Raw genomic sequence first — 56,218 nt, forward strand, 5'->3', positions numbered from 1 at the left:
CCAACATGCCCACCGTGATCACCTCTGTATCCCCTGCTCAAAGATTGAGCAGGACATTCAATCACGTGGGTCAAATTTCGATGCAAATCACCCCGCCAAGTGGGTCAATTCTGCTCGCGCGTTAACACATATAGGTTTGACTGGATCGACTATCACGCCATAAAGAGCCAAGGGCGCCTTCCGGCGTCCTTTTTTTGTCCCCACTTACTACACGAACCGGAGCGCCTATTGCCGAAGACCTTCACTGAGCAACAGATCAACATCGAAAGCCTTGCCGCACACATCAGCGACAGCGGCTTGACACCCCATGAAGTGCAACCTGACGGCATCTGGATACGGTCGCCGAAGGGGTTGGGGTTTCGTATCTCCCTCATCACTGACCGGAAGTTCATCCGGTTCGCCACGTACCTTCCCCTGAATCAGCACGCCACCATCGGCCAGAAGCACGAACTCGCACGGCGACTGAACGAGAACGTGTTTTTGCCGGTCTTCACCATCGACCCAGACGAAGACCTGACCGTGATGTATGTATTGCCGTTCAGCGGGGGATTGGTTCCCGCAAACTTCATGGCGGTGGTCAACCAATTCGGCTTGATGCTGGAATATGTTGTCCAGACCTTCAACGAGGACCGGCTGATTCATTTTGGTGCGCCGGACGGGAAGCCTGCCGATATGGATTTGGTGCCAGCCAGCGGCGAACTGCTGCACTGACTGTTCAAGATCGACCCCGAACCGTCACGATGGCCGTCATGATGCGGGGCGAAAAACCCGTTGAACTACGCACCGCCGTTCTTCACGATACCGTCGCAAACAGTACCGTACTCACAGCAGTGCGTTCTAGACGGGTGGGTGAAGGTTCCGAAGGCATTGCGCCAATCCGGTGAAGCTACCGGCGTTTCCGGCTGGCGGTGCCATCAAAACCGGCGTCAAATGGTCAGGCCCCTATACAAGACCCACACTGCATACAGGCATACGCCCGATTGGCAGGCGGACAAGACCGCCTGCAGTTGCAAGATGCGATTGGCTATACGGCCTGTACAGGTGAAGTCCCTTACGCGCATACGTCGAACGACCCAACGCACTGCCCATGCGTTCAGTCCCCACGCGGTCTTGTCATATTCGGCCATGAGAGAGTCAACATTCACAGGGTTGCCGCCCATGGATTTGACTGCGCTTTCGCCCGCCTCCGTGCTGGCACCAAGAACCGACACAACCATGGCAGCGTACTTGGCCAGAACGCCAGCCACCAGTGCAATTAGGAACAGGCGCACTAGTCCGGGCAATGTTGCCTTCGCAAGATAAGGGGAAAGGTCCGAAATCTTGCCAAGCAAAAAGGCAAGCATGGCGCCAAACGCTGTCAACATCCAGCCCGAAAATGCATCAAGCTTTTCCGCACCTTTGGCGCTGCCCTGTACGAGGGTCTTGTTCACAAGGACTTTGACTACGTCCAACTCGTTGGTCATCGGGGAATCCTGAAGGTAAAGATGGCCCAATATAGCCCGACGCCTTGGCGCGGCAAAGGCAGAAACCTGCCATGGGTTGGAGCGGTTCCATGAATGGCAGATCACGCCACTGTGCGGGAACGATGAATATGAAGGAGATGCCCGACACCGCCGCTACGTGCGAAAGATGGATAGTGCTGGCGGATGCAACGCGTACTGCATCAGTGTTGCTGGTCGGGCGACACACCGTTACTCCGCGAACTTGTGCAAGTAGTACGGCGCGGCCCGATCTTCAAGAATCGCATCCATCGCGTCTAGGTTCTTCGAATCGGGATTTAGCCAAGCATCAATGTTCTCGGCTTTGATCGGCACGATGCATCGGTCGTGTCCAGCTTCCACAATTTCCGGTGGCGGGTCGTCCGTGATGGCTGCAAACGAGAGCAAGTCCTTCTGTCCGGGTTCGGTCCAGTGCGACCACAGGCATGCAACCAGCAGTGTTTGTGGCGGATCGGGCCGGAACTCCATCACCACGTTCGACCCGTCTTCGCGGGTGACGTTCTCATAGAAGGCATCAACCAGAATCAGGCCGTGGGTGTGGCCGTACTGTTCTTTCCAGAATCCACGCAGGTTGTCCCGCCGTGCGTTGTACGTGCCGGGATACTTGGTGTCATAGAAGGCTGGCTTACCTGCTGGCCTGCATCCGTACCGCATTGGTTTGACCGTACGCCGACCGTTCTCCATCACCATTACCGGTGCGTACCAGCCCGGATAGATGCGCGAATCACGCGGCTTCAGTTCGGTGCTGTTGAGGTCTTCCAGCTTGCCTTTGGCTGCTTCGATCTTGTTGGTTGCGATGCGCACATCTTCGGCAGCCTTCTTGGTCGCCTTTATTGCCAGCGCCTGTTTGGCCTTCTCCAATCGCTCCGTCTGCTTGGCGAGTTCTTGCAGAAGTTCGATTTCGTCGGCGGCCATCCGTGCACGCAGCACCTCGGCAATCTTTCGCTCCTCGTCCGTCTCCGGTGACACGAGGAACGGTGCCGTCATCGCCTTCGGGACACGCATCTTGGGATTGCGGAAGTACTCCATGATCATCCGCGTGAAGTCATCCAGCGACATGATGGCGCCGTACTCCTTCACGAAGCGCCGGTAGTCGGCTTCAATACGGGCGGAGTAACACATGGTGGTCCCCGAAGTGGTGCGGCCATGATAGATCAGCGCCGTCTTCGGGCGGTGCGCTTCATGATCACCAGTTCTGCACTAGTCCATTCCAGCGGCGCCGGGGATGGGTGGCTGGCGAGTGCCATGCGAAGCCCTGTGAAGCGCCTGTCAAACGGCGGTTCGATGTCGGCGCATTCGCACCATTCAGCAACGTATCTGGCGTATTCAACAGTGCTTCGGAGATACCAAATCTCCCACATCAGACGCCGCACATCTTCACACTTGTTCCGTTCCCATATCGCACGAATTTCATCGACCGTGAGCCTGCTTGGTGGAGGCGGCGTGCTCTTCGGCGGGTTGCACTGAATCCCCGGCCCATGCATCGGATAGCCAGTGCCACGATCTTCGCGCGTGCACTCCACCGGTTCCCATCGCTCGACCTTCAGATAAGGGTTCCAGTCACCGGCGAAGAACTTTGCGGCCTGATCGGCGCTCATGTGGTGCCGGGTCATTCTCCACTGACCGGTCTTGGCATCCAGATACCGGTACTTGTGGACGATGTGGGGTGGCGGGGGGGTTTCCATGATGCGCAGATACTGTATGGATGTACAGTATCAGGCGACCCTCATGAGCGGTCAATCCGCGACAATGGAGACATGCCTTTGACACCACACCATGTCCCCAATTCCGTGCCGGATCAAGCTTGCACGGGTGGCGGGACAAGCGGCAGACAGTCGGCGAAATCCACGTACAACTTGCGGATTGGATGCATGTTCTCTGGATCACCGGACAGTATCGATACCAACTGTGCCGTGATGGAAACCAGTGCGTTGGAGTTCCGCAGGGCGTCAGTTGCAAGCGGTGCTGGGTAGCCGGTAAGTGTTCTGGATAGCGGATGGATGCCACCGTGCGTGTAACTGCACAGCGCCTTCCATGCCACTTCATGGAATTGCTTCAGTTGATCAACCAACTGTGGCTGCACCTTGCTGCTATCCAACTTCTTCAGCATTTCGGACAGAGAAGGCCCTTCGTTCGCCTGTCGGGCACTGTTCACGGTCAGCGGTTCACTAAGCTTGTCCACCCACTCTTCTGTGGCGCCATAAAGCAACCAGATGCCACGGACGAGTGTTTCGAACTGAGGTCGCACCAAGGCAATGCCCGAAGCGAACAACCCGTTATCGATGAGAACCAGCGCACCCATCGCGTGTTCCAGCGACAGTATCCCGGCTTGAAACGAAACAACGAATCGCTTTTCAGGGCAAGGAATGATGCGGTCCACGTGCGCTGCTACGGCTTCATGCAACTGCGCGGTGCGATCCAGTGTCGCGGATAGTTTTTCTTCTTCGGTCATCTCGGGATAAGGGTGCGGCCAGACCAACGGGTCAATGAGGAGGGCACCAGCGTACCCAATGTCCTTTTGTTGCACATGTCGGACCGCTTAGCCGATCTTCTTCGCCAGTTCAACGGCAGACGGGTGGTAGTACCGCTTCAGCATTGCCAAGTTGCGATGCCCTGATACCGCAGCAAGTTCAATGAGGTTGGGAAGCTTCGCCGCCAGTCGCGTGATCGCCGTATGACGCAGATCGTGCCAGTGCAAGTCCACCAGTCCGGCACGCTTGCATGCCCGCTTGAACGCCGCATGGTGCGCTGGTGCGTTGACAGGAAACACTCGACCATCAATGCACCGTGGCAGTTCTCGCAGCAGGTCCACGGCCTTCCGAGATAGCGGCACAGTTCGGGCAGTTCCGTTCTTGGTCATCGGAAGAAATGCGGTCTGATTTTCGAGATTGATGTTCGACCAGCGAAGTTGCAGCAATTCACCGCGTCGCATTGCCGTCTCAAGACTCAGAATCATCATCGGTCGAAGCCACGGACTACGACGACCGGTAGGTGCCAATGCCGCAAGCAGCCGATCTTCTTCATCGGCCAGCAGTAACCTGTCTCGGCCCTGTGGTGTCGGTGGTTTGCGAATCAGTGCGACGGGGTTGGTGATGTTGATGTCCCATTCGCGACGGGCATGGTTGATGATTGCCGATAGGTATGCCAAATCCCGGATCACCGTCGCAGGTTTTACCTGCTTCAGCCGTTCATCCCGGAAAGCCGCCAAGACCTTCGGCGTCAGTGCCGCCATGCTGAGTTTCGCCAGCGTGTTGCGGCAAGTGGCGCGAAGCCGAATTACTGCGTCAGTGCCGCCGCGCTGTGTGGGGCACACGTCAGTGATGTAACGGTCGATGATGTCTTCGAGCGTGTTGGCTTCGGCTTGGCTGCGGCTGACGAAGCTTCCGCGATCCATGTCCGCTTCCGCAGATCGCGCCCACTGTTCGGCTTCTTTGCGGGTGTTGAAGGTCTTTACTTCTGGTGGGAAGCCTTTACGCGTAATCCGGGCCTGCCACTTGTTTCCTCGATGTCTTATGGATGCCATCTTCTGTCTCCACTTGGACAGAATTTGGACAAGATCGACTTTTCGTCACTTCGCAGCAGCCGTTGCGATCAGATCAGCGGTGCGGTCAGTGGTCGTGCGGACAAGTGGCGGTGTCGAGAAAAAGACTGAAAAAACAATTACTTAACGTTGCCAGCCACCCACTCACCAGACTTCCCCCCCCGCTTCTCCATCAACCGCACATCCCCGATCACCATCCCCCGATCCACGGCCTTGCACATATCGTAGATGGTGAGCAGCCCCACCTGCACCGCAGTCAGCGCTTCCATCTCCACCCCCGTCTGCCCATGCGTCTCCGCACGAACGGTACAGCGGATGGTGTGTGCAGCCTCATCCAGCGCAAATTCCACCGCCACCTTGGTCAACGCCAGCGGGTGACACAGCGGGATCAGATCCGACGTTCGCTTGGAACCCTGGATCGCCGCAATGCGTGCGATGCCGAGCACGTCGCCCTTCTTGGCGGTGCCGTCGCGCACCAGCGCAAACGTCTCGGGCAGCATGCGGATCGTGCCGGTGGCCACCGCCACGCGGTGCGTGACGGCCTTGTCGCCGACGTCGACCATGTGGGCTTGTCCGGCGGAATCGAAATGGGTGAGTTGCGACATGGGTGACAGCGCGTTTTGCGGGGCAGAGTACGAAGCGTTTTATGATAGCAAGCCACCGGCGCCCGACGAGGTGGCCGCGCTGATCCCGCTTACTGTGTTCTCCGTATGACGCCTCTCCTGTCTCTGCCGCGTGTGCACAAGCTGACGGCTGCTGTGCTGTTGTTGACGTGGCTTGCGCCGCTGTCCCTGCCCGCACTGGCGCAGGGGGCGGCATCTGCGCCTGGGGCGACGGCCAATCCGGGGCTCGGCTCCGCCGCGGCGGCCGATCAGGTGCAGAGCAACCTGAATCGCAGCGTGCAGATTGGCCGGCAGTCGCCGTATCTCACGAAAGATCCCACCGTCGTTGATGCGCCGACCTACGAATTGCCCGATATGGGCGATCCGTCCACCGCGTCGTTGTCGCCCGAGATGGAGCGCCGCCTGGGCGACCGCGTGATGCGCCAGATCCGCCGCGATCCGGACTACGTGCCCGACCCGCTGCTCACCGACTACCTGAACGGCATCGGCTACAAGCTGATTGAAGCCGCGCGCCGGCAGCGGGTGGGCGGGAGCTCCTCGGCGTCGAGCTTTGAGCTGTTCGCCGTGCGCGATCCGGGCATCAATGCGTTTGCGCTGCCTGGCGGCTACATCGGTGTGAACACGGGCACGCTGGTGGCGACCGAGAGCGAATCGGAACTGGCCTCGGTGCTCGGCCACGAAATCGGCCACGTGCTGCAGCGGCATATCGCCCGCGGGATCGACAAGTCCGGCGAGTCGATGTGGATTGCGCTGGCGTCGATCCTGCTGGCGGGTCTTGCAGCCACCAAGAGCGGTGATGCGGCGCAGGCGCTGGCCATGGGCGGGCAGGCGGCGGCGGTGTCCAACCAGTTGGCGTTCTCGCGTGGTGCCGAGCGCGAGGCGGATCGCGTCGGCTTCACGCTGCTGACGGGCGCGGGTTACAACCCCGATGGCATGCCCGATTTCTTCCGTCGCCTGCAGCGGGTGACGAATATTGCCGACACCGGCGTGATCCCCGGCTATGCGCGCACCCATCCGCTCACCGGCGAGCGTATCGCCGACATGGAAGACCGCGCGCGTGGCCTGCCGCATCCGCGCCAGCCGCATCGCCCGGAATTCGGCTTTGCCAAAGTGCGTGCCCGTGTCTTGCAAGAGACGTCGACCAGCGGCTACATCGACGTGCGCAATGCGATGCGCTCGCAGTTGTCTTCCGCGCCGGCTGCGCCGATCGAGAAGCGCGCCGCGCTCTGGTACGGCGTAGCGGTGACCAACCAGATGGCCGGCCGGCTCGACGAAGCCGAGCAGGCGCTGCAGGAAGCGCGGCGCCTGTACGGCAACATTCCCGGCATCACCTCGGGCAGCGTTGAGCTGGATGTGACCGCCATCGAACTGGCGCGTGCCCGTGATCGTGCGCCCGAGGCGTTGGCCTTGGCGCGCGCGGCGTTGACTGCGTATCCGCTCTCACGCGCGGTGGGCATCACCTATGCGCAGACGCTGCTGGCGGCGCGCCGGCCGGATGACGCCATTCCGTATCTGAAGGACAAGACTCGCGAAGACACCGCCCAACCGGTCTGGTGGGACTTGCTGGCACGCGCGTATGCCGACAAGGGCAAGCGTGTCGAGCAGCATCGTGCGTTGGCCGAGAAGTACGCGCGGGATGGAGCGTGGGGCGCGGCGGTTGAGCAGTTGAAGCTCGCACGCGGCGCGGGGGATGCGGATTTCTACACGCTCTCCGAGGTCGATGCGCGCTTGCACCAGATGGAGCGGCAGTACAAGGAAGAGAAGGCAGAAGACAAGCTGCTGCCGAAATAGGGCGGCGCTATTCGGCCGGCTGCGCCACGAAGCCGTAGCGCTTCGCTACTTCTGCGTGGCGGATCGGCTCGATGTCGAACGTCCGGCCGCCCAGAGGCAACGTGCCGAGGGCTGCGCTACACGCTTGCCCATGCCATTGCGCTAGTGAAGAGAACGGCTCCAGGTCGTGATCGTGCAGCAGGGCCACGGTTTCCTGCGTTTCCAGTCCGGCCACATGGCCGGAGAGCAGCACGCTCCCGTGCTCGTCGACAAAGCAGCCGCTCGGTGAGAACGCGGCGCCCGTGGTGGTGGTCAACGCGGGCAGCCCGCTCTCGGGCGACAGCCGCACCACCCACGGCGTGTAGTCGAGCTCCACAAACACCCGCTGCGGCCCGTTCTGGAAGAACCAGCGCCCCGTATCGTCATGCGTGTAGTTGCGCACGATGAAGTCGATGAGCGCTGCGTGGCGGATCGGGTCTCCCGCCAGCTTGTGCTGCTGCGCGTATTCATTGCGCATGCGCCACTGGCCGCGCCGGTCCAGCGCCAGCCAGCCGAAGCAGTTCGGCACGTTCGGCCACTTGGCCATGGCCTGGCGGACGATCTCATCCACGGGCTTCACCTGCATCCGGTTGACGGCCGAGCACGTCATCGAAAAAGCGCAGGATGCGCGCGGGCATCCAATCGACGCGGCCCGTATTGCCATGGCGCAGCAGGAAGCCGACATGGCCGCCATGCAGCGGCTGGTCCAGCTCGATGTCGGGCGAGACGTCGGACGGGCCGGGCAGGAAGCGGCCGGGCAGGAACGGATCGTTGCGCGCGTTCAGCACCAGAGAAGGCACGCGTACCTCGCGCAGCACGGGCTTGGACGAGGCGCGTGTCCAGTAGTCGAGCACATCGCGAAAGCCGTGCAGCGGCGCCGTGACGAGGTTGTCGAACTGGCCCAGCGTGCGCGTGGCCATCATGGCGGCGCGGTCGTACAGGCCGGGATGCTGGTCGAGCTTGGCGTTGGCCTTGTCCTTGAGCGTGCGCAGGAACATGCGCGTGTAGACCATGTTGAAGCCCGTGGATAGCGCAGCGCCGCCGGCCCGCATGTCCAGCGGCGCGGAGACCGTTGCCGCCGCGCTCACGTAGCGGGCATCGGCGCCATGTTCGCCGAGATAGCGCAGCAGCGCATTGCCGCCCAGCGAGATGCCGACGACCAGCAGCTTGCGGCCTTGCGGCACGCAGACCGTCCGATAGAGACGCTCGAGAATCCACGCGATCTCGGCGCCGTCGCCGCAGTGGTACATGCGCGGCGCGAGGTTCATCTCCCCCGAGCAGCCACGGAAGTGCGGGATCACGCCCGGCCAGCGGCGCGCGCGCAGTGCATCCATCAGCAGGCTCGCGTAGTGGCTGCGCGAATCGCCCTCCAGGCCATGGAACATGACGACGAGCGGCGCGTGTGCTTCAGTTGCGTGCGTGGTCCAGTCGAGATCGACGAAGTCGTGATCGGGCGTATCCCAGCGCTCGCGCCGATACGTGATGCGCGGAAAGCGCCACAGGCGTGCGGGCACGATGGTCTGCGCATTGCCGCCGATCAGCCACCACGGCGAGCGGAACGCGTGCGGCTCGAACGGCCCGGCGAGCAGAGCGCCCAGATTCAGTTCAAGGGGAGTGGCGTGGCGAGACGGGTGAGTCATCAGGAACAGTCGGCGGCCACGCCTGGCGTGGCGCGCTTAGTGCAGGGAATGCGTGACGCTGGCGATGGACGCAGCCACGCGCTCTTCGGCGGCCTGGCTGGAATGCACATGGGCGATGCGCCAGCCTTCGTGGTTCTGCATCATCACGTAGGTCGTGTGCACGTACAGGTCGGCCTCGGTGGCCGTGGCGGAGAAGCGCAGCGCCTCGGTCGCTTCGAAGATCGACACGCCCAGCGACGAATGCACCTGCTGCGAGAGGCATTCGATCCAGACTGGGTTCTTCTCGACGAGCGCATCGAGGCAGCCGCGCAGCTGCTCGTGGCCGTGCAGGCGCTGGCCGTCAGGCAGGATGAAGCTCACCGAATCCTCATCCAGCCACAGCTTGAGCGCGCCATCGGCATCGCGGCGCTTGAGCGCTTCGCGATAGGCTTCGAGGATGTCCTCGGCGGCTTCGAACAGGCGGGCAAATCGTGGCATGGCGGTGATGTGGAAGGAGAGCGTTACTGCGGCTGCAGCAGCCGGCGCAATTCGTGAAACACCATCTCGGGGCCGATGTCGCGCAGGCAGCGCAGGTGACCCAGCGGGCATTCGCGCGCGAAGCACGGACTGCATTCCAGATGGAGCCACATGATACTCGCAGCGGGCGACAGGGGCGGCGTGTGGCGCGGGTCGCTCGAGCCGAAGACGGCCACCTGCGGGCGCCCCAGGGCGGCGGTCACGTGCATCAGGCCCGAGTCGTTGCAGACGGCGGCTTCGGCACGGGCGAGCAGTTCGATGGCCTCGTCCAGCGAGGTCTCGCCGCACAGGTTGCGCACGAACGGCGCGCGCTCGACGATGGCGTCGGCCATCTCGCGGTCCTTGCCTGAACCGAGCGCGACGATCTGCGCATACGGGAACGAGCGACGCACCATCTGCGCAAGTTCTGCGAAGTGCTCGGCGGGCCAGCGTTTGGCGGGGCCGAATTCCGCGCCGGGGCAGAAGGCGATCAGCCGTGCATTGCCCGGAAGACCGAATTTGGCCGACGTGGCCATCACACGTTGCACGTCGACGTTCAGCTTCGGGTCGGGCAGCGTGTCGGGCAGCTTGGCGTGGGGCTTGAAGGCCAGCGCCGCATAGTGCTGCACCATCGGCGGCCGCGAGTTCTTGGGCGGATTCGGATAACGCACGTTCAGCACGCCCAGCCGCGATTCGCCCTTGTAGCCGATGCGCAGCGGAATGCCGGCCAGCCAGGGGATCAGCGCGCTCTTGAACGAGTTCGGCAGCACGTAGGCCGCATCGAAGGTTTCGTTCTTGAGCTGCTGCGCGAACATCGTGCGGCTGCCAAGCTGCAGCTTGCCGTGTGCGAGGTCGGTGGGCAGCACGCGGGAGATTTCCGGCATGCGCGCGAGCACGGGCGCCACCCATTTCGGGGCGATTGCGTGGATCTGCGCGCGCGGATGCCGCGCCTTGAGCTGCGCAAACAGCGGCTGCGCCATTAGCGCATCACCGATCCAGTTGGGGGCAACGACGAGGATCTTGCGCATCATCGACTCGCCGGCAGAAGGTTGCAGGCGGTCAGCGGGTGAACACAGCTCAATGGTGGCCCTTCAGTTCAACGCCGGGAGCCAGCTTGTAGACCGTGCCGCAGTACGGGCACTTGGCAACGCCCGTGTCGGCGATGTCGAGGAACACGCGCGGGTGGTAGTTCCAGGCCGGCGTCTTGGCAGTCGGGCAGTGCAGCGGCAGGTCGTCTGCGCCGATTTCGATCGTGGGTGCGGTTTGCGTGGTCATGGTGAGTGAGGAATGCCGGCGTGGTCTGCACAGGGTCAGCCACGCTTGATGTGCCGACAAAGGCGAAATTGTAAGGGGTGGGCGCGGGCGCGCCAACGCCGATTGTTGCACTGCGTGGCGCCCAGCACGAATCGCGGCACGGAACACGAGACACGCGCATCGGAACGCATGGGCATTAAGCAACTGCTTAACATCAAAAGTATAATCGCGTGTTTCCTACGAGCTCCACATGTCGCCCTCGACAGCTAAACGTTTGCGCCCGGCTGGCAGGTTCCACCCGGTCCGCAGAAAAGAAATGACCCCGCCGCTTGCGAGGACGTCATGGCGCTAGTCCGCTGGGCGGCCGCGCTGCAGCGCCGTTGGGAAGCGATCGACCCCGGCGAGCGCGCCGGCTTCATCGCCGGCCTGCGCGCGTATGCCCCGTCCACGCTGCCCGTGTTCACGTGGGGCGCGGTGACCGGCGTGGCGATGAGCAAGTCAGTGTTGACCATTCCGCAGGCGATCGGCATGTCGATCTTCGTCTACGCGGGGTCGTCGCAACTGGCGGTGCTGCCCTTGCTGGCGGCCGGGCTGCCGATCTGGACGGTGCTGCTGACGGCGTTTATCGTCAACGTGCGCTTTGTCATTTTCGGCGCGGGGCTGATGCAGCATTTTGCGCATCTGCCATTCCTGCGTCGGGTGATATTGGGTTCGTTCAACGGCGATTTGCCGTTTGTGCTGTTCACCCAGCAGTACCCGTCGGCCGCGCCGCAGGCCGGCAAGGAGGGCTACTACTGGGGCATGGTCCTGCTGAATTTCGTGGTCTGGCAGGTGTCGTCCATCCTGGGCATCGTCGCGGCGAGCCTGTTTCCGGATGCGTGGGGCCTGGCACTGGCCGGGACGCTTGCGCTGATTCCTGTCATGGTGTCGACCATTCGAGGCCGTGCCACCCTCATGGCGGTGGCGGTGGCGGCCGTGCTGGCGCTGGTGGCGTTCAAGCTGCCCTATCGACTGAGCCTGGTGATTGCGGTAACCGGCGCGATGGCCGCCGGCCTGGCCGCCGACGAGGCCGCCGCGCGTCTGCAATGGCAGCGCCGTCGCGCTGCGCAGATGCCTTCCAACGAGGACGACGCATGAGCGCACTGGACATCTGGTTGGTCATTGCCGGCATGACGGTGGTCACCATCGTCACGCGCTCGCTGTTTCTGGCGGTGGGCGACCGCATGACGCTGCCGGCGCGCCTGCAGCATGCGCTGCGCTTCGCGCCGGCTGCCGCGCTCATGGCGATCGTGCTGCCCGATCTGCTCTGGAATCAGGGCCACCTCGAAGCGAGCTGGACCAACCCCCGCCTGATGGCCGGCATTGCCGCAACCGCCTTCTATGTGGCAACGCGGCGCATGCTTGGCATGGTGATCGTCGGCATGGGCGTATTTACCGTACTGCGCCTCTGGGGCTGATGGGGATGAATGTGTCGGGGTCCACTCGCAACGGCGTGATCTTCGCCTTCCTGGCCTACACGATGTGGGGCCTGTTTCCGCTGTACTTCAAGCTGCTCAAGGCCGTGTCGCCGGTGGAGATCCTCTCGCACCGGGTGATCTGGTCATTGGCGGTGATGGTGGTGATCCTGCTCGTGAAGCAGCACTGGGCCTGGCTCTGGGCGTTGCGCACGCAGCCGCGCGTGGTGGGGCGCTACGCAGCCAGTACCAGCCTGCTGGCCGCCAATTGGCTGACCTACATCTGGGCGGTCAACCACGACCACGTGCTCGAAGCCAGCCTGGGCTACTTCATCAACCCGCTGGTGGTGGTGATGCTGGCCGCGCTGGTGCTGGGCGAGCGGCTGCGGCCAGTGCAGTGGGTATCGGTGGCGCTGGCCGCCGCCGGCGTGGCGTGGTTGACGTGGCAGGCCGGCAGCCTCCCGTGGATCGCGCTGGCGCTGGCGTTTTCGTTCGGGTTCTATGGCTTGCTACGGAAGACCTCGCCCCTGGGCGCGCTCGAAGGGCTGACGCTGGAGACGCTGCTGCTGTTTCCGCTGGCGCTCGGCTATCTGGGGTGGCTGGCTTCGGCGCACCAGAACGCGTTCCTGGCCGCATCGCCCGGTACGCAGCTGTTGCTGGTGCTGGCCGGCCCGCTGACGGCACTGCCGCTGCTGATGTTCGGCGCCGGCGCGCGGCGCATTCCGCTGTCGCTGCTGGGTTTGCTGCAGTACGTGAGCCCGACGCTGCAGCTGCTGCTGGGCGTCTGGCTCTATAACGAGCCGTTCGCAGGCCCCAAGGTGGCGGGCTATGTGCTGATCTGGGCCGGGCTGGCCGTCTATTCGGCCGAGGGCTGGATGCGGCTGCGCCGCCGCACGCCGCTGCCGGCCTGAGGTTGGCCGATTCCCCCGGGGGCGCCCATCGGCTGGCCTCGGCAAGACGGCGGAGCCCGGAAGTGGGAGCCGACGGGTGAGCGCCAAGAACGCACGTTTTGACCGGTCGCATCAGGTAAAATCGTCGTTTTCCGTGATTCCTCCGTAGCTGCCATGCCTCACGTCCTGCGTCTGTCCGATCTCATCTCCGAAGGCAAGCTTGCCGGCAAGCGTGTCTTTATCCGCGCTGATCTGAATGTGCCGCAAGACGATGCCGGCAACATCACCGAAGACACGCGCATCCGCGCCTCCGTGCCAGCCATTCAGGCCGCGCTGGACGCCGGCGCCGCCGTGATGGTCACTTCACACCTGGGTCGTCCGACCGAGGGCGAATTCAAGCCCGAAGACTCGCTGGCACCAGTGGCCAAGCGCCTGGCCGAGTTGCTAGGCTGCGACGTCAAGCTGGTGCAGAACTGGGTCGACGGCGTGGATGTGGCGCCCGGCCAGGTCGTGCTGCTGGAAAACTGCCGCGTGAACAAGGGCGAGAAGAAGAACAGCGACGAGCTGGCCCAGAAGATGGCCAAGCTGTGCGACGTCTACGTCAACGACGCGTTCGGCACCGCCCACCGCGCGGAAGCCACCACCCACGGCATCGCCAAGTTCGCCCCCATCGCCTGTGCCGGCCCGCTGCTGGCGGCCGAGCTGGATGCGCTGGGCAAGGCACTGGGCCAGCCGGCCCGTCCGCTGGTGGCCATCGTGGCCGGTTCGAAGGTGTCGACCAAGCTGACCATCCTGAAATCGCTGGCCGACAAGGTCGACAACCTGATCGTCGGCGGCGGCATCGCCAACACGTTCATGCTGGCGGCGGGCCTGAAGATCGGCAAGTCGCTGGCCGAGCCGGACCTGGTGGGCGATGCCAAGGCCATCATCGACATGCTGGCCGCACGCGGCGCGTCGGTGCCCATCCCCGTGGATGTGGTGTGCGCCAAGGAGTTCAGCGCCACCGCTGCTGCCACCGTCAAGGATGTGGCGGACGTGGCCGACGACGACATGATCCTCGACATTGGCCCGAAGACGGCCGCGCAACTGGCTGAACAGCTGAAGTCCGCCGGCACCATCGTGTGGAACGGCCCGGTCGGCGTGTTCGAGTTCGACCAGTTCGGCAACGGCACCAAGGTGTTGGCTGAGGCGATTGCTGCCTCGTCGGGCTTCTCGATCGCGGGCGGCGGCGACACGCTGGCGGCCATCGCCAAGTACAACATTGCCGACAAGGTGGGCTATATCTCCACCGGCGGCGGTGCGTTCCTCGAATTCCTGGAAGGCAAGACGCTGCCCGCCGTGGAAGTCCTGGAGCAACGTGCCCAGAGCCAGGCAGCCGTGGCCTGACCGAGGCGCCGGACACATACCCCCAACAACAACGAGACACCGCCGCCATGACCCGCGCCACCAAGATCGTCGCCACCCTCGGCCCGTCGTCCAACACGCTGGAGATCCTCACGCGGATGATCGCGGGCGGTGTGGACGTGGTTCGGCTGAACTTCTCGCACGGCACCGCGCAGGATCACGTGGCGCGCGCCGAACTGGTGCGCGAGGCGGCGCGCTCGGTGGGCCGCGAAGTGGCCATCATGGCCGATCTGCAGGGCCCCAAGATCCGCGTCGGCAAGTTTGAGAGCGGCAAGATCACGCTCGAACCCGGCGACCGCTTCACGCTCGACGCACGCTGTGAACTGGGCAACCAGGAGCGCGTCGGCCTGGACTACAAGGAACTGCCCCGCGACGTCGGTCCCGGCGATCTGCTGCTGCTCAACGACGGCCTGATCGTGCTGCAGGTCGAGCGCGTGGTTGGTGAAGAGATCGAGACCATGGTCAAGATCGGCGGCGACCTGTCCAACAACAAGGGCATCAACCGCCAGGGCGGCGGGCTATCGGCGCCTGCGCTGACCGCCAAGGACATGGAAGACATCAAGACCGCGATGGCGCTGGGCGCCGATTACGTCGCGGTCAGCTTCCCCAAGAACGCGACCGACATGGAAATGGCGCGCCAACTGGCCGCCGTGGCCGGCGCGCCGCACAACCACAAGACGCGCATGATCGCCAAGATCGAGCGTGCCGAGGCCATCCGCCCGGGCGTGCTCGAAGAGATCCTGGCCGCGTCCGACGGCATCATGGTCGCCCGTGGTGACCTGGCCGTGGAAGTGGGTAACGCAGCCGTGCCGGCGCTGCAGAAGCGCATGATCAAGCTGGCACGCGAAGCCAACAAGCTGACCATCACCGCCACGCAGATGATGGAGTCGATGATCGTCAACCCGGTGCCGACGCGCGCCGAAGTGTCGGACGTCGCCAACGCTGTGCTGGATGGCACCGATGCGGTGATGCTGTCGGCGGAAACCGCTGCGGGCCGCTATCCGGTCGAGACGATCGAAGCCATGGCCGCCATCTGCGTCGAGGCTGAAAAGTCGCAGCCGGTGCACCTGGATGCTGACTTCCTCGACCAGACCTTCAGCCGCATCGACCAGTCGATCGCCATGGGCGCGCTGTTCACGGCGCACCACCTCCAGGTCAAGGCGATTGCCGCGCTCACCGATTCCGGCGCCACGGCGCTGTGGATGAGCCGCCACGGCATCAACATCCCCATTTATGCGATGACGCCCAATGTGGGCTCGCAGCGCAAGATGGCCCTGTACCGCAACGTGCAGTCGCTGCCGCTGGCCACCAGCTCCGACCGTGACGAAGCGCTGCACCAGGCCGAAGAGCTGCTGGTCGCGCGCGGCGTCGTGCAGCGCGGCGACTTCATCGTCCTGACCGTCGGCGAGCCGATGGGCCAGGCCGGCGGCACCAACACACTCAAGATTGTCCGCGTCGGCATGCACTGACGCGCACGACGGAACGCCGTTTGCTAAGGGTTCAAGATGCGTTCCAGAGACCGAATACAGATCGATCCATAGGAGAAAACCATGCCACTCGTCTCGATGCGCCAATTGCTGGACCACGCCGCTGAAAACGGCTACGGCCTGCCGGCATTCAACGTGAACAACCTGGAACAGGTCCAGGCTGTAATGGAAGCGGCCAAGGAAACCGGCGCGCCGGTGATCCTGCAGGCCAGCGCAGGCGCCCGCAAGTACGCCGGCGAGTCCTTCATCAAGCACCTGATCCAGGCCGCGGTTGAGGCCTATCCGGAGATCCCGCTGGTGATGCACCAGGATCACGGTCAAAGCCCGGCCATCTGCCAGGGCGCCATCGACCTGGGCTTCGGCTCGGTCATGATGGACGGCTCGCTGCGTGAAGATGGCAAGACCCCGGCCGACTTCGACTACAACGTCGACGTGACCCGCCGCGTGGTGGAAATGGCCCACAAGGTTGGCGTGACCGTGGAAGGCGAACTCGGCTGCCTGGGCTCGCTGGAAACCGGCATGGCTGGCGAGGAAGATGGCCACGGCGCCGAGGGCAAGCTCGACCATTCGTCCCTGCTGACCGATCCGGAAGAAGCCGCCCAGTTCGTCAAGGCGACGCAGCTCGATGCCCTGGCCATCGCCATCGGCACCAGCCACGGCGCCTACAAGTTCACGCGCAAGCCCACCGGCGACATCCTGGCGATCAGCCGCGTGAAGGAAATCCACGCACGCATTCCCAACACCCACCTCGTGATGCACGGCTCGTCCTCCGTGCCGCAGGAGTTGCTGGCCATCATCAACCAGTACGGCGGCAAGATGAAGGAAACCTACGGCGTGCCGGTCGAAGAGATCCAGGAAGCCATCAAGTACGGCGTGCGCAAGATCAACATCGACACCGACATCCGCCTGGCGATGACTGGCGCGGTGCGCAAGTTCCTGGCCGAAAACCCGGACAAGTTCGACGCCCGCGAATGGCTCAAGCCGGCGCGCGAAGCCGCCAAGCAGGTCTGCAAGGCGCGCTACATCCAGTTCGGCTGCGAAGGCCAGGCCGGCAAGATCAAGCCGGTGGGCATGTCGGTCATGGCGGCTGACTACGCAAGCGGCAAGCTGGCGCAAGTGGTGCAATAAGCCTTTCGCGTCACATCTAGCAAACGGCTGGCACTGCGCCAGCCGTTTTGCATGGGGCCGGCACGTATAATGTCGGCCTTCCACGTTTTCTCATCTCCTCTCGGGTTCTGCCGTGTCCGCCGCATCTAACAACCCCGCTGCATCGTCCGCCCTTTACGAATCGTCGATCACCAGCCTGCCGTTGCTTGGCCGTGGCAAGGTGCGCGAGAACTACGCTGTCGGCGACGACAAGCTGCTGATGGTCACCACCGACCGCCTCTCGGCGTTTGACGTGATCCTGAGCCAGCCGATTCCGGACAAGGGCAAAGTGCTCGCGCAGATGTCTGACTTCTGGTTCAACAAGCTGCGCCACATCGTGCCGACGCACGAGACGGGCATCGCCCCGGAAACCGTGGTGGCTCCGAACGAAGTCGACCAGGTGCGCGGCCGCGCCATCGTGGTCAAGCGCCTGAAGCCAATCCTGGTGGAAGCCGTGGTGCGCGGCTACCTGGCCGGCAGCGGCTGGAAGGACTACCAGGCCACCGGCGCCGTTTGCGGCGTGCATCTGGCTCCCGGCCTGCAGAACGCACAGAAGCTGCCCGAGCCGATCTTCACGCCCGCAGCCAAGGCCGAGATGGGCGAGCATGACGAGAACATCTCCTTCGATGAAGTCGAGCGCCGGATCGGCCCGGACCTCGCCGCGCAAATCCGCGACGTGAGCATCCGCCTGTACAAGGAAGCTTCCGAATTTGCCGCCACGCGCGGCATCATCATCGCCGACACCAAGTTCGAGTTCGGTTTGGACGAGAACGGCACGCTCACCCTGATGGACGAAGCGCTCACCGCCGATTCGTCGCGGTTCTGGCCGGCGGATTCGTACCAAGTGGGCACCAACCCGCCGTCGTTCGACAAGCAATTCGTGCGCGACTGGCTCGAAGCCGTGCGTATCGACGGCAAGCCGTGGCCGAAGACCGCGCCGGCGCCGCAACTGCCCGCCGACGTGATCGAAAAGACCGCCGACAAGTACCGCGAGGCGCTGACCCGCCTGACCGGTCAATCCCTGCGCTGACATTGGAGCGATGACGATGACTGCACAATCCGCTCCGCTCGTTGGCGTGGTGATGGGCTCCAATTCCGACTGGGAAATCATGCGCCACGCCGTGGACATGCTGACCCAGTTCGGTATTCCGTTTGAGGCGCAGGTCGTCTCGGCGCACCGCATGCCGGACGACATGTTCCGCTACGCCGAAGCCGCACGCGGCCGGGGTTTGCGCGCCATCATCGCCGGTGCCGGCGGGGCGGCGCACCTGCCGGGCATGATCGCCGCCAAGACGATCGTGCCGGTGTTCGGTGTGCCGGTGCCGTCCAAGTACCTGCGCGGCGAAGACTCGCTGCTTTCCATCGTGCAGATGCCCAAGGGCATTCCGGTGTCGACGTTCGCCATCGGCGAGGCGGGTGCGGCCAACGCGGCACTGGCTGCCATTGCCACCATTGCCACCACCGACTCGGCGCTGGCCGACAAGCTCGAAGCCTTCCGCGCGCAGCAGACCGAAGTCGCGCGCGGCATGAAGCTGCCGGTCCATGGGGCCTAAGGTGCTCAAGCAACAGACGACCCCATTCATGGCCGACGACCTGAACCCGCGCCTGGCGCAAGCCCACACGGCGGAATCCCGCGCGCTGAACGTTCCCAACGCGATCCTGCCCGATGCCTGGCTGGGCATGCTGGGCGGCGGCCAACTCGGCCGCATGTTCACGCACGCCGCGCAGGCGATGGGCTACAAGGTCTGCGTGCTCGACCCGGACCCGAACAGCCCCGCCGGCACGATTGCCGAGCGCCATCTGTGCGCCGGCTACACCGATGAAGCCGCACTGGCGGAGATGGCCGCGCTGTGCCCGGCGGTGACCACGGAATTCGAGAACGTGCCCGCGGTTGCGCTCGATCGCCTGGAGCAGCTGGGCGCATTCGTCGCGCCGCGCGCCAACTGCGTGTCGATCGCCCAAAACCGCATCGCCGAGAAGAAGTTCTTCGCGCTGTGCGCCGCACGCACCGGCATTCACCCGGCCCCGAGCTGGGTGATTGAGCATGAAGCCGACATCGAGCAACTGCCCGCCGACCTGCTGCCCGGCATCCTGAAGATCGCCCGCATGGGCTATGACGGCAAGGGCCAGGCGCGCGTTTCCACCGTTGAAGAACTGCGCGCCGCCTGGGGTGCCATGCAGCACGTGCCGTGCGTGCTCGAGAAGATGCTGCCGCTGGCCTACGAGGTGTCCGTGCTGGCCGCCCGCGCCGCCGACGGCACCACGGCGACGTGGCCGCTGGCCGAGAACGAGCACCGTGACGGCATCCTGTTCTCGACGATCATGCCGTCGCGCAGCGTGTCGGACGACATCGCCACGCGCACCCGCGCCGCTGCAGCGATGATCGCCGAAGAGATGGGCTACGTCGGCGTGCTGTGCGTCGAGTTTTTCGTGCTGCAGGACGGCTCGCTCGTCGCCAACGAAATGGCGCCGCGCCCGCACAACTCCGGCCACATCACCATGGATGTGTGCGAGACCAGCCAGTTCGAGCAGCAGGTGCGTGCCATGGCCCGCCTGCCGCTGGGCAGCACGCGCCAGCATTCGCCGGGACGCATGCTCAACGTGCTCGGCGACGTGTGGTTCGAGTACGGCCTCGAGCGCACGCCCGCGTGGCACGAGGTGATGGGCCACAGTGGCGCCAAGGTCCATCTGTACGGCAAGGCCGATGCACGCCCGGGCCGCAAGATGGGTCACGTGAACTGCGTCGGCACCTCGCCGGAAGTGGTGGACGAAGCCTTCCGCCACGCCGCACACGTGCTCGGGCTGCAGCCGGAGTAACCACGAGCATCGCCATGCACAAGTCGACCACGCCCACCGTCATGCCGTCGCGCCAACGCCTCGACGAGGCTGCGCGCGCGCTGGAAGCGGGCGAGCTGGTCGCCTTCCCGACCGAGACCGTCTACGGCCTCGGCGCTGATGCGGAGAACCCGCAGGCCATCGCCAAGATCTACGCCGCCAAAGGCCGTCCGTCCAATCACCCCGTGATCGTGCATGTGGTGGATGGGGCGGACATCTCTTACTGGGCCGATGAGGTGCCCGGCATCGCGCTGCAACTGATCGAAGCGTTTTGGCCCGGTCCGCTGACGTTGATTCTGAAGCGCGCCCCGCATATCCCGGCCGCCGTGGCGGGCGGTCAGGACAGCATCGGGCTGCGTTGCCCGTCGCACCCGGTGGCGCAGGCGCTGCTCTCGCGCTTCAAGCGTGGGCGCGGCGGCATTGCGGCACCGTCGGCCAACAAGTTCGGCCAGGTCAGCCCGACCACCGCGCAGCACGTGCGTGACGAATTCGGCGATGCCGTGTTCGTGCTCGAAGGCGATGGCGTGGACGTTGGCATCGAATCGACCATTGTCGATCTCTCTCGTCTGGATCAAGGGATCGGTCCCGTGCTGCTGCGCCCGGGTGCCATCACGCCCGAAGACATCGAGCGCGTGACGGGCGAGTTACCCGCGCTGCCTGATGCCGCTGCACCGCGCGCGTCCGGCACGTTGAAGGCGCACTACGCGCCGCGCACGCCGCTGTATCTGTTGTCTGCCGCCGACGTGCCTGCGCGCGTGGCCGCACTGCCGGCCGGCAAGCGTGTTGTCTGGCTCGGCGCACCTGTGGCGCTGCCCGCAGGCTGCGACCAACGCGTCGCGCCTGCCACGCCCGCCGCTTACGCCAACGCGTTGTATGCGCTCCTGCGCGAACTCGATCGCGGTGGCTATGACGCCATCTGGGTGGAAACCCTGGCTGACACGCCCGCCTGGGCGGCCGTCAACGACCGCCTGCGTCGCGCCGCCGCCGCGTTCGCGGCTTAGTTCGAGTCAGGCCTCTAATTCTTCCGGGTCGCCCGTTCGTCGAACGGCTGTCTACCTCGCTACACTGGGTCGTTGTGTCGTTCCGCGTGCTTCAAACGCGCGCAGTGAGTCGCGTACCGCGGCACCACAGACCAAAAAAATTTCCACACGGGAGACAGACCATGAAGTTGCGTCAATGGATGGGCGTCGCATCGGCGGCCCTCGCCTTGGGCCTGACCGCTTGCGGCGGCGAATCCGATCAGAGCGGTAACAGCAACATTGCCAAGGTGCAGCGCATGGTGGTGTTCGGCGACAGCCTGAGCGACGCTGGCACCTACACGCCGGCAGCGGCGGCCGTGGGTGGGGGCAAGTTCACCACCAACCCGGGCCCGGTGTGGGCGGAAACCGTGGCCACGCAGCTGGGTATGTCGCTCACGCCCGCCGTGATGGGCTACGCCAACTCCGTGCAGACCTGTCCGAAACCCGGTTGCTTCGACTACGCACAGGGCGGTTCGCGTGTGACCGATCCGAACGGCATTGGCCACAATAACGGCGCCGGTGCGCTCACGTATCCGGTCAAGCAGCAGCTCGCCAACTTCTACGCAGCCAGCAACAACACGTTCAATGGCAGCAGCGATCTGGTGTTCGTGTTCGGCGGCAACAACGACATTTTCTATTGGGCCGCCGCCGTGGCGACACCCAATTCAGGTGTGACGCCGGCTATTGCCACGGCGCAGGTCCAGCAGGCCGCGACTGACTTGGTCGGCTACATCAAGGACATGATCAGCAAGAACGCCACGCAGCTCTACGTGTTCAACCTGCCCGACAGCAGCCTGACCCCGCAGGGTGTGGCAGGCGGTGTGGCAGGGCAGGCGCTGCTGCATGCGCTGGTGGGTACGTTCAACACCACGCTGCAGACCGGTCTGGCCGGCACGACGGCTCGCGTGATCGACTTCAACTCGCAGTTGACCGCCGTGATCCAGAACGGCGCAATGTTCGGGTTCAGCAACACCAGCGTCCCGGCCTGCGATGCGAACAAGATCAACGCACTGGTGCCGGGCGCTGGCGGCAGCTCGCTGTTCTGCTCGGCCAACACGCTGGTCGCCGCGGGTGCAGATACGTCGTACCTGTTCGCGGACGGCGTGCACCCGACCACGGGTGGCCATCGCCTGATCTCGAGCAACGTGCTGCAGCGTCTGCTGGCAGACAACCTGGTTCACTGATCCGGCTAGCACCGCACCCAAACAAAACGCCCGCGCAAGCGGGCGTTTTTATTTCCTGTGATTGCTCGCCTCCTTGATGGCTGAGCCGCCAAGCGTGCCTCATGTTGGCGCGTGAGCCAGATGCTGCACGGCAAACCGGTACACCGCATCCACATCGTTCAGATCCAGCACCGCCACGCCTTCGGGCGGGTGCACGGCATCGGGCGCATCGGTAGCGACCGCCACCACGCCGCCAATCTCCGGCCACAGCGGTGTGCGGCCCAGCGATGGCCGGAACACTTCGATCTTCGGAAAGGTGCTGCGCTTGTAGCCTTCCACGATGACGAGGTCGGTGCCGGGCGAGAGCAGCGCGAGCACGTCGGCCAACTCGGGCTCGCGGGCGTGGGCGTATTCGCGCATCAGGACGAGGCGCTCGCCACCCACCAGCACGACTTCCGCGCTGCCGGCTTCGCGCATGCGGTACGAATCCTTGCCGGGCGAGTCGAGGTCAAAGCCGTGATGCGTGTGCTTGATGGCGGCCACGCGGCGTCCGTCTTGTACGAAGCGCGCGATGAGTTGCTCGATGAGCGTGGTCTTGCCGCTGCCCGACGTGCCCGTGATGCCCAACAGTGCCGTATGTGTGTTCATCGTTGTGCGCCCTGATAGATCCATTGCAAGAGTGCGTCGTGCGCTGCCTGGCCGGCACCGGCGTTCGGGTGGTTGATCATGCTGACCACCACGAAGCGCTGGCCGCCTTCGCCTTCCACATAGCCGGCGATGGCGCGTACGTCATTGAGCGTGCCGGTCTTGATCTCGGCGTTGCCGGCCACACCGGCGCGCGTGAGGCGATTGCGCATGGTGCCATCCACGCCGACCACCGGCAACGCATCGCGCAGCACGCTGCCGTTCGGGTTGGCATCGGCCTGCTGCAGCAGGCGCCCCATGTTGCGCGCGCTGATGCGCTCCACGCGCGACAGGCCGGAGCCATTCTCGAGCACCAGCTCGGGCATCGTCAGGTTCTGCTTGGCGAGCCAGCGGTTGATGACGTCGGTCGATTGCCGCACCGATGCGGGCTTGCGGCCGATCTCCGCGCCGATGGTCAGGAAGAGCTGGCGCGCCATCACGTTGTTCGAATACTTGTCGATGTCGTGCACGACCTCCGACAGCGGCGGGCCGTAGTGTGTAGCCAGGAGCACGGCTTGGCGCGGTACCTTACCCTCGCGCAGGCCCGGGGTGAAGCGCGTCGTGCCGCCGGCTTGCTGCCACAGCGCCAGGAAGCCGCCCCAGATGAAGTCGGCATGCGTGAGCGCGGCGATGTTGAACACGCGCTCGCCGCACGCAGCGGCATAGCGGCCGTCAAAGCTGGCAAGCACGTGGCCGTCGGTCTGCGTGGCGATGTTGGCGCCGGACGATGTCTTCCAATCGCCGCAGCCGCCGCGCGTGGTGCGCAGCTGGTTGTCGATCTGCAACTGCGCCAGCGGCGGCGACACGTCGATGTTGACCCCGCCGTTGCCCGCATCGGGCGACAGCGTGAACGTGAGCGTCTTGAACGAATACAGCAGCGCGTCGGGCGCCACGTTGTAGGCGCGTGCGCTGTCGCCATCGAGCGGCGGCGCTTCCGACAGCCCGCTCTCGAAGTAGGTGCGATCCAGCACGATGTTGCCGGCCAGTTCGTCCACACCGGCGCGGCGCACATCGGTCACGAGCTTCACGAGCTCTTCCGGAATCAGCTTCGGATCGCCCTGGCCGCGCAGATAGAGATTGCCGTTGAGCGTGCCGTTGACGGGCTGGCTATCAGCATAGGCCGTGGTCTTCCAGCGGAAGTCCGGACCGAGCAGATCGAGCCCGGCAAAGGTCGTCAGCAGCTTCATGGTCGACGCCGGGTTCATTCCGGTGTCGGCATTCCATTGCAGGATGGGCGCGGCGGTGCCGGTGCGGATCACGAACACGCTTACTGCATCGAGCGGAATATGCGCACGGGCAAACGCGAGCGCCACGTTGGCGGGCAGCCCGGCGGGATTCTGCGCAGCTTGGCGCATCTGCGCTGCCGTGGCATGCGGCGCGGCGTGCGCTTTGGCCTTCTTGGCGTGGGCGAGCGGCGTGGCCGCAACGGCGAGGAGCACCGCGCAGGCAAGTGCGCTACGCGGCAGGTTCAGCAAACGGGTGGGACGAATTCGGGCCATCGGCGGGGCAGGGTGGGGCACACACGCGTGCGCCAAGTGCGGACGCAGGCATGTTAACGCAGCGGCCCCCCGCTCCGGCCGACAAGCAATGGCGGGTTCACCGCCCAATTCGTTGGGAATCGTCAGGTGTGACGCTTAAGTATCGAGGCCGATGCGCTTGCGCATCGCGGCCGTGACGGATTGACGCGTGCCGCTGTAATCCGCCCACGGGTCGCCCTTGAGCTTGTCCAGCCGATCCGGCAGCGTGCGCAGCGTCCACTGGGCGGAAGACTGCAGCCCTTCCAGCTCGTCATGGCGGATCGGCACCGACACCGGCAGCCCCGTGCGTGCGCGCACCGAATATGCCGCCACCGTGCTCGCGCCGCGGTTGTTGCGCAGATAGTCGATGAAGATTTTCCCCACGCGGTTCTGTGGGCCCATCTTGGCGACGAAGCGGTCGGGGAAGGTCGCGGCCATGTGTTGCACAACGGCTTGTGCGAACGCCTTGAGCGCATCCCAGTCGGCAGATTCGCGACGTGTGAGCGGCACCACCACATGCAGGCCGTGCCCGCCGCTGGTCTTCAGGAAAGCCTGCAGACCCAGTTCATCGAGCAACGCAAGCGTGAGCTGCGTGGCCTCGATCACGCGCACGAAGGGCAATGCGGGGTCGGGGTCGATATCGAAGATGATGCGGTCGGGTTGTTCGATGCGATCGGCCAGCGCATTCCAGGTGTGCAGCTCCACCGTGCCCATCTGCACCGCGCCGACCAGCGCCTCGGCCGAGTTGATGGCCAGCAGCGATGGATGGCCAGGGTCAAGCGCCGGATCGAGCTGCGTGATGCCAGGCAGTTTCAGCGCGGCTGCGTGCTTCTGGAAGAAGCGCTCGCCGTCGATGCCGTCGGGGGCCCGCACGAGCGACGTGGGCCGGTTGCGCAGATGCGGCAGCATCCACTCGGCTACGCTCGCGTAGTACCGCGCGAGATCAGCCTTGGTGGTGCCGCTGGCCTTCTCGATGACGCGGTCCGGGTGCGTGATGTCCACGCCTGCGATGCGCTCGGCGCCGGGGCGGACCCTGCGTTCGGAAGCCTTCACGGCGTGGGTCTCCTTGCGGTGGGCGCTGCTTGGCGGCTTGGCTTTCTCGCGCACGATGTTGCGCGCGGGCTTGTCGTCGCGCAAGCCCTGGAACACGGCCTGGCGCACGATGCCTTCGCGCGTCCATTCGGCAAAGGCGATCTCGGCCACGCGCTCCGGCCTGACCCATTGCACATCGCGCGCGTCCGCGCCCACGGGCGGGTTGGCAAACGGCGGTGTGTCGATTGTCAGGCCGTTGAGCTCATGATGCAGGGCGTGCAGGCTGGTCTCGTTGAAGCCGGTGCCGACGCGGCCCGCGTAGCGCAGCTTGCCTGCGTCGTCATACACACCGAGCAGCAGCGCGCCAAAGCCGCTGCGGCTGCCCTTGGGCGCGCTGTAGCCGCCGATCACGAACTCCTGCCGCTGCCCGCACTTGAGCTTGATCCACGCGGGGCTGCGGCCGGCGCGGTAGGGCGCGTCCGCGCGCTTGCCGATCACGCCTTCGAGCGACATGCTGCACGCCGAGGCCAGCAGGTCTTCGGCCGGCGCATTGAAGGTGCCCGAGAACAGTACCGCCTCGCGATCGAGCTCGCCCGGCGCCGCGTCGAGAATGCGCTGCAGCAGCGCGCGTCGCTCGTGCAGCGGCACGCCGCGCAAGTCCATGCCGTTGCAGAACGGAATGTCGAACAGGTAGTAGACGATGCGTTCGGCATGCGCGGTTTCGAACGCGTTCTGCAGCGCCTGGAAGTCGGGCACGCCGCGCTCGCCCATCACCACGACCTCGCCGTCGAGCCACGCTTCGTGCAGGCCGAGCGCATGCAGGGTGCGCGCCTGGCGCGGCAGCTTCGCCGTCCAGTCCCGGCCGTTGCGGCTGAACAGTCGCACTGTGTTGCCATCGATGCGCGCCAGGATGCGGTAGCCGTCGAACTTGACCTCGTAGTCCCATTCGCCGTGCGCGGGCGGCGCATCGACCAGCGTGGCGAGCTGCGGCTCCAGCGTGTTCGGCAACGCCTCCGGAACGGCACCTTCGGGTGGCTGGACTTGCGTGGGTTCGGCGTGATCGGGCTGGCGGTTTTTCTTGGCCTTGGCGCCGACGTTCTCGCCGCTGATCACGCTGGCGGGCAGCGCCTGTGTCACGTCATAGTCGCTCGATGGCCGCACCTGGTCGTCGCGTTCCTTGATGAGCAGCCACTGCTCCTTCGGGTGCTTTCCGCTGCCATGCAGGTGCGTGCGGACCAGTGCCCACGCACCGTGCAGCTTCTCGCCGTCGAGGTCGAACTTGAGCTTGCCGTCGCGGTAGGCCTTGCGTGGGTCGCCGTGCGGGCGCCAGATGCCGCGGTCCCACACGATCACGTCGCCGCCGCCGTATTGGCCCTCGGGGATGTGGCCCTCGAAATCGGCATAGTCGAGCGGGTGGTCTTCAACGTGCACGGCGAGGCGCTTGTCCGCCGGGTCCAGGCTCGGGCCCTTCGGGATGGCCCAGCTCTTGAGCGTGCCGTCGAGTTCGAGCCGGAAGTCGTAATGCAGCCGCGTGGCGTCATGCTTCTGGATCACGAAGTGCAGGGCGCCGTTGGCGTGGCGCTCATCGGCCTTGCGGCGGGCGCCGGCGGGCTCCTGTGTTTGCGTGAAATCGCGTTTGCGGCGGTAGTCGGCGAGATGGCGTGGCATGCATCACCTCCGTCGGGTCAGGCGCGCTTGCGGGCGGCCGTTTTGCGCGCGGACTTGGCCGCCGTCTTGCGCGGCGCACGCTTGCGTGGCGTGGGCGCGTCTTCTTCCGCGCTCGGTGCTTCTTTGCCCTTGCCGCGCTTGGCGAGGCTTTGCCGCAGCAGGTCCGTCAGGTCGATCACGTTGTCGGTGCGCGGTGCCGCGCGCTCGGCTTCCAGCGGCTCGACCGACTCCGTGCGGCCTTCGCGCACCTTGCGATCGACCAGCGCGAGGATGTCGTCGCGGAAGGTGTCGTGATACTCGGCAGGGTCCCACGTGCCGCTCATGTCGTCGATCAGCTTTTCGGCCATGTCGATCTCCTTGGCCGTCAGCTTGGCGACCTTGGCGCCCTCGGTGGGCACGTCCAGCTCGGACCAGTCGCGCACCTCGTTGGACCACCGCAGCGTATGCAGCACCAGCACCGGCCCCAGCGGAATCAGCGCCGCCAGATGCTGCTTGGTGTGCAGCACCACGTTGGCCACGCCGATCTTCTGCGAGCGCGTCAGCGCCTCGCGCAGCAGCGCATAGACCTTCTCGCCGCGCCGGTCGGGTGCGAGAAAGTACGGCGTGTCGAGATAGAGAAACGGAATCTCTGACGCATCCACGAAGGTCAGCAGATCCACTGTTTGCGTGGAGACCGGGTTGGCGGCGCGGATGTCGTCGTCGGTCAGGATCACATAGCGGTCCTTCTCGTAGGCATAGCCGCGCACGATCTGCTCGCGTGGCACTTCCTTGCCGGTGGCCTTGTTGATGCGCTTGTAGCCGACGCGGTCCATGGTGCGGCGGTCGAGCCAGTCGAAATCGAGGTCGTCGCTGCGGGTGGCCGGATAGAGCGCCACCGGAATGTGGACGAGGCCGAAACTGACGGCACCTTTCCAGATCACGCGGGGCATGACGGGTCTCCCGAATGCATTGGATGCCCGTGTGGTGACGCAAGCGGCATACCCGCGCGGCGCGCTGCCCGCGTCATACGTTCTTCAGGCTGACGCGGTAGCATGGTGCCTTTGCGGCGCAACGGGGTTGCGCCGCGCGTGTTTCATCAACCTTCTTCATGTCTTCCGAATACGTTCAGTCTGCCGGTACCTTGCAGCCACGCCGGCTTCCCCTGTCGGCCCGCGCGGCGACGATGGCGCTTTTTTTCGTCAACGGCGCAACGTTTGCGACGTGGGGCATCCACATCCCGACGGTGAAGGCGCGCTTCGGGTTGTCCGAGGCATCGTTGTCGTTGGCGATGTTCATGGTGGCCGCGGGGGCCATCCTTTCGATCAAATTTGTGGGCCGCTGGGTGGCGCGCGTCGGCACACAGCACGCCAGCATGCGGGGCGGCATCGCGTTCAGCGCAATGCTCGCGCTGATCATGCTGATGCCGACCTACCCGGTGTTGCTGGTGGCGCTGTTTTTGTTCGGCGTCAGCACCGTGGGGTTTGACGTGGCCATCAATGCGCAGGCCACCACGGTGGAGGCTCGCCATCACAAGCCCATCATTTCATCGCTGCACGGCATGTTCAGCCTCGGCGGCATGGTCGGCGCCGCCCTGGGTGGCGTGTTACTGGAACTGGGTGTGTCTGCGGCCGCGCATTGCGGCGGCATGGCGCTGGTGTTGATCGCGACGACGCTGTGCGCGGGGCCGTTCATGCTGCCCGATCACGTGCATGCGGAAGGCGAACCCGCACACCCGACCACCGGCCGAACGCTGCTCATGCTCGGTCTGCTGGCTTTCTTGGGTCTGCTGGGGGAAGGCGCGATGTACGACTGGACGACCGTGTACATGCGTGAGATCGCGCAATCGCCCGAGGCTGTTGCCAGCGCGGGCTATGCGGCGTTCTCCGGCGGCATGGCGCTGGCCCGATTCGGCGGTGATTTTGCGCGCGGACGCTGGGGCAACATGCGCGTGCTGGGCGCCAGCGGTGTGCTGGCCACGGGCGGCATCCTCCTCGCGCTGTTGTGGCCCGCGCCCGCGGCCGTGCTGGCAGGCTTTGCGCTGATGGGCGTGGGCGCGGCCAACATGGTGCCGATCTTCTTTATCACCGCGTCGCGCCTGCCCGGCGTGCCGGCGGCGGAGGGTATTGCCGCGGTGGCGCGCTTTGCCTACGTGGGTTTGCTGATCGGCCCGGTCATCATCGGGTTGATTGCGCATCACTCTGATCTGCGCTGGGGGCTGTCGGTGGTGGCGCTGACCATGGTGTTGATTGCGGTGACGGGGCCGCGGGCGATCCGCCTGCCGGAACATCGTTAAACGGCGGTCATTTGCTTAAAAAATATGCAGTTGCTGTGCGTTGACTTTCCTGTGCGCTTGCCATAGCTTACGACGAGGAGAGGGGGTTTCCCGGTGCCACCGCCACGAGACAAGCGTGAGGAGGCATCGGGATGCGTTCAAAACGAGGCTGCTCCATTGATTTGATCAGCCCAAACGACCCATAGGAAAGGAGCTTCAAGATGCCGTACAAACGTCTCACCCTCGTGGCAGCGGTCGCTGTCGTGGCAGCCATCAGCGGCATGGCCCACGCGCAGACCGACAAGAAGTTCGACCCCTACACCCAGGGCGCCAAGGCGGGCGACAAGTTCGATCCGTACACCCAAGGCGCAAAGGCCGGCGACAAGTTCGACCCGTACTCGCAAGGCGCCAACAAGAACGACAGCACCGCCAGCGCACTCAACCCGGGCGCGCAGCCGGCCAATGTCGAGAAGGGCAAGTACGATCCGTACACCCAGGGCGCGAAGGCCGGCGACAAGTTCGACCCGTACACCCAGGGAGCGAAGAGCAAGGACCCGTACACCGACGGTGCCAAGGCCACGGACCCGTACACCGACGGCGCGAAGAAGTAAGCGTGCGATCGGGTTTCACGAAGACGCCGGTGCATTTCCCAATGCATCGGCGTTTTTCTTTCTGGCGGTGCGCCGCGATGGTGCTCGCGGTGGCCCTGCCGCTGCCCGGCCATGCTGCGGGCTTGTGTACCGCGCCGTGGGTACACGACGGCAGCCGCGTGCGATTGGACGGCAACGGCAAGACGCCGATGATCGTCGAATTCACGCTGCATGACGTTAGCCGCGACATGCAGGACGGCTGCGAGATCGGCCTGCACATCTATGCCAAGTCGGGCCTGGTGGCACTCGGCGGCCGCCCGATCGAGACGGTGCAGGAGCACCAGTTGCTGGTGGATGAGGCGGGCGTCGTCACGCGGGTCGTGAGCATCAACGGCAAGGTGTTTGCGCAAAGCGAACATACCGATCTGGTGGGTACCGTGAGCACGGCCATCTCGGGCATGTTCCTGTATGGCGCCGGCCTGGCGCCCGAAGCCGAAATGCTGCCGGGCGATACGTACGAATCGAGCTTCGATTTCGATGTGGTGTCGCCACGGCTGGGGATCTCCGTGGGGCGCATGCGGGCCGAGCACGCCAAGGTGGAGGTGTCCGAGCGCGAGGTGGGTCCGCCGCAGACGATGAACACGGTGGTGGGCGAGCTGCAGTGCCGGCCCATCCGCTACACGCGCACGGCCCGGTTGGGCGTGCTGCAACTGGGCAATGAAACACTGGAGCCCGATCCGACCGTCGCGCACATCACCGATTGGTATTGCCCGGAAGCGGGCGTGGTGATGCGCCAGGAGGTCGAGCAGCACGGCCAGACGCAGGTGATCGACGTGGTCGAGCTCAAGCGCTAGTGCGCGCTCCCATCTTTCCCTAGCTTGTCACGCCTGCGCGGCGTCGAAATGTTCGATGCCTCCGTCAAAGCGGTAGACCCGCACAACGTTGAATGGCGCCTCCGGTGCAGGCTGCGAGAACAGTGCGATGTGGTCGACGGGCATGGCCGCCGGCAGCACCACACGGCTGGCTTCCAGGGCCCGATAGCACGCGAGCTGCTCGGCATGTCCGAGCCGCCCCGTGAGCGTGATGTGGAACGTGAACGTGCCGAACACATACGGATAACCCCAGCGCAGCAGATGGCGCTCCTGTGCATCCGACAGACCGGCGCGGCGGCGGCGTGCCAGTTCGGTGGCAGGCGGCGGCGCGCGGAAGGCGTCGAATTCGCTCACGCAGGCATCTGCGAACCGGTGCAGCGCATCACGGGCCGGGTCGCCGTGACGCAGGCGCCAGGCCAGGAAACCACGCAAGGTCTGCAGGGCCGGTTCGATGGTGAAGGCCTGCTGCTGCGGGGCGAACTGGCGCAGCGCGGCGTCCAGCTCGTCGACGGTGCGGTCGGCAGCCAAGCGGAACGGCGGCTTGAACGTGGCATGCAGGCCGTACTGGCGCGGGGCTTCGGTCCAATGGTCGAGCGTGACGAGGTCGATGCCGGCTTCGCGCACGAACGGCTCGCGCTGATCTGCGGGGATGGTTTGGTTGGTCCGCGCGCAGCGGCCCAGCCAGCTGGAACCGAGCCCATACCAGGGCTCGGGCGGCAGCAGGTAGAGCGCGTATCGCCAGGCCGCGGGTATCGGGGGCAGCACGGGTGGCAACGTGTCCATGCGGAGGCTCAGCCGATCAGCGGGAGGTGGCCGGTGGCGTGGCGCAGCCGCCCGCCCACCACGGTGGCCACCACGCGCGGCAGGCCGGGGCGGTGGTCGTCGACCACGATGGCATCGGCGCGCAGGCCGGCGGCGAGCGTACCGCGGTCGGACAGCCCCGCTGCTTCGGCCGGGTTGGCGGCCACCAGCGCCCACGCCTGCGCCAGCGGCGCCACGCCCCGGTCGACCAGCTTGAACGGGGCGGCCAGCAGGGCGGGGTAGTAATAGTCGGACGCCAGCACCGTGCCGACACCCGCCGCTACCATGGCTGTGGCATCGGGCGCGCCGTTGTGGCTGCCGCCGCGCAGCACGTTGGGCGCGCCGAAGACGATGTGCCCGCCGTGCGCACGCGCGGCGTGGGCCACCGCCTCGGTCAGCGGGAATTCGGTCACGGTGCAGCCGTGCGCGTGGAAGGCGTTGCGCGTGGCCACATCCGGCTCGTCGTGCGAGGCCATGCAGATGCCGCGTTGCAGCGCTGCGCGCGCGAGCGTGCCGGTCACCGTGTCGATCTTGCCGGCGTTGAGTGCGGCGCTGTTCAGGCGCGCGAGGAAGGTTTCGACGTCGCACTCGGCGCGGTCGGCGTATTGTGCGAGCTTGCGCGTGTCGCCCAGCTTGTCGCGCATGATCGGCAGGTGGTCGTTGAACGACAGGAAGTGCACGCGGCCGGCGTGCATCCAGGCCAGCGCATCGGCCACGCCGTCGGCATGGTGCAGTTCGAAGCGCAAGTGCATCAAGTGCTGGGCACCCAGGTGCGGACGCATGGCGTCGAGCGTGTCGAGCATGCGCAGGGCATAGGCGTGGCCGCGCAGGCCGCCTTCCCATGAATACGTTACGCCGTGAAATTCGGTGGTGATGCCGTTGGCAAGCAATTGGCTGTCCACATCCGCCAGCGCGGTTTCGTAGGGAAAGGCAACGCCGGGGCGTGGCATGACGGCGCGCTCGAAGGCATCGCCATGCAGATCGACGATGCCGGGCAGGACGAGGAGGTTGCCGCAGTCGATCATGCCGCGCGTCGGGTTGGCATCACATGTTGCGATGCGCCCATCGCGGAACTGCACGGCGGTTTCAGCCAGACCTTCGGGCAGCAGGGTACGGTGCGAAACCAGCCCGGCCACGTGGCCGACGGAAGACGAAAACGATTGCATGGTGCCAACTCGCGGCGTGCGCGCCGTGGAAGAGGAGCGGGCATTGTCTCGCAACTGGCGTGCCGGCCGATGTGACATTGGTCATTCGCCCCACTCTGAAGTAGGGAAAACCTCCGGACGCCTCAACTTTCCCGACACGATGGTCGATATCGATAAAAACAGGCCTGATATGGACGCCACCTCCACCGAGCGGCCTGACCCCGAACCGGACGTGACCACCGGGGCGCGGCCGCTCCCGCTCGCTGACGACCGCTACGAGGCGCTCGTCCGGCAAATGCCGGACGCGCTGTACATCGTGGCGGACGACATCATCGTTTTCATCAACGAGGCGGGCGTTCGGCTGTTTGGTGCGCAGAGCGCGCGCGATATCGTGGGCCGCGAGCTGGACGAGTTCGTGCACGACAAGTCGCTGCATCTTGCCCGCCAGCGCCGTGGGTGGATGGTCGACCATGGCGCCGGCCTGCCGCCCGTCGAGCAGACCTTACTGCGCTGTGATGGCACACCGGTCGAGGTGGAGGTGCTTTCCGCACCGGTGCAGCTCGGCTGGCGCACCGCCATCCAGGTGGTGGCGCGCGACATCACCCAGCGCAAGCAGGCCGAACAGGCCCTGCGCGAATCCGAAGCCAACTACCGCGCGCTGGCCGCCGAAACCGCCCGCGCCAAGGAACTGCTGCGCTGTGAAAAGACGGTGCTCGAGCTCAGCTCGCGCAACGTGCCGATGCACGATCTGCTGGCGGAGGTGTGCCGCCTGGTCGAAACGCTGCTCGACGACGGCGCGGTGTGCTCCGTGCTGCTGTCCGGCGACGGCGAGCACGTGACGCAGGCGGTGGCGCCGTCGCTGCCGTACATGCTGTCGCAGGTGCTGATCGGCTCGGCGATCGGGCCGGCGCACGGCTCGTGCGGCACGGCCATGTACCTGAACAAGCGCGTGGTGGTGGAAGACATCGGCGCCGACCCGCTGTGGGACGACTACCGCGACATCGTCGCGCCGCTGGGGCTGCGCGCCTGCTGGTCCACGCCCATCCGCGGCGACAACGCGCAGATGATCGGCGCGATGGGCGTCTACTACGACACCCCGCGCGCGCCCACGCGTGACGCCATGGACCTGCTCGACGGCATCACCGATATCGTCGGCGTGGCGGTCCAGAAGGCCCGCATCGCGCGCGACCTGCAGGAGAGCGAGGAGCGCTACCGCCTGGCGGTCGACAACCTGACCGAGGGCATCCTCGTGCAGGCCGACGACGGAACCATCCTGGCGTGCAACCCGAGTGCGCGGCGCATCCTGCGGGCGGGCAATCTGTCGCCCGTGGGCGATAGCCACCTGACGCTGATGCGCCGCTCGCTGCGCGAAGACGGCAGCGAGATCCCGTTTGAAGAGCGCCCCACACGCGTGGTGCTGCGGACCGGCCGCCCGCTGCTGGGCCTGACGGTCGGCCTGGAGCTGGTGGACGGCGACGTGGTGTGGGTGCACGAGAACGTGCTGCCCATCGTGCGCGCCGGCGACGACACGCCGTCGGCCGTGCTCATCTCGTTCAACGACATCGGGCCCGCACGCGCGCAGCAGCAGCAGCTCACCTTCCTCGCGCAGCGCGATGGCCTTACCGGCCTGTACAACCGCGCGTTCTTCTCGCAGCGCATGCAGGTGGTGATGGAGCAGGCCGCCAGCGAGGGGCGCCAGGTGGCCGTGCTGTTCCTCGATCTGGACGGCTTCAAGAAGGTGAACGACACTGCCGGCCACGAAGCGGGGGACCACCTGCTGCGCATCGTCGCGCAGCGCCTGTCGGCCTGCGTGCGCCAGAACGACACGCTGGCGCGGCTGGGCGGCGACGAGTTCGTCGTGCTGCTCGACCACGTGCGCTCGCTCTCCGAGGCCGAGCGGCTGGCCAAGCGCATCGTCCACGCGATCGCGCAGCCGTTTTCGATTGGCGGTACCGAGTACTACCTCGGCGCATCGATCGGCATTGCGGTGTACCCCGAACATGGTGAAGACGCCGCCACGCTGCTGCGCTGTGCCGACGCCGCCATGTACCACGCCAAGCAGAACGGCCGCAACCAGCACCGCGTGTACACCGCGCGCCTGTCGCAGCGCGCGCAGCGGCGCTTCCTGCTCGAATACCACCTGCGCCGCGCACTGGCGGCGGATGAACTGTCGCTGCGTTTCCAGCCCATCGTCGATGCCACATCGATGGGCATCGTCGGCGCCGAGGTACTGTTGCGCTGGAGCAGTGCCGAACTGGGCGAGGTGTCGCCTGCGGAGTTCATCCCTGTGGCTGAAGACTCGGGGCTTATCGGCGACATCGGCGAGTGGGTGCTGGCGCAGGCCTGCCACCAGGCCGCGCAGTGGCGCGCCACCTGCATGCCGGATTTCTTCGTGGCCGTGAACCTGTCGCCGCGCCAGTTTGGCGAGGGGCTGGTGCCGACCATCTCGCGATGCCTGACCGAGGCCGGCCTGCCCGCCAGCGCGCTGGAGATGGAGATCACCGAAGGCCTGCTCATGCGCGACACGGCTGCGGTGATGCCCGTGCTCGATGCGCTCACGGCGCTGGGCATCCGTATCTCGATCGACGATTTCGGCACCGGGTATTCGTCGCTGTCGTACCTGCAGCGCTTCCCGATCGACAACCTGAAGGTGGACCGCTCGTTCGTCTCGGGCATTCCGCGCCACCGGGATTCGGTGGTGATCTCGCGCGCGGTGGTGGCGATGGCCGCGTCGCTGGACATGACGGTCACAGCCGAGGGTGTCGAGACACTCGAACAGGCGGAGTTCCTGCAGGCGGCCGGCTGCGACAAGCTGCAAGGCTTCCTGTTCGGCCCGCCCATGACGGCCGCTGCCTACGAGGCACGGCTGCGCCGCGACCACGCCGCACAGGACTAGCCCCGGCGTAATGCCCGCGTAAGTCTGCGCGCGTAGCGTGTCTCAAGCGTGCATTCGCGCGCGCCGATATGCCCCATAGAGGGTTGCCCCGCCACCACGGCGAGGGCGCACACAACAACGACACCTGGAGACACCGCACGTGAAGCCATTTGCCTGGGGCCGTGGCCCCAAAGCCTCTTCCGAACTTGTTGCCCGTATTGCCGAAGAGGCCGGCCGCGTGGGCATGGGCATCTGCGAGGTGTCCGGCAACGTGGAGGACGTGGCCGTGCGCCTGCGCCGCCAGGCCGACGTGTTCGACCAGCTGCGCAATGCCGCCGACGTCACCATGCGCGGCAATCACGACATTGCCGTGGCCGCACGCCATGCGCGGGAAGTGGCGTCGCATGCGAGTGAAGAGGTGAGCGGCTCGCGCGCCACGGTCGATGCCTCGCTGCGCGATATCCGCGAACTCACCGTGGGCGTGGCCAGCATGGAGCAGCAGATTGCCGCCCTGCGCGAGGCGCTGGTGCAGGTGGCGCAGGCTTCCGAGCAGATCTCGCAGATTGCCAAGCAGACCAACCTGCTGGCCATCAACGCCGCCATCGAGGCCGCCCGCGCGGGCGAATCGGGCCGCAGCTTTGCGGTGGTGGCGGGTGCCGTCAAACAGCTCGCCGGCCAGACCGCCGAAGCCACGCGGCGCATTGAAACCACGCTGGCCGATCTGTCCGGCCAGACGGAAAAACTCATCGGCGACAGCAGCGCGAACGTGGCACGCGCGCAGCGCGTGGACTCAGGCACGCAGGCCATCGGGGCGGTGATCGGTGTGGCGGGAGACGCCATCGCGCGCTTTGATGTCGAAGCCACCAGCATTGCCGAATCCACTGCCGCTATCGAAGGCGAATGCGCCTCGCTCGCGCGCGAGGTGGACGCGATGGCCGAGGGGGTCAAGCAATCGAGCCACAACATCGACAGTGCGCAGCAGCAGTTGTCGGGGTTGCTGGGGGCGTCGGAAACGCTGATCCGGCTGACAGCCTCCACCGGTGTGGAAAGCGCAGATACCCCGTTCATCAACGCAGTGCAGAGCACGGCGGCCAAGATTGGGACGCTGTTCGAATCGGCGCTGGCGCGGGGGGACATCAACGAGGGCGACCTGTTTGACCGCGCGTACGAGACGGTGCCGGACACCAATCCGACGCAGCACATTACGCGCTTTACGGCGTTCACCGATCGGGTGCTGCCGGCGCTGCAGGAGCCGCTGTTGGAACTGGATGCGCGTGTGGTCTTCTGTGCGGCGGTGGACAACAACGGTTACCTGCCCACGCACAACCTGAAGTTCTCTCAGCCACAGGGGAGTGATCCGACGTGGAATGCGGCGAACAGCCGCCAGCGGCGCATGTTTGCCGACCGCACCGGCTTGGGCGCCGCGCGCAATACGGAAGCCTTCCTGCTCCAGACCTATCGGCGTGATATGGGGAACGGCACGTTCGCGATGATGAAGGATGTGTCGGCGCCTATTTTTGTGAAGGGGCGACACTGGGGCGGCCTGCGGATGGGGTACAAGGTCGCGGCGTAGGGTTCCGAACGGGGTGGATGGCGTTCGGAACGTAGTCCGTGGCGTTCGGAACCCGATGCGTTGCGTTCTGAACGTCAGACGTCGGGGTTCGGAACTTTGAGGAGTGGGGTTTGGAACGCCGCGGGTGGGGTTGGGAACCTTGCTGGCGGGGTGGGATGCGGTTGGATTGATGCTGGTGGTGCATCCCTTGTTTCTCCCCCTGCCGGGGGCGACTCACTTTCTTTGTCTTGCCAAAGAAAGTCAGCAAAGAAAGGCGCGCCCGAGATGGCGAAAGACTCCTTGAATTTCCGTAACCCGGCGGAGACGGGGAAAACTCGCTGCGCTCAGACAGTTCCCCGTCTTGTTTCCGCCCGCTTACGAAAATTCAAGGCGCCATCTAGGGCAGGGTACGGCCAAACCATCGTGGTGCATGTGTTGGGGCCACGATGGTTTCTTGGGGTCGAGGGGCGTGCTCAGTGCTTGCGCGTGCCTAGGATGACCAACACGGCTGCGCCGAGCTCCAGCACCGCTACGAAGTACAGGCCGGCCGACAGGTGGCCGGTGCTGGTCTTCAGCCAGCCGATCATGTACGGTGCGACGAAGCCTGCCAGGTTGCCGATCGAGTTGATGAGCGCGATGCCGCCTGCGGCTGCCGTGCCGGCCAGGAACACGGCCGGGATCGACCAGAACACCGGGAACGCGGCCAGGATGCCGATGGCCGCCACCGTGAGGGCAACCAGCGCGAGCACCGGCGTGCCGAGCGTTGCCCCCGTTGCCACGAGGCCGGCGCTGGCGATGAGCGCGGCAATGGCGCAGTGCATGCGACGCTCACCCGTGCGATCGGAATGCGCGCCGTTCCACACCATCGCAATCGTGCCGGCAATGAACGGAATGGCACTGATCAGCCCGATCTGGAAGTTGCCCTGAACACCGAGCTCCTTGATGATCGACGGCGTCCAGAATGCGATGGTGGCGTTGCCGCTGACCACGCAGAAGTAGATCGCGGCGCAGATCCACACGCGGACGTTGGCGAGTGCGGCGCCAAACGAGGCGTGCTTGGCCGGGTCGCGGTTCTCTACCTCAACGGCCTGGATGACGGCATCTTGCTCGGCGGCGGAGAGCCACTTTGCCTGGCGCGGCGTTTCCGGCAGCCACGCGAGCACGGCAAAGCCGGCCAGCACCGAGGGAATGCCTTCGAGCAGGAACAGCCACTGCCAGTTGGCCAGGTGGCCGACGCCTTCCATGCGGCTCATGATGAAGCCCGCAACCGGGCCACCCACCACGCCTGCGATCGCAAACGAGGTCATGAACAGGCCGTTGATGCGCGCACGGTGCGCGGACGGGAACCAGTACGTCAGGTACAGCACCACGCCCGGAAAGAACCCCGCCTCGAAGATGCCCAGCAGGAAGCGCATCACGTAGAACGAGGTCGGCGTCTTCACGTAGATCATCGCCATCGAGGCCAGGCCCCACAGGATGGTGATGCGCGCGAGCGTCTTGCGGGCGCCGATCTTTTCCAGCAGCAGGTTGCTCGGCACTTCAAACAGGAAGTAGCCGATGAAGAAGATGCCGGCGCCCAGGCCGTACACCGCTTCGCTGAACTGCAGGTCTTGCAGCATCGACAGCTTGGCGAAGCCGACGTTGACGCGGTCGATCCAGGCAAGGATGAACAGCACCACCAGGAACGGCACCAGCCGATACGCAATGCGGCGGTAGGTGACATCCAGATCGGTGCTGTGGGGTGGGCTGCCTGCGGGTTTGGCAGGCAGGGCTTGCGCTTGAGACATGGTTTCCTCCAGTAGCGTGAGAGCTTGCCTGCGCTTCGTTGTGCCGCTTTGTGGTACGAAGCGCAGGCATGAGTTGAGCCGGGCGCGTCTGTTGCGCGCCTTGTTTCGTGGTGAATCGTGGTGAATGAAGCGAACCGCCTGCGTGGCCCGGATGCAGGCGGAGAAGGTTCGTGTTAGCCGATCAACGCAGTGCAGCCTCCACCGCCCGGCCGACACGCAGGATGCGCGCGTCGTCGCCCGCGAGACCGCAGAGCGACAGGCCGACCGGCAGCTCGCCGGTGGCGTGGACGGGCAGCGTCAGCGCGCAGCCGTCCAGGAAGTTGATCACGCTGGGGTTGCGCAGCGTGAGCGCATTGGTGCGGAAGAACTGCGCGTCGTCGGCTTCGAGCGGGGCGACTTCCGGCGGCACGATCGCCACGGTCGGCATCAGCCATGCATCGATGTTGCCGAGGCGCTTGCGTGCGGCGGCAATCATGCGTGCGCGTGCGTCCAGCACGTCGATGTACGCGGCAGCGCCCATCTGCTCGCCGCGGCGGATGCGGGCGGCCACGCGCTGGTCGTACTGCGCTTCGGCGCGTGCCAGCAGCGGACGGTGCCATGCCCACGCCTCGGCCGCCGTGAGGCCACCACCGCCGTTGATCTCGGGCAATTGCAGCAGCTCGGGGAATTCAAACCGCACAACGTGTGCGCCGGCGCGCTCGAGCGTTTCCACCGCGCGCTGGAACGCCTTGGCGACCGTGTCATCGAGGTCCGCGCCCACGTAGTCTTGCGTGACGCCAAAGCGCAGCCCGGCCAGCGGCACGGCGTCAGTGTCGAGCGTTTCTCCACTCAGGACGGCGTCGACGATGGCGCAGCAGTCGACCGAGTTGGCGAGCGGCCCGCCCGAATCGAGCGAGGTGGACAGCGGCACGCCGCCCGCCATCGGTACGCGGCGTGCGGTGGGCTTGAAACCCGTCAGGTTGCAGAAGGCGGACGGAATGCGGATCGAACCGCCCGTATCGGTGCCCAGTGCCGCCACGGCCATGCCACCCGCCACGGTGACGGCGCCGCCCGAGGTGGAGCCACCTGCCGCGCGCGCACCATCTGCCGGCGTGCGCGGTGTGCCGTAGTGCGGGTTCAGGCCGAGGCCCGAGAACGCGAACTCGCTCATGTTGGTGCGGCCGAGCAGCACCGCACCCGCCGCGCGCAGGCGCGCCACGGCAGCGGCATCGGCGGTGGCGGGTGGCTGATCGGCCAGCGCGCGCGAGCCGGCGGCCGTCACCTGGCCCGCCACGTCGAACAGATCCTTGATCGACACCGGCAGCCCCGCCAGCAGCGACGGCACGTTGCCGGCTGCACGTGCAGCGTCGGCGGCGCGTGCCATGGCCAGTGCGGCTTGCACGTCGATGCTCACATAGGCGGTGCCACCGGCGGTGCGGTGCGACTGGGCACGTTCCAGCGCGGCTTCGGTCAGCGCGACGCTGGTGATGCGGCCGGCAGCCAGATCAGCGGCCAGCGTGCGGATCATGTTCGGGCGGGGCGTCATCATGCGGAGATCTCCGTTGGGTGGGGCGCTTCAGCCTTCAACAGGCAGGGTGTCGACAGCATACTGATGGCGCAATTCGCTACCGGATACCGGATCAATCAACGCCATATCGAAAGCCTCGCCAAAACCGAGCTCACCGATGATCGGCTGCGTGCCGCAGAACATGGCAGTGCCAACGGGGAGCGTGTCAGCGCCGGTGTAGCGGCGGATCAGGTCGCGCGGGTCGAGCATGCGCGTCACGCTGCCTTCCTGGTACAGCGCGGTCTGGCCGTCGCGGGTGCGCCAGGTCTTCATCTGCAGGCTGTCCCAGTGATCGGCCAGCGCTTCGAAGCGCCATACGTCGCGGCTTACGGGCTTGGCGCACATCTGCTTGGACACCGTCACGCCATAGGCTTCGACCTTGCGATCGGTGTGGTCCGAGCCGATGCCGACCAGCAGGCCCATCGGCGTGGAATACAGCACGAACTCGGCTTCGCCCGACGAATCGGCGCCGGGAATCTCCACGCGCGCATCGGTGGTCAGCAGCGAATGCGACACGCGATAGAAGCACGGCACACGCGCCGGGCGCGCCACGCCGATCGCTTCGAGTTCTGCGATGTGGTGTTCAACGGCTTCGGCATCGCGGCCGGTCCAGCCGGCAATGACGAGGTGGTCCACGGTCACGTCGATGGGGCCGTGGTCGATGAGGTTCAGGTGCAGCGTGGTCATGCGGTATCCGGAAGAAGCGGGGAAAAACGAACGAAGGGGAAGTCGGGATCAGAGCGTGCGGATGATCGTGCGGCGGAATTCGTCGATGTGCTCGCGGATGGCCTCGCGCGCGGCGGGCACGTCGCGGCGTTCCAGCGCATCGAGCACGGCGAGGTGTTCGTCGTACACGTTCTGCAGGTGTTGCGGCTCCGACAGCGAGAGGAACCAGAAACGCGCCTGCTTTTCATGCAGGCCGCGCAGCAGCTCGGCCAGCACGCGGTTGCGCGAGGCGGCCGAGATGGCGAGGTGGAATTTGAGGTCGAGCGCGGCGAGTGCGGCAATGTCGCGGTGCGCGATCAGCGCGGGCGACGCATCAACGATGGCGCGCATGGCCTCGAAGTCGGCCGGGTGGGCGCGCTCGGCGGCCAGCGTCACGCAGAGGATCTCATTGGTGGCGCGCACCTCGATCATGTCGAGCACGTCGTTGAGCGAGAGCGGCGTCACCAGCACGCCCTTGCGCGGCAGGATCTGCACCAGCCCCTCGACCTCCAGCCGATGCAGCGCCTGGTGGATCGGCGTGCGGCCCAGGCCCAGCAGCGTGCCGAGCTGCGCTTCGTTGAGCGGCTCGCCGGGGCGGAATTCGCACGCCATGATGCGGCGCTTGATCTCGGCATAGGCGAGTTCGCGCATGGCGGCGCCCTTGGGGGCGTGCGCGGAGGGCTCCGCGGCGAAGGGCGCGGCGGCAGATACCAGTTGGATCGGGCGCTTGATCGACGACATGAGAGGGGCTTTGAATCTCGTAAAAGTCGAGTGATGGTATTGTGATATCTCACAGGGCGTCAAGAGAACAAAACCTCCCATGCGGGGGCAATCGTCTAGGGATTTGCCCTGAGATGGATCAGGCTGGACGGCCCGGAAAGTTGTTATAGACTGCAACAAATTTCACGGAGACAGCCATGAAGATCGCCATCATCGGGGCGGGTATCGGCGGGCTCACGCTCGCGCTGATGGCGCAGCGCCAGGGCTTCGAGGTCGAGGTGTGGGAGGCGGTGCAGACATTGCGGCCGCTGGGCGTGGGTATCAACCTGCTGCCCCACGCGGCCCGGCAGTTGTGCGAGCTCGGGCTGGAAGACACGCTCGGCGCGCTGGCGATCCGCACTTCGGCACTGGCCTACTACAACCGCTTTGGCCAGCCGATCTGGCATGAGCCGCGCGGTTTGGCGGCGGGTTATGACTGGCCGCAGTTCTCTATCCACCGCGGCGAATTCCAGATGGCGCTGGCCGACGCCGTGGCCGAGCGGCTCGGTGCCGATTGCATCCGCCTGGGCCACAGTTTTGAGGCCGTCCAATCGACGGGAGAGCAGGGCGCCCCCGTGCGTTTCACGTTGCGAGACCGTTCGAATGACACCCTCGTCGAATCGTCAGCCGATGTGCTGATCGGCGCGGACGGCATCCACTCCGCCGTGCGCCGGCACTTCTATCCGGCGGGCGATGTGCCGCGCTTTGCCGGCCGCATGCTGTGGCGCGCCGTCACCGAGGCCGAACCGTATCTCGATGGCCGCACGATGTTCATGGCCGGCCATCAGGATCAGAAGTTTGTGGCGTATCCGATCTCCGAGCCGCTGCGCCAGCAGGGCCGCTCTCGCATCAACTGGATTGCCGAGCTGCGCGTGCCCGACGAGGCACCGCCGCGCAGCGACTGGAACCGCGAGGTCGACCGCGCCATCTTCCGCAGCGCCTTCGCCGACTGGAAATGGGACTGGATCGATATCCCCGCGCTGATTGATGGCGCCCAGGCGGTATATGAGTTCCCGCTGGTCGACAAGGACCCGCTGCCGCGCTGGACCTTCGGCCGTGTCACGCTGCTGGGCGATGCCGGGCATCCGATGTACCCGATCGGCTCGAACGGCAGCGCGCAGGCGATTCTCGATGCGCGTGCGCTCATCGACTGCCTGCTCACCACGCGCGACATCGGCATCGCGCTGCGCGAATACGAAGCCGCTCGCCTGCCGCGCACCGCCGGCATCGTGCTGCGCAATCGCCTGAACGGGCCGGAGCAGGTCATGCAGCTCGCGCATGAACGCGCGCCGCAAGGCTTTGCCAGCATCGACGACGTGATCCCGCGCGCCGAGCTGGAAGGCATTGCGATGCGCTATAAGAAGTTGGCCGGTTTCGATCCGCAGTCGCTGCGCGATCAGCCGCCCATGCCGGGGCAGATGCGCGTGCCGGCGTGAGCCATTCCGAAGTACAGACAAACGACAAGAGAAACGAGGAGAGGAGCCCCATGACCATCCGCCGCACCGTCTGCGCCGCTGCCGCGCTGCTGCTTGCTACCGCCACTGTCGGTGCCCATGCCGAAGTCGTCGTTGGTGTCAGCCTGTCGACCACAGGACCATCGGCGTCGCTCGGCATCACGCAGAAGAACTCGCTGGCGTTCTATCCGGACACCATCGGCGGCGAGAAGCTGCGCCTCGTGGTGGTGGACGATGCGTCCGACCCGAGCACCGGCACGCGCCTGGCGCGCAAGCTGGTGACGGAGGACCACGTCGACATCATCGTCGGCTCGTCCGCCGTGGCGCCGTCGATCGCGATTGCCGAAGTCGCGACGGAATCGCACACACCGCAACTGTCGCTGGCGCCCGTCGAGCTGAAGCCGGGCAAGGGCGACTGGACGTACCGCCTGGCGCAGCCGATCTCGCTGATGGCCGAGGCGATTGCCGCGCGCATGGCGGCGTCGGGCGTCAAGAACGTCGGCTTCATCGGCTTTTCCGACGCGTATGGCGAGAGCTGGCTGAAGGACTTCACCGCAGCGGCCACGCCGCGCGGCATCAAGATCGTCGACGTGGAGCGCTATGCCCGCGCCGATACCAGCGTGACGGGGCAGGTCGCCAAGCTCACCAGCATCAAGCCCGATGCGATCCTGGTGGCCGGGGCGGGCACCGGCGCCGCGCTGCCGCACACGGCGTTGCGCGATCGCGGCTATGCGGGGCCGATCTACCAGACGCACGGCGCTGCCACGAAGGACCTGATCCGCATTGGCGGCAAGACTGTCGATGGCGCGATCCTGCCCGCCGGGCCGGTCATCGTGGCCGAGCAACTGCCCGACAGCCATCCGAGCAAGAAGACCGCGCTGGAATACGTCACGCGCTACGAAAAGGCCAACGGCCCCGACACGCGCACGCAGTTCGGCGCCCACACGTGGGATGCGCTGCAGGTGCTTCAGCGCATCGTGCCGGTGGCGCTCAAGAAGGTGAAGCCCGGCACGCCTGAGTTCCGCCAGGCGCTGAAGACCGCGCTGGAATCGGAGCGCGACATCGTCGTCTCGCACGGCGTGCTCAACTACACCGCCACCGTCCATTTCGGCTTTGACGCGCGCGGCCGCGTGCTGTTGACCATCGACCACGGCAAATGGAAGCTGCTGGATTGAAGCGCACGCGCGTGCATGGCCGACAGGCGCATCGCCGACGATAATCGAGGGGATTCCACCATCGATGCCACCATGCCGCGCAGCCCCAAAGCCGACGACCTGTATCCCGCCGTGGCCCCCTCGGGCCATTTCGATCCGCACGTGGCGGACGTGGAGTACGGCGCCCTCGACGGGCTGGTCGGCTATGCCGTGCGGCGCGCGCAGCTGTACATCTACGAAGATTTCGTGCGCTCGCTGCAGGCCTGGAACATCACGCCGCCGCGCTTCTCGGCCATGACCGTGATCGCGCACAACCCCGACCTCAAGCTCACGGAGCTGGCCAATATCCTGGGCGTGGCGCGATCGGGCGCGGTGTTGCTGGTCGATACGCTGGAGGACATGGGCATGGTCGAGCGGCAGCCCTCGCCGAAAGACCGGCGCGCCTTCCGCCTGGTGCTGACCGCCAAGGGCGCGACAACGCTGGAGGACATCACCCGGGCCGTCACCGCGCACGATGCCCGCGTGACGGCGCATCTCTCGCCCGACGAGCGGCAGACCCTGCTGACCCTGCTCAACAAGCTGGCAGCGGGGGCGGGCGCCGCCTGAACCGACCTCCGCAAACGCTCGCGCAAATGAGAAGCGGCCCCAACGCGGGCCGCTTCGTCTTGGTGCCGGGCGCTTCAGCGCCACAGAGGGGCGTCAGCGGCCTCAGCGTTTCTTGGCGTCGATGGCCTGCTGCCAGAGATCCTTGTCGGGCGGATACAGCGAATCGAAGTACTCGCGAAGCGCGCAGATCTCCTGGACGATCTGGAACGGAAAGCCCTGGCGGCCGCCGCGCTCATCGATCTGCAGGCTGTTCAGATAGCGCCGGCATCCGACGAAGTCGGTCCACTTGGCGGCGATCGTGTTGATGACGCGGGGAAACTGTTGGCCGAGCTCGATCGGCCGCACCTCGTCGGGCAGGGTCGCGAGCCAGCGGATGGCGTCGCGGTTGAGCGCGAAGTCATCGGGGCTCTGTTGCTTGCGTTGGGAAATAGGATCTTGGGTCATGTCGGATCGGCATCCTTAAGGCTTAGTGTACCCCGGCCGAGGCCGGCTGCCAGCCCGGCGGAGGCGGGTTTTGATGCGTCACCTGCTTGACCGGCCGCGGGCGTGCCCGTGTTGACCCATGTGCCCTGCGCCGCGCCTGCTGTGCCGCTCACGCGCCGCGCGGACCACATTCGGCCTCAAGTTTTGGCCGGGCTTGCCGATAAGCCAAGCGCGGCTCGACTCGCTAGTGGCCCAGAGCACCCACGCGAAGGCGAGGACGGCGCCAGTGTCGTTTGGCACGCCGCTTCCTATTTCAATCAAAAAACCGGACTTCGAGCCGAGGGCAGGCAGGGTATGAAGCAAATCGATGCGAGCCAATTGCGTGTCGGCATGTTTGTGATGAAGCTGGGCGGGTCCTGGCTCAAGCATCCGTTCTGGCGAGCGCAATTCCAGTTGTCGCACCAGGGGCAGATCGACGACATCCGCAAGGCGGGGATCAACGAGGTCTGGATCGACCCTGAGCGCGGCGAAGACGTCATGCCCGAAACGCTGATGCCCACCCCGACCCCGGTGAAGGCGTCCGAGCCCGAGCCGCTCACGCGTGAATCCGTGGCGGCGCGCCCGCCGATCAAGCCCACGTCGCTCAAGGAAGAGTGGAAGCATGCCCAGCAGCTGATGCAGAACGGCAAGGCCACGCTGGGCCACATGTTCGCGGAGGCACGCATGGGTCGGGCGATGCAGACCGACAAGGCGCTTCTGCTGGTGGACGACGTATCGAATTCGCTGGCGCGCAACTCCTACGCGCTGATTGCACTGGCGCGCCTGAAGAACAAGGACGACTACACCTACCTGCATTCGTTTGCCGTTTGCGCGCTGATGGTGGCCCTGGCCAAGACGCTGGGCTTGCCCGAAGAGCAGATCCGCGAATGCGGGCTGGGCGGGCTGGTGCACGACATCGGCAAATCGGCCATGCCGCGCACGCTGCTCGACAAGAGCACGGCGCTCACCAAGGACGAACTGGCACTGCTGCAGACCCACGCGGTGGGTGGGCACCACGTGCTGCAGGGCTCCGGGCAGTTCAGCGAGATCGCGCGCGAGATCTGCCTGCACCACCACGAACGGATCGACGGCAGCGGCTACCCCGATGCGCAGAAGGCCGACGCCATCAGCCTGTGGGCCAAGATGGGCGCCATCTGCGACGTGTACGACACGCTCACGTCGAGCAGCCCGTACCACCATGCGTGGTCGCCGGCGCAGGCGCTGAAATACATGATGGCGCGCACCGACACGCAGTTCGATCGCACCGTGTTCCAGGCCTTCACGCGCAGCGTGGGCATCTATCCGGTCGGCACGCTGGTCAAGCTGCGCACCAACCGGCTGGGCGTGGTCGTCAACCAGAACGAGGCCTCGGCGCTCAAGCCCGACGTGGTGATCTTCTACTCGGGCAACACCAAGACGCGCGTGCGCCCCGAGCGCATCAGCCTGAGCAAGTCCGACGATGCCATCGTGACCGTGGAAGACGCCACCACCTGGGGCCTGTCGGACGAGGAAGTCTCCGACATGTGCTTGGTCTGAGCGGCGGGTTCAGACGTCTTCTACGGGCGGTTCGTTCTGCTCGGGTTTGCCGGGGCGGGTGTCACGCGGTACGAGCGGGTTGCCCGGCTTGTGTTCGTGCGGCTCCCGCGGGGCTTCAGGCCCGCCGGGCCGCGGCGGCTGCGTCGTATCGGTTTCGGAACGGCTGGGCTTGGTGGACATCGCGGTCTCCTGGTTGGCAGATGCCCCTCTTGCAGCATGCTGCGCGCCTGGCAAGCCCCTATGTGGCATGTGTATTTTTCTTAACACGGACTTCAACAAACTTCATGGCATACCCCTCTAAAGTGGGGTACGGTTGCGTCGTTGGTTTTTACATTGCCGAACAATCGCCACGCATTCAGAGCGATGTCGGCAGTCCGCAATCAAACGATTCAGTCTTCCGGGGGGTGACATGAACGTTTCCAATTGGCTGCATAAGGCGTCGGACTGGGTGATGCAGTCGCGCGCTTTCAATGTCACGCAATCGGTTGCGCACCATCGCACGGAAAGCGATGCGCTGTCGCACTGGAAACTCGATATCTGGCACAAGAGCGTGCCGTTCCTGTTCGAAGCTGGCTTAGCCGAGCCCGCGCATCAGCTGTTTCCCAAGCATCTGGCGCATGCCGATTGGGTGGACGAGCTGCATCACCATCTGAGCCAACTCGTGGGTGTGCGTCGCGAGCAGTGCAAGATCGATATCCGCGCGGTGACGGGGCTGGCGCAGTCGCCGTGCTCGGTGCATTCGTTTCCGAGCATGCTGGTGTTTGCGCATCAGCATTGCCGCCGCATTCCGCACAGCACGGATGCCGACTTCGCCGCCAACCAGCGCCACGTATTCCGCCACGCAGACCAGGCCAACGTGTTTCGCGCCTACGACTTTGCCGGCGGCGAGCTGTTCTACATGAACGAGTGGGGCGCGCATCATTTCGCCGCGCTGGCGTTGCAGGCTCGCACGCAAAACCGTGTGTTGCTGGTTGACGCCGAGGTGCGCCATGCACGCTCCGCACTGGGGCTGCGCCGGCTGCTCGATCGCTTTTACGTGATCGGCGCACGCCGCCAGGCCCAGCAACGCTATGGCACGCGCCTGTCGGAAGCGCTGGCGGGCCACCAGGTGCCGCATCGCTGGATGCACGGCCGCCGCGAGGCCGAAGGCTTCGAGCTGTGCTTCCTGCCCAAGTCGGACCGCTTTGCCAACTGCGTGGGCGAACAGCTCGTGCGTGATGGCTGGTTCGACTACGGCGCCTGGCTGGCCGGCCTGCACGATGCCACCGAGGTGGGCGCACCCGCGCAACGGGCTGAGGCAGCGCGCAAAGCCCGCCCGAACTGGAAGCGCGTGCCGGTGTCGGGCCTGGGCGTGTCGACGGGCCTCATGCCGGGTTTTGCGCACACGCGCTTGTAATGCGGGCGCGATAGGGTCGCGGGGCTGGCGCTTTTTCTGCTGCCGCCCCTCCGCCTGATGGATTGCTGAATCAGGCGGCCGGTGTCAGAATTCGCAACTTAGTTGCATTGGCGTGCTGAGTGATGGGTCACTTCACGCGCCGGCATCTGCGTCCCTGACTGTGCGTTCCTTCCGCTCCTCCTTCCTCCACCTGCGTTGGCTGGCGTGCCTGCTGACCGTGTTCCTGCTGTTTGGACAGCAGGGTGCGATGCACCACGCGCTGTCGCATTGGAACGAGTTGGGTGAAGGGACTGCGGTCGAGTTCCGCGCAACCTCCGGTGCCAAGCCAGCTGGCGCGGAACGCAGCCAGCCCGCGCAGGAGCATGCCGCGTGCATGCAGTGCGCGGCCTTTGCTGCGTTGGCCGCCGCCCTGCCGATGCTGGTGGTGCTGCGGCTGCGCAGCACGCGTCGCTGGCACTTTCCGCATGTCGATCTGCACGCGGGTGCGCCGGTCTTTCCGGTGGCCGTGTGTTCGCGCGACCCGCCCTTCAGCCTTTGATTCCTGCCGTGCCCATCCGCTCGTGCGCCGCGTTGATGCGTGCGCGAGCTTCTGTCTGAAGCATCCGCTCGATTCAAAGGTCTTTCATGATTCCGTTCCAGCCCCGCAAGCTGGTGATGGCGCTTGCCGCCGTCTTGCCATCCGTCGCCGCCGTGTCCGCGTTCGCGCAGGAAGCGGCGACACCCGCGCCCGCCACCGCGCGCGACCTTAGCGAAACCCGCGTGACCGCCAAGCGCCTGGATGCCGCGCGCAACGGGTTGTCGCCCGACACCGGCAGCTCCGTCTACAAGTTCGACACCGACGACATCGCGCGCCTGCCAATGGGCGATGCGACCCCGCTGAACCAGGTGCTGCTGCAGGCGCCGGGCGTGGTGCAGGATTCCTACGGCCAACTGCACGTACGCGGCGACCACTCCAACCTGCAGTACCGCATCAACGGCGTGGTCATCCCCGAGCCGATCAGCGGCTTCGGGCAGATGCTCGACACGCGCTTCGCCAACCAGATCAACGTGCTGACCGGCGCGCTGCCGGCGCAGTATGGCTATCGCACCGCCGGCATTGTCGACATCACCACCAAGGGCGCGTCCACCGATGAGGACGGCGAACCCAAGGCCTTCGGCGGCGAGATCGGCACCGTGCTCGGCAGCAACGCCACGCACGAGGTCAACGCGCAGATCCAGGGCACGAAAGACCGCTTCAGCTATTACCTGTCGGGCGTGTTCATGGAGAACAACCTCGGCATCGAAAACCCCACGAGCAACCGCAACGCCACGCACGACCACACCACGCAGAACAAGTCGTTCGGCATGCTCTCGTACCTGCTCGACAACGACAGCCGCGTGAGCTTCATGTTCGGCACGTCCAACGGCCGCTTCCAGATTCCGACGCGCCCGGGGCTCGAGCCGAAGTTCACGCTGGGCGGCGCACAGGGTCCAACATTCCCGCCAGCATCGGAAGCGCTCAACGCCAACCAGCGCGAGAAGACCGACTTCCAGATCCTGACGTATCAGCAGAAGGTGTCGCCCACGCTGGACTATCAGGTATCGCTGTTCCGCCGCTCCAGCCGCATCGACTACATGCCGGATCCGATTGGCGACCTGGTCTACAACGGCGTGGCCGCCGACATCACGCGCCGCAACGAGGCCTATGGCGTGCAGGGCGACGCAAGCTACAAGCTGGGCGACAAGCACACGCTGCGCTTTGGCGTGTTCGCGCAGCGCGAGCGCTACGTGGCGGACAACACCTCAAGCGTATTCGCTGCGGACGCTACGGGCGCGCAAACCAGCACCACTCCGTTCACCATCGTGGACAACCACAGCGGCAGCGGCACGACCATGGGCGTGTATCTGCAGGACGAGTGGAAGCCGACTGACAGGCTCACCGTCAACTACGGCGCGCGCTACGACCACGTCAACACCATCGTCAGCGAGCAGCAACTGAGCCCGCGCCTGGGCCTGACGTATGACCTGACGCCACGCACCCGCGTGCATGCGGGCTACGCGCGCTACTTCACGCCGCCGCCCACCGAGAAGTTCGATACCACCTCGGTGCAGGCCTTTGCCGGCACGACCAATGCGCTGCCGTCGGATGCCAATACGGCCGTCAAGTCGGAGCGCTCGAACTACTTTGACCTGGGCGTCTCGCACCAGCTCACGCCGCATCTGACGCTGGGCCTCGATGCGTACTACCGCGACGTGCGCCACCTGCAGGATGAAGGGCAGTTCGGCAATGCGCTGCTGTACTCGGCGTTCAACTTCCAGCGCGGCCGCATCTACGGCCTGGAAGGCAGCGCCAACTATCGCAACGGCAACCTGGGCGCGTATGTGAACGTGGCGGTGTCACGTGCGCAGGGCAAGGGGATCGAGACCGGCCAGTTCAACTTTGATGCGGACGCGCTCGCGTACATCAACAACCACTGGGTCAACCTCGATCATGACCAGCGCCTGACCGCATCGGCTGGCGTGTCGTACCTCTACGCGGGCACGACGTTCACGAGCGACGTGCTGTTCGGTACGGGCCTGCGCAACGGCTTTGCCAACACCGACCACCTGCCGGCCTACTGGCAGATGAACGTGGGCGCCGCGCGCGATTTCAACCTGCCGATGGTGGGCAAGTTCAAGACACGCCTGACCGTGCTGAATCTCTTCGATCGCAGCTACGAGATGCGCGACGGCACGGGTATCGGCGTGGGCGCACCGCAGTTTGCACCGCGGCGCACCTTCCTGTTGTCTGTGAGCAAGCCGTTCTAAGCAAGACGGGCCAGCGCGCAGGGCTGGCCCGGACTCGCATCACATCGGCGGGACCGTCCCGTCCTTGCCGACCAGCACGCGCTGCGCGATCAGCGTGCCTTGCGCATCCGGACGCACGAACAGGATGACGTGGGCGCCGGCTTTCAGATCATCGCGCTTGGCCGGCACGAAGGTGACGATGGGCACGCTGGGCGGCACCACGATGCGCTGCTCCCCATCCTTGTACTTGACCGACAGCGTGCGGCCCTGCGTGCCCGCCTTTGCGTCGGTGACGGCGCCGGCCTGTTCGACCGTGCCGTTGGTCATGCTGCTGTTCGGGCCCATGTCATAGGGGCGGTGGCCGTCGCCGGTGCCGCGCATGGCTTCGGGAAACACGTGCACTTCCAGCGCGCGCAGCGTGCCGTCGGGCTGCTTGACGGCGGCCGTGCCGATGTAGCTGCCGGCGCGGATGGCCGAGGGTTCGGTCGGCGCGACCTGTGTCACGTTGACGTCCACCGGCAATGTCACCGTGGCCTTGTTGCCGGCGTTGTCGGTCACATCGACTGCCGTGCTGTGTACGGCATCGATGGTGGCGCGGACACGCGTCGGCGCGGGGGCCGTTTGCGCGGATGCGGCCAGCGGAAAGAGCGCCATCACCACAGTGGCAAGCGCAGCGGTACGGGCAGAAAAGTGTCGACGGATCATCGGAGGGGGCTCCAAGGTTCACCCGGCGCGGGTGCGGCGGGCCCGCGTATGACGCATAAGGCCTACGCCGGTCCGCTGCCAGTCTATCTGCGTGCGCCCGGGCTTGCAGCGGGCGGCTGTCTTCATCTGAATCACCTCAACTGCGATGTTGACCCGGCACGCGCTTGCCCTTGTATGTGGGGCGGTTGCGTCGCATGTTGTCGGACCAGTCGGTGCCTCCGCCCGTGGGCGATTGCACGGGCACGTCGCGGGTACCGGGCTGTTGTTCGATGGGGGTGTCGTCCAGGTCAACGGCATCGGGGGCGTCGGCGTCGTCGTTCTCGCCGGCCAAGCCGGTGGCGTGTTCGAAGCTCTCGTCGTCGATGGGTATGTCGACTTCAGGATCATGTACGTCGCGTATGGCATCGGGCATCAGGTCGCCGCCTTCGCGGGTGACGGGTTCGTGCCCCGCCGCGCGGCGCTCGCCGGTGCCGGTGGAGTCGGTGTCGCTGTCGAGGTTGACGTCGCCCAAGTCCGCGCCTGCTGTGCGGTTGGCTGCGTTGCCGTGCGGGTGCACGGCAGGGTCCTCGTCAAAGCGGTCTTCGACATCACTGCCCAAGCCCGGGCCTCCCACCACGTCGCTGCCCGAGTCTGAACTGTCGGATGGGCCGAGTGCGTCGGTGCCGTGGCCCTTGCCGGTTTGGGCCGGCGCTTCGCCGGTGCGATACAGGTTGCTGGTTGCCATGTGGAATCTCCATGCGTGCTTGGCGCGCGGGAAGGCGCGACACTGCAGGTGCAGCAAGGCGGATACCTGCGTGGGGCGTGGTCATTGCGCAGGTGCGGCGGCACGTTCGTTGCGTGGCAATGGGTGACGGACGCGGGGTCCGTCGCAGAGACAAGGAGTCTGACGATGAAGCAACATGCACAGCCACAGCACAAGCCTGGTGCCCAATCGAGAGATCAACGCAAGGAACAGAAGGGCAAGGAACAGAAGGGCACGCCTAAGGCGAAAACGGACGAGCAAGCGGGTAGCGCTGCGAAGGAGCGGACGGAATCGGACCGCGCCGAGCGCACCTCGATGCAGCACGGCACGGACCAATCGGCCAAGCGCCCAATGCAGGTGCCCTCAGAGGACGGCCGCGCCGCCGCGCAGGAGGGGCAATTGCCGCAGAACCAGCAGCGCCTCGGCCAGCACCAGAACAGCCGCAAGCAGCCATGAGCACGCCCGGAATGCCCGCCCGTCACGACAAGCCCAAGGCGCCGCGGGGTGATCCGGCCGTCCGGCCTGTCGTGCCGGCCATCCCGAGCGAAAGTGGGGTGGGAGAAGAAGACCCAGGCGACTTTGAGAACGCATCGATCCGCTCGGACGACGGCTTGCGCCCCGGCACGCCGCGGCGCAAGCCGGAAGAACGGCGCTAGGGCGCTCGCCGTTTATCCACGGTTCAATCCGTTCAATCAGCCGCGCGATATCTGGCGCGGCTGAATCCATGTCATCAGCCGCCGCCACACCAGCGACCACGCAGGACGGCGTGCACCTTGCGGCGGAGCCACGATGCGCAGATGTACACCGCTGCGCGCGTTCGCATGCAGGCCCCACCAGCCCGACGTTTCCAGCACACGTGCGTGCCCCGCGCTGAGCGGCTGCCACAGCGTGGGCGGCATGTCGGGCAGCCACCGCGACGGGGGTTCGAGTTGCATGCTGCCTTCCAGGGCGACCAGGGTGGTACCGGCCGCGAGCCAGTGCAGGCACACGCGCCCCGCGCCAAGGGCCAGCCATTCGGGGTCGGGGGAGGGTGTCGTTGCGGTCATGTCGATCTCCTGAGCATGAGGGCAGCGTAGGCACAGGCGCGCAAGGCCAACAGGCACAGACCGCCCGATGTGGGGCGCAACAGCGGGGCCAATGTGCCGATCTGTTGCGGTACAGTTTGCCGTTGTCTGTATCTGTTGCGGTCGTGGCCGTGTCGGCATGATGTGTCGGACGCCTCACCCTGGCCGCATCCTCGCCCGCCCGCCATGTCTGTCACCGAGTTGACTTCACCGCCCGCGCAGCCGCTGTATCGGACGCTTGCCGACCATTACTTGGGCGCGATCCGCAGCGGGGTGCTGACGCCGGGTGAACGCATGCCCTCGGTGCGTACGTTGATGCGCACCCACGCGGTGAGCCTCTCCACGGCGCTGCAAGTGTGCCGGCATCTGGAATCAGAAGGCTGGCTGGAAGCGCGCGAGCGTTCGGGCTATTTCGTGCGTCAGCCGCGCCGCGCGTTGCTCGCACCGGTGAAGGAGCCGGAGGTGGCCACGCCCGATCCGGCCGCCTATGTGGGTGTACACGCACGTGTGTCAGCCATCGTGGCGCGCGGGCAGCAGGCCGACGTGCGCGTGGATTTGTCCGGGGCGAGCGGAGAGGCCACGCTGTATCCGTCCGCCGCGCTCAACCGGATTGCCACGCAGGTGCTGCGCCGGTATCCGCTACTGCTCACGCAGGCCGTCACGCCCAACGGGCATCCGGAGTTGCAGACCGCCGTGGCGCGCCGCGCGCTCGACATGGGCGTGCAGATCGCACCCGACGAGGTGATCGTCACGCACGGCTGTATCGAGGCACTGAATCTGGCGCTACGCGCCGTGACACAGCCCGGCGACACGGTGGCGGTGGAATCGCCCACCTACTACGGGTTGTTGCAAGTGCTGGAAAGCCTGGGACTACGCGCGGTGGAGATCCCCACCAGCCCGCGCACCGGCATGTCGATCGAAGCACTGGAAATGGCGGTGCAGGCGTACGGCAACATCCGCGCCGTCGTCGTGGTGCCTAACCTGCAGAACCCGCTCGGCTGCATCATGCCGGACGCGGCAAAGCGGCGCATGGCGGCCTTTTGCGACGCCAACCGCATCGTCCTGATCGAAGACGACACCTACAGCCCGATGGCCGACAGCCCCACGCCGCTCAAGGCCATCAAGGCGTGGGACCGCACGGGCAACGTGATCTACTGCGCGTCGTTGAGAAAGACGGTGGCGCCCGGCGTACGCCTGGGCTGGGTGATCGCCGGGCGTTGGCATGAGCGCGTGCAGATGCTCAAGTTCGCGCAGTCGCGGCCGAACGATTCGTTGCTGCAGGTGGTGGTGGGGCGCTTTGTTGCATCGGGCGCGTATGACCGCCACCTCCGCGCATTGCGGCAGACCTTGCGCGAACAGCGCGAGCGCATGGCGGAGTCGATTGCGGGGAGCTTTCCGGCCGGCACGCGGCTGCTGGTGCCGGCGGGCGGGTTTGCGATGTGGGTGGAACTGCCACCCAATGTGTCGTCGACGGATTTGTTCGAGGCGGCACTGGCGCAGGGCGTGCGCATTGCGCCGGGGACGATGTTCTCGAACCTGAACCGCTTCGATCACTATTTCCGCATCTGCTTCGGGTTGGCGCCGTCGGCCGACCTGGAAGCGGCGCTGGCCCTGCTGGGCCAGCTGACGCGGCAATTGTCAGAGCGCTGACCGGTCCGCCTACCGGCACCACGCCGGCACGGCAGACGGCGATTCCAGCCCCTGCACACTCTGCGCAATCTGCTGCGACCACTGTTGCACGAGCCGCTGCGTGGACGACACCACCGCATTCACACCGGCATTTGCGTCCGCACCTGCGGGCTGTGTCAGCGTCGTCTGGCAGGTGAGCGCCGCAGGCGTTGCATCTTGCGTGGCCAGGTCACGCGAGACGCGCCACGTCACCAGCGCCGTCACGCCCAGGCCGGGCCGCGCATCGTAGCTGCGCATCTCGGCGCCGATGCGGTAGAGGGGCACGCCCGCCGGCGCGGCGCCACCGCCCACGTCCACTGCTGAGAGCGTGCTTGCCAGGTCGGCCGACAGCGCATCGCGCAGTTCCGAGCCGAACGGCGCTGCCCAGCGCTGCTGTTCGAGTGCCACCACTTCGCTGTCCGAGGTGCGCAGCACAATCTGCGGCTTGTCCAGGCGATCGGGCACGCGCACGCCCGAGAGGCGGAAGGCGCGCTGGAAGCGGCCCATGTCTGCGGCCTCGGGGCGCACCGACAGCGTATGCAGCGTCGGCTCGGGCGAGGCGCACGCGGCGACCATCGCAACTGCGGCACAGGCGCCCGCCAGTCGAAGAGAAGAAGACAGC

Annotated in this window: 55 protein-coding genes (1 of these 55 cut by a window edge); 28 read left to right on the plus strand and 27 right to left on the minus strand. The window is 65.7% G+C overall.

The window, feature by feature from the left end; translation table 11 throughout:
• The first annotated feature begins 228 nt into the window (after positions 1-228).
• Entirely contained in the window at positions 229-711 is a 483-nt protein-coding gene (locus NG900_RS25190; protein WP_252684894.1) for a YbjN domain-containing protein, read from the plus strand.
• Between the two features lie 215 nt (positions 712-926).
• On the opposite strand, the gene NG900_RS25195 is transcribed toward NG900_RS25190, so the two are convergent.
• From NG900_RS25195 to moaC, 6 genes are all read right to left on the minus strand, one after another.
• Positions 927-1,463: a hypothetical protein gene (locus tag NG900_RS25195; protein ID WP_252684895.1), complete on the minus strand. Its 537-nt coding sequence runs from the start codon at positions 1,461-1,463 to the stop codon at positions 927-929.
• 228 nt (positions 1,464-1,691) lie between these two features.
• Entirely contained in the window at positions 1,692-2,621 is a 930-nt protein-coding gene (locus NG900_RS25200) for an SOS response-associated peptidase family protein (RefSeq protein WP_252684897.1), read from the minus strand.
• Between the two features lie 32 nt (positions 2,622-2,653).
• A complete protein-coding gene (locus NG900_RS25205) occupies positions 2,654-3,184 on the minus strand; it encodes a hypothetical protein (protein ID WP_252684899.1) in 531 nt (176 codons plus the stop codon).
• Positions 3,185-3,297: 113 nt separating this feature from the next.
• Entirely contained in the window at positions 3,298-3,951 is a 654-nt protein-coding gene (locus NG900_RS25210) for a DUF6988 family protein (protein WP_252684901.1), read from the minus strand.
• 87 nt (positions 3,952-4,038) lie between these two features.
• Entirely contained in the window at positions 4,039-5,022 is a 984-nt protein-coding gene (locus tag NG900_RS25215) for a tyrosine-type recombinase/integrase (protein WP_252684903.1), read from the minus strand.
• Positions 5,023-5,159: 137 nt separating this feature from the next.
• Positions 5,160-5,645 (minus strand): cyclic pyranopterin monophosphate synthase MoaC, encoded by a 486-nt coding sequence (moaC, locus tag NG900_RS25220; RefSeq protein ID WP_252684905.1) that lies wholly within the window; start codon positions 5,643-5,645, stop codon positions 5,160-5,162.
• Between the two features lie 105 nt (positions 5,646-5,750).
• On the opposite strand from moaC, the gene NG900_RS25225 reads away from it, so the two are divergent.
• Positions 5,751-7,454 carry a beta-barrel assembly-enhancing protease gene (locus tag NG900_RS25225; protein WP_252684907.1) on the plus strand — a complete coding sequence of 568 codons (1,704 nt, stop codon included), beginning with the start codon at positions 5,751-5,753 and terminating at the stop codon, positions 7,452-7,454.
• 7 nt (positions 7,455-7,461) lie between these two features.
• Here the strand turns inward: NG900_RS25225 and NG900_RS25230 are convergent, their stop codons facing one another.
• Genes NG900_RS25230 through NG900_RS25250 form a run of 5 tightly spaced genes read right to left on the minus strand, consistent with a single transcriptional unit; the run spans position 7,462 to position 10,882 of the window.
• Entirely contained in the window at positions 7,462-8,043 is a 582-nt protein-coding gene (locus NG900_RS25230) for a DUF2946 family protein (protein WP_252684909.1), read from the minus strand.
• On the minus strand, positions 8,036-9,112 hold the full coding sequence (locus NG900_RS25235; RefSeq protein ID WP_252684911.1) for a YheT family hydrolase: 1,077 nt from the start codon (positions 9,110-9,112) through the stop codon (positions 8,036-8,038). Before NG900_RS25235 ends, NG900_RS25230 begins: the two co-directional genes overlap by 8 nt.
• 36 nt (positions 9,113-9,148) lie before the next feature.
• A complete protein-coding gene (locus NG900_RS25240; RefSeq protein WP_252684913.1) occupies positions 9,149-9,589 on the minus strand; it encodes a YybH family protein in 441 nt (146 codons plus the stop codon).
• Between the two features lie 23 nt (positions 9,590-9,612).
• Positions 9,613-10,638, minus strand: a complete 1,026-nt coding sequence (waaF, locus tag NG900_RS25245) for a lipopolysaccharide heptosyltransferase II (RefSeq protein WP_252684915.1) — start codon at positions 10,636-10,638, stop codon at positions 9,613-9,615.
• Between the two features lie 46 nt (positions 10,639-10,684).
• Entirely contained in the window at positions 10,685-10,882 is a 198-nt protein-coding gene (locus tag NG900_RS25250; protein ID WP_252684917.1) for a zinc-finger domain-containing protein, read from the minus strand.
• 321 nt (positions 10,883-11,203) lie between these two features.
• Here NG900_RS25250 and NG900_RS25255 point away from each other — a divergent pair, with 321 nt between their 5' ends.
• The 11 genes from NG900_RS25255 to NG900_RS25305 all read left to right on the plus strand — a co-directional run bounded on the left by NG900_RS25255 (position 11,204) and on the right by NG900_RS25305 (position 22,280).
• Positions 11,204-11,998, plus strand: coding sequence for an AzlC family ABC transporter permease (locus NG900_RS25255; RefSeq protein ID WP_252684919.1), 795 nt, complete (start codon positions 11,204-11,206; stop codon positions 11,996-11,998).
• Positions 11,995-12,318, plus strand: coding sequence for an AzlD domain-containing protein (locus NG900_RS25260; protein ID WP_252684921.1), 324 nt, complete (start codon positions 11,995-11,997; stop codon positions 12,316-12,318). The genes NG900_RS25255 and NG900_RS25260 overlap by 4 nt, the downstream gene beginning before the upstream one ends.
• A gap of 5 nt (positions 12,319-12,323) precedes the next feature.
• The gene (gene rarD, locus NG900_RS25265; protein ID WP_252684923.1) at positions 12,324-13,226 is read left to right on the plus strand and encodes an EamA family transporter RarD; all 903 of its coding nucleotides are present in this window, start codon (positions 12,324-12,326) and stop codon (positions 13,224-13,226) included.
• Between the two features lie 153 nt (positions 13,227-13,379).
• Positions 13,380-14,591: a phosphoglycerate kinase gene (locus NG900_RS25270; protein WP_252684925.1), complete on the plus strand. Its 1,212-nt coding sequence runs from the start codon at positions 13,380-13,382 to the stop codon at positions 14,589-14,591.
• 47 nt (positions 14,592-14,638) lie between these two features.
• Positions 14,639-16,078, plus strand: a complete 1,440-nt coding sequence (gene pyk / locus NG900_RS25275; protein WP_252684927.1) for a pyruvate kinase — start codon at positions 14,639-14,641, stop codon at positions 16,076-16,078.
• A gap of 81 nt (positions 16,079-16,159) precedes the next feature.
• A complete protein-coding gene (gene fba / locus NG900_RS25280; RefSeq protein ID WP_252684929.1) occupies positions 16,160-17,224 on the plus strand; it encodes a class II fructose-bisphosphate aldolase in 1,065 nt (354 codons plus the stop codon).
• 112 nt (positions 17,225-17,336) lie between these two features.
• Positions 17,337-18,272 carry a phosphoribosylaminoimidazolesuccinocarboxamide synthase gene (locus NG900_RS25285; RefSeq protein WP_252684931.1) on the plus strand — a complete coding sequence of 312 codons (936 nt, stop codon included), beginning with the start codon at positions 17,337-17,339 and terminating at the stop codon, positions 18,270-18,272.
• A gap of 16 nt (positions 18,273-18,288) precedes the next feature.
• On the plus strand, positions 18,289-18,795 hold the full coding sequence (gene purE / locus NG900_RS25290) for a 5-(carboxyamino)imidazole ribonucleotide mutase (protein ID WP_252684933.1): 507 nt from the start codon (positions 18,289-18,291) through the stop codon (positions 18,793-18,795).
• Between the two features lie 28 nt (positions 18,796-18,823).
• Positions 18,824-20,059 (plus strand): 5-(carboxyamino)imidazole ribonucleotide synthase, encoded by a 1,236-nt coding sequence (locus NG900_RS25295; protein ID WP_252684935.1) that lies wholly within the window; start codon positions 18,824-18,826, stop codon positions 20,057-20,059.
• Positions 20,060-20,073: 14 nt separating this feature from the next.
• Positions 20,074-21,078, plus strand: coding sequence for an L-threonylcarbamoyladenylate synthase (locus NG900_RS25300; protein WP_252684938.1), 1,005 nt, complete (start codon positions 20,074-20,076; stop codon positions 21,076-21,078).
• A gap of 161 nt (positions 21,079-21,239) precedes the next feature.
• The gene (locus NG900_RS25305; RefSeq protein WP_252684940.1) at positions 21,240-22,280 is read left to right on the plus strand and encodes an SGNH/GDSL hydrolase family protein; all 1,041 of its coding nucleotides are present in this window, start codon (positions 21,240-21,242) and stop codon (positions 22,278-22,280) included.
• A gap of 99 nt (positions 22,281-22,379) precedes the next feature.
• Here NG900_RS25305 and mobB read toward each other — a convergent pair whose 3' ends face one another.
• The 4 genes from mobB to ku all read right to left on the minus strand — a co-directional run bounded on the left by mobB (position 22,380) and on the right by ku (position 28,089).
• Complete coding sequence (mobB, locus tag NG900_RS25310; RefSeq protein WP_252684942.1) at positions 22,380-22,907, minus strand: molybdopterin-guanine dinucleotide biosynthesis protein B; 528 nt, start codon at positions 22,905-22,907, stop codon at positions 22,380-22,382.
• Positions 22,904-24,442 (minus strand): D-alanyl-D-alanine carboxypeptidase/D-alanyl-D-alanine endopeptidase, encoded by a 1,539-nt coding sequence (gene dacB / locus NG900_RS25315; RefSeq protein ID WP_252684944.1) that lies wholly within the window; start codon positions 24,440-24,442, stop codon positions 22,904-22,906. Before dacB ends, mobB begins: the two co-directional genes overlap by 4 nt.
• A 135-nt stretch (positions 24,443-24,577) precedes the next feature.
• A complete protein-coding gene (gene ligD, locus NG900_RS25320; protein ID WP_252684946.1) occupies positions 24,578-27,160 on the minus strand; it encodes a DNA ligase D in 2,583 nt (860 codons plus the stop codon).
• A gap of 17 nt (positions 27,161-27,177) precedes the next feature.
• Positions 27,178-28,089: a non-homologous end joining protein Ku gene (gene ku, locus NG900_RS25325; RefSeq protein ID WP_252684948.1), complete on the minus strand. Its 912-nt coding sequence runs from the start codon at positions 28,087-28,089 to the stop codon at positions 27,178-27,180.
• 158 nt (positions 28,090-28,247) lie between these two features.
• On the opposite strand from ku, the gene NG900_RS25330 reads away from it, so the two are divergent.
• From NG900_RS25330 to NG900_RS25340, 3 genes are all read left to right on the plus strand, one after another.
• Entirely contained in the window at positions 28,248-29,432 is a 1,185-nt protein-coding gene (locus NG900_RS25330) for an MFS transporter (RefSeq protein WP_252684950.1), read from the plus strand.
• Positions 29,433-29,632: 200 nt separating this feature from the next.
• Entirely contained in the window at positions 29,633-30,022 is a 390-nt protein-coding gene (locus NG900_RS25335; protein ID WP_252684952.1) for a hypothetical protein, read from the plus strand.
• Between the two features lie 77 nt (positions 30,023-30,099).
• Positions 30,100-30,855, plus strand: coding sequence for a hypothetical protein (locus NG900_RS25340; protein ID WP_252684954.1), 756 nt, complete (start codon positions 30,100-30,102; stop codon positions 30,853-30,855).
• A gap of 27 nt (positions 30,856-30,882) precedes the next feature.
• Here the strand turns inward: NG900_RS25340 and NG900_RS25345 are convergent, their stop codons facing one another.
• Both NG900_RS25345 and NG900_RS25350 read right to left on the minus strand, forming a co-directional pair.
• Positions 30,883-31,656, minus strand: a complete 774-nt coding sequence (locus tag NG900_RS25345) for a DUF1045 domain-containing protein (RefSeq protein ID WP_252684956.1) — start codon at positions 31,654-31,656, stop codon at positions 30,883-30,885.
• A gap of 8 nt (positions 31,657-31,664) precedes the next feature.
• A complete protein-coding gene (locus NG900_RS25350; RefSeq protein WP_252684958.1) occupies positions 31,665-32,840 on the minus strand; it encodes an alpha-D-ribose 1-methylphosphonate 5-triphosphate diphosphatase in 1,176 nt (391 codons plus the stop codon).
• A 169-nt stretch (positions 32,841-33,009) separates the two neighbouring features.
• Here NG900_RS25350 and NG900_RS25355 point away from each other — a divergent pair, with 169 nt between their 5' ends.
• Both NG900_RS25355 and NG900_RS25360 read left to right on the plus strand, forming a co-directional pair.
• On the plus strand, positions 33,010-35,715 hold the full coding sequence (locus NG900_RS25355; RefSeq protein WP_252684960.1) for a sensor domain-containing protein: 2,706 nt from the start codon (positions 33,010-33,012) through the stop codon (positions 35,713-35,715).
• A gap of 139 nt (positions 35,716-35,854) precedes the next feature.
• Positions 35,855-37,267: a methyl-accepting chemotaxis protein gene (locus NG900_RS25360; protein WP_252684962.1), complete on the plus strand. Its 1,413-nt coding sequence runs from the start codon at positions 35,855-35,857 to the stop codon at positions 37,265-37,267.
• A 452-nt stretch (positions 37,268-37,719) separates the two neighbouring features.
• Here the strand turns inward: NG900_RS25360 and NG900_RS25365 are convergent, their stop codons facing one another.
• From NG900_RS25365 to NG900_RS25380, 4 genes are all read right to left on the minus strand, one after another.
• Complete coding sequence (locus NG900_RS25365; RefSeq protein WP_252684964.1) at positions 37,720-39,033, minus strand: MFS transporter; 1,314 nt, start codon at positions 39,031-39,033, stop codon at positions 37,720-37,722.
• Between the two features lie 181 nt (positions 39,034-39,214).
• Complete coding sequence (locus NG900_RS25370) at positions 39,215-40,561, minus strand: amidase (RefSeq protein ID WP_252684966.1); 1,347 nt, start codon at positions 40,559-40,561, stop codon at positions 39,215-39,217.
• A gap of 27 nt (positions 40,562-40,588) precedes the next feature.
• Positions 40,589-41,266 (minus strand): DUF2848 domain-containing protein, encoded by a 678-nt coding sequence (locus tag NG900_RS25375; protein ID WP_252684968.1) that lies wholly within the window; start codon positions 41,264-41,266, stop codon positions 40,589-40,591.
• A gap of 48 nt (positions 41,267-41,314) precedes the next feature.
• Entirely contained in the window at positions 41,315-42,016 is a 702-nt protein-coding gene (locus NG900_RS25380; RefSeq protein ID WP_252685008.1) for a GntR family transcriptional regulator, read from the minus strand.
• A gap of 185 nt (positions 42,017-42,201) precedes the next feature.
• Here NG900_RS25380 and NG900_RS25385 point away from each other — a divergent pair, with 185 nt between their 5' ends.
• From NG900_RS25385 to NG900_RS25395, 3 genes are all read left to right on the plus strand, one after another.
• The gene (locus tag NG900_RS25385; protein WP_252684970.1) at positions 42,202-43,479 is read left to right on the plus strand and encodes a flavin-dependent oxidoreductase; all 1,278 of its coding nucleotides are present in this window, start codon (positions 42,202-42,204) and stop codon (positions 43,477-43,479) included.
• A gap of 50 nt (positions 43,480-43,529) precedes the next feature.
• A complete protein-coding gene (locus tag NG900_RS25390) occupies positions 43,530-44,672 on the plus strand; it encodes an ABC transporter substrate-binding protein (protein WP_252684972.1) in 1,143 nt (380 codons plus the stop codon).
• 72 nt (positions 44,673-44,744) lie between these two features.
• Entirely contained in the window at positions 44,745-45,257 is a 513-nt protein-coding gene (locus NG900_RS25395; protein ID WP_252685010.1) for a MarR family winged helix-turn-helix transcriptional regulator, read from the plus strand.
• A gap of 102 nt (positions 45,258-45,359) precedes the next feature.
• On the opposite strand, the gene NG900_RS25400 is transcribed toward NG900_RS25395, so the two are convergent.
• Complete coding sequence (locus tag NG900_RS25400; RefSeq protein WP_252684974.1) at positions 45,360-45,701, minus strand: hypothetical protein; 342 nt, start codon at positions 45,699-45,701, stop codon at positions 45,360-45,362.
• Between the two features lie 333 nt (positions 45,702-46,034).
• On the opposite strand from NG900_RS25400, the gene NG900_RS25405 reads away from it, so the two are divergent.
• A complete protein-coding gene (locus tag NG900_RS25405) occupies positions 46,035-47,255 on the plus strand; it encodes a cyclic di-GMP phosphodiesterase (RefSeq protein ID WP_252684976.1) in 1,221 nt (406 codons plus the stop codon).
• 9 nt (positions 47,256-47,264) lie between these two features.
• Here NG900_RS25405 and NG900_RS25410 read toward each other — a convergent pair whose 3' ends face one another.
• The gene (locus NG900_RS25410) at positions 47,265-47,435 is read right to left on the minus strand and encodes a hypothetical protein (protein WP_252684978.1); all 171 of its coding nucleotides are present in this window, start codon (positions 47,433-47,435) and stop codon (positions 47,265-47,267) included.
• A 229-nt stretch (positions 47,436-47,664) separates the two neighbouring features.
• Here NG900_RS25410 and NG900_RS25415 point away from each other — a divergent pair, with 229 nt between their 5' ends.
• The 3 genes from NG900_RS25415 (at position 47,665) to NG900_RS25425 (ending at position 51,438) form a co-directional block, all read left to right on the plus strand.
• Positions 47,665-48,651 carry a DUF6685 family protein gene (locus NG900_RS25415; protein ID WP_252684979.1) on the plus strand — a complete coding sequence of 329 codons (987 nt, stop codon included), beginning with the start codon at positions 47,665-47,667 and terminating at the stop codon, positions 48,649-48,651.
• A 160-nt stretch (positions 48,652-48,811) separates the two neighbouring features.
• A complete protein-coding gene (locus NG900_RS25420) occupies positions 48,812-49,189 on the plus strand; it encodes a hypothetical protein (protein WP_252684981.1) in 378 nt (125 codons plus the stop codon).
• Positions 49,190-49,275: 86 nt separating this feature from the next.
• The gene (locus NG900_RS25425; RefSeq protein ID WP_252684983.1) at positions 49,276-51,438 is read left to right on the plus strand and encodes a TonB-dependent receptor; all 2,163 of its coding nucleotides are present in this window, start codon (positions 49,276-49,278) and stop codon (positions 51,436-51,438) included.
• A 39-nt stretch (positions 51,439-51,477) separates the two neighbouring features.
• Here the strand turns inward: NG900_RS25425 and NG900_RS25430 are convergent, their stop codons facing one another.
• Together NG900_RS25430 and NG900_RS25435 are read right to left on the minus strand one after the other, a co-directional pair.
• Positions 51,478-52,122, minus strand: a complete 645-nt coding sequence (locus tag NG900_RS25430; protein WP_252684985.1) for a hypothetical protein — start codon at positions 52,120-52,122, stop codon at positions 51,478-51,480.
• A 136-nt stretch (positions 52,123-52,258) separates the two neighbouring features.
• Positions 52,259-52,846, minus strand: coding sequence for a hypothetical protein (locus tag NG900_RS25435; RefSeq protein WP_252684987.1), 588 nt, complete (start codon positions 52,844-52,846; stop codon positions 52,259-52,261).
• 165 nt (positions 52,847-53,011) lie between these two features.
• Between NG900_RS25435 and NG900_RS25440 the strand changes: the two genes are divergently transcribed.
• Positions 53,012-53,320: a hypothetical protein gene (locus tag NG900_RS25440; RefSeq protein ID WP_252684989.1), complete on the plus strand. Its 309-nt coding sequence runs from the start codon at positions 53,012-53,014 to the stop codon at positions 53,318-53,320.
• Complete coding sequence (locus NG900_RS25445) at positions 53,317-53,520, plus strand: hypothetical protein (protein ID WP_252684991.1); 204 nt, start codon at positions 53,317-53,319, stop codon at positions 53,518-53,520. Before NG900_RS25440 ends, NG900_RS25445 begins: the two co-directional genes overlap by 4 nt.
• Before the next feature lie 36 nt (positions 53,521-53,556).
• On the opposite strand, the gene NG900_RS25450 is transcribed toward NG900_RS25445, so the two are convergent.
• On the minus strand, positions 53,557-53,910 hold the full coding sequence (locus NG900_RS25450; RefSeq protein ID WP_252684993.1) for a hypothetical protein: 354 nt from the start codon (positions 53,908-53,910) through the stop codon (positions 53,557-53,559).
• A gap of 204 nt (positions 53,911-54,114) precedes the next feature.
• Here NG900_RS25450 and NG900_RS25455 point away from each other — a divergent pair, with 204 nt between their 5' ends.
• Positions 54,115-55,578 (plus strand): aminotransferase-like domain-containing protein, encoded by a 1,464-nt coding sequence (locus tag NG900_RS25455; RefSeq protein WP_252684994.1) that lies wholly within the window; start codon positions 54,115-54,117, stop codon positions 55,576-55,578.
• Between the two features lie 9 nt (positions 55,579-55,587).
• On the opposite strand, the gene NG900_RS25460 is transcribed toward NG900_RS25455, so the two are convergent.
• Positions 55,588-56,218, minus strand: partial view of a PqiC family protein gene (locus NG900_RS25460; protein WP_252684995.1) — the 3' portion only. 23 nt of this gene lie beyond the right edge of the window; the window shows 631 of its 654 coding nt (coding positions 24-654); the start codon falls outside the window, past its right edge; the stop codon is at positions 55,588-55,590.

Origin of the sequence: Ralstonia soli (assembly GCF_023955655.1) — a bacterium.
Taxonomy (GTDB): domain Bacteria; phylum Pseudomonadota; class Gammaproteobacteria; order Burkholderiales; family Burkholderiaceae; genus Ralstonia; species Ralstonia soli.

What these genes read in the sequence shown, in the direction of transcription:
- NG900_RS25195 (WP_252684895.1), bottom strand. Translation starts at nt 1,463, where the DNA reads ATGACCAACGAGTTGGACGTAGTCAAAGTCCTTGTGAACAAGACCCTC.
- NG900_RS25200 (WP_252684897.1), bottom strand. Translation starts at nt 2,621, where the DNA reads ATGTGTTACTCCGCCCGTATTGAAGCCGACTACCGGCGCTTCGTGAAG.
- NG900_RS25205 (WP_252684899.1), bottom strand. Translation starts at nt 3,184, where the DNA reads ATGGAAACCCCCCCGCCACCCCACATCGTCCACAAGTACCGGTATCTG.
- NG900_RS25210 (WP_252684901.1), bottom strand. Translation starts at nt 3,951, where the DNA reads ATGACCGAAGAAGAAAAACTATCCGCGACACTGGATCGCACCGCGCAG.
- NG900_RS25215 (WP_252684903.1), bottom strand. Translation starts at nt 5,022, where the DNA reads ATGGCATCCATAAGACATCGAGGAAACAAGTGGCAGGCCCGGATTACG.
- moaC (WP_252684905.1), bottom strand. Translation starts at nt 5,645, where the DNA reads ATGTCGCAACTCACCCATTTCGATTCCGCCGGACAAGCCCACATGGTC.
- NG900_RS25225 (WP_252684907.1), top strand. Translation starts at nt 5,751, where the DNA reads ATGACGCCTCTCCTGTCTCTGCCGCGTGTGCACAAGCTGACGGCTGCT.
- NG900_RS25235 (WP_252684911.1), bottom strand. Translation starts at nt 9,112, where the DNA reads ATGACTCACCCGTCTCGCCACGCCACTCCCCTTGAACTGAATCTGGGC.
- NG900_RS25240 (WP_252684913.1), bottom strand. Translation starts at nt 9,589, where the DNA reads ATGCCACGATTTGCCCGCCTGTTCGAAGCCGCCGAGGACATCCTCGAA.
- waaF (WP_252684915.1), bottom strand. Translation starts at nt 10,638, where the DNA reads ATGATGCGCAAGATCCTCGTCGTTGCCCCCAACTGGATCGGTGATGCG.
- NG900_RS25250 (WP_252684917.1), bottom strand. Translation starts at nt 10,882, where the DNA reads ATGACCACGCAAACCGCACCCACGATCGAAATCGGCGCAGACGACCTG.
- NG900_RS25255 (WP_252684919.1), top strand. Translation starts at nt 11,204, where the DNA reads ATGGCGCTAGTCCGCTGGGCGGCCGCGCTGCAGCGCCGTTGGGAAGCG.
- NG900_RS25260 (WP_252684921.1), top strand. Translation starts at nt 11,995, where the DNA reads ATGAGCGCACTGGACATCTGGTTGGTCATTGCCGGCATGACGGTGGTC.
- rarD (WP_252684923.1), top strand. Translation starts at nt 12,324, where the DNA reads ATGAATGTGTCGGGGTCCACTCGCAACGGCGTGATCTTCGCCTTCCTG.
- NG900_RS25270 (WP_252684925.1), top strand. Translation starts at nt 13,380, where the DNA reads ATGCCTCACGTCCTGCGTCTGTCCGATCTCATCTCCGAAGGCAAGCTT.
- pyk (WP_252684927.1), top strand. Translation starts at nt 14,639, where the DNA reads ATGACCCGCGCCACCAAGATCGTCGCCACCCTCGGCCCGTCGTCCAAC.
- fba (WP_252684929.1), top strand. Translation starts at nt 16,160, where the DNA reads ATGCCACTCGTCTCGATGCGCCAATTGCTGGACCACGCCGCTGAAAAC.
- purE (WP_252684933.1), top strand. Translation starts at nt 18,289, where the DNA reads ATGACTGCACAATCCGCTCCGCTCGTTGGCGTGGTGATGGGCTCCAAT.
- NG900_RS25295 (WP_252684935.1), top strand. Translation starts at nt 18,824, where the DNA reads ATGGCCGACGACCTGAACCCGCGCCTGGCGCAAGCCCACACGGCGGAA.
- NG900_RS25300 (WP_252684938.1), top strand. Translation starts at nt 20,074, where the DNA reads ATGCACAAGTCGACCACGCCCACCGTCATGCCGTCGCGCCAACGCCTC.
- NG900_RS25305 (WP_252684940.1), top strand. Translation starts at nt 21,240, where the DNA reads ATGAAGTTGCGTCAATGGATGGGCGTCGCATCGGCGGCCCTCGCCTTG.
- mobB (WP_252684942.1), bottom strand. Translation starts at nt 22,907, where the DNA reads ATGAACACACATACGGCACTGTTGGGCATCACGGGCACGTCGGGCAGC.
- dacB (WP_252684944.1), bottom strand. Translation starts at nt 24,442, where the DNA reads ATGGCCCGAATTCGTCCCACCCGTTTGCTGAACCTGCCGCGTAGCGCA.
- ligD (WP_252684946.1), bottom strand. Translation starts at nt 27,160, where the DNA reads ATGCCACGCCATCTCGCCGACTACCGCCGCAAACGCGATTTCACGCAA.
- ku (WP_252684948.1), bottom strand. Translation starts at nt 28,089, where the DNA reads ATGCCCCGCGTGATCTGGAAAGGTGCCGTCAGTTTCGGCCTCGTCCAC.
- NG900_RS25330 (WP_252684950.1), top strand. Translation starts at nt 28,248, where the DNA reads ATGTCTTCCGAATACGTTCAGTCTGCCGGTACCTTGCAGCCACGCCGG.
- NG900_RS25335 (WP_252684952.1), top strand. Translation starts at nt 29,633, where the DNA reads ATGCCGTACAAACGTCTCACCCTCGTGGCAGCGGTCGCTGTCGTGGCA.
- NG900_RS25340 (WP_252684954.1), top strand. Translation starts at nt 30,100, where the DNA reads ATGGTGCTCGCGGTGGCCCTGCCGCTGCCCGGCCATGCTGCGGGCTTG.
- NG900_RS25345 (WP_252684956.1), bottom strand. Translation starts at nt 31,656, where the DNA reads ATGGACACGTTGCCACCCGTGCTGCCCCCGATACCCGCGGCCTGGCGA.
- NG900_RS25350 (WP_252684958.1), bottom strand. Translation starts at nt 32,840, where the DNA reads ATGCAATCGTTTTCGTCTTCCGTCGGCCACGTGGCCGGGCTGGTTTCG.
- NG900_RS25355 (WP_252684960.1), top strand. Translation starts at nt 33,010, where the DNA reads ATGGACGCCACCTCCACCGAGCGGCCTGACCCCGAACCGGACGTGACC.
- NG900_RS25365 (WP_252684964.1), bottom strand. Translation starts at nt 39,033, where the DNA reads ATGTCTCAAGCGCAAGCCCTGCCTGCCAAACCCGCAGGCAGCCCACCC.
- NG900_RS25370 (WP_252684966.1), bottom strand. Translation starts at nt 40,561, where the DNA reads ATGATGACGCCCCGCCCGAACATGATCCGCACGCTGGCCGCTGATCTG.
- NG900_RS25375 (WP_252684968.1), bottom strand. Translation starts at nt 41,266, where the DNA reads ATGACCACGCTGCACCTGAACCTCATCGACCACGGCCCCATCGACGTG.
- NG900_RS25385 (WP_252684970.1), top strand. Translation starts at nt 42,202, where the DNA reads ATGAAGATCGCCATCATCGGGGCGGGTATCGGCGGGCTCACGCTCGCG.
- NG900_RS25390 (WP_252684972.1), top strand. Translation starts at nt 43,530, where the DNA reads ATGACCATCCGCCGCACCGTCTGCGCCGCTGCCGCGCTGCTGCTTGCT.
- NG900_RS25395 (WP_252685010.1), top strand. Translation starts at nt 44,745, where the DNA reads ATGCCGCGCAGCCCCAAAGCCGACGACCTGTATCCCGCCGTGGCCCCC.
- NG900_RS25400 (WP_252684974.1), bottom strand. Translation starts at nt 45,701, where the DNA reads ATGACCCAAGATCCTATTTCCCAACGCAAGCAACAGAGCCCCGATGAC.
- NG900_RS25405 (WP_252684976.1), top strand. Translation starts at nt 46,035, where the DNA reads ATGAAGCAAATCGATGCGAGCCAATTGCGTGTCGGCATGTTTGTGATG.
- NG900_RS25410 (WP_252684978.1), bottom strand. Translation starts at nt 47,435, where the DNA reads ATGTCCACCAAGCCCAGCCGTTCCGAAACCGATACGACGCAGCCGCCG.
- NG900_RS25415 (WP_252684979.1), top strand. Translation starts at nt 47,665, where the DNA reads ATGAACGTTTCCAATTGGCTGCATAAGGCGTCGGACTGGGTGATGCAG.
- NG900_RS25425 (WP_252684983.1), top strand. Translation starts at nt 49,276, where the DNA reads ATGATTCCGTTCCAGCCCCGCAAGCTGGTGATGGCGCTTGCCGCCGTC.
- NG900_RS25430 (WP_252684985.1), bottom strand. Translation starts at nt 52,122, where the DNA reads ATGATCCGTCGACACTTTTCTGCCCGTACCGCTGCGCTTGCCACTGTG.
- NG900_RS25435 (WP_252684987.1), bottom strand. Translation starts at nt 52,846, where the DNA reads ATGGCAACCAGCAACCTGTATCGCACCGGCGAAGCGCCGGCCCAAACC.
- NG900_RS25440 (WP_252684989.1), top strand. Translation starts at nt 53,012, where the DNA reads ATGAAGCAACATGCACAGCCACAGCACAAGCCTGGTGCCCAATCGAGA.
- NG900_RS25445 (WP_252684991.1), top strand. Translation starts at nt 53,317, where the DNA reads ATGAGCACGCCCGGAATGCCCGCCCGTCACGACAAGCCCAAGGCGCCG.
- NG900_RS25450 (WP_252684993.1), bottom strand. Translation starts at nt 53,910, where the DNA reads ATGACCGCAACGACACCCTCCCCCGACCCCGAATGGCTGGCCCTTGGC.
- NG900_RS25455 (WP_252684994.1), top strand. Translation starts at nt 54,115, where the DNA reads ATGTCTGTCACCGAGTTGACTTCACCGCCCGCGCAGCCGCTGTATCGG.